This window comes from Acinetobacter sp. BSP-28, assembly GCF_044130285.1.
Lineage (GTDB): Bacteria > Pseudomonadota > Gammaproteobacteria > Pseudomonadales > Moraxellaceae > Acinetobacter.
The window spans coordinates 115,344-164,874 of the sequence record NZ_JBIQOB010000007.1 but is presented as its reverse complement, the minus strand read 5'-3'; the positions used below and the strand labels follow the sequence as shown (position 1 = coordinate 164,874).

The window sequence follows — 49,531 nt, the reverse complement described above, 5'->3', positions numbered from 1 at the left end:
GAAGCTGTTGCAAAATTTGTAGCGAATGGTGGCCAGATTAAGCCGGCTGTAAATACCAATAAAGCTGAGTTTAATTACTGCAATGCAGATACTGTTTTGCAAAGTGCTGAGCGTCCTAACAGTCACCAAAACCACATTTTGCGTACACGTGCTGAAAAGCAAGGTTTAAAAAGCTATAAACCGGTTGCCCCATGCAGATCATGTGGTACTTCCGAGCGATCTGTGAAATCAAATATCTGTCTTGAATGTGACCGCCGCAGAGCAAGAGCCAAAACAGGCTTGAGTCTTAAAAATTTGGAAGCCATTGGGCATTACCTGCTTGGAAAAGGTGAATCGGTTGAGTTTACCAGTGGCGGTAAAAAGTACGTTTTGAAAGTTGAGGTGGCGTGATGGGATTAACAAATAAACAGCGTGTTAAGCGTACCAAGAAAGTCAAATCAAGCGGATTTTTCTCACACGTTAGCTTATCCACGGCTCGTTTTTATTACTTAGGTTGTGATGGGGTTGTTTATCGGGATGATGTGTATCGCAATTGCCTGCGCCCTGCTCATCTCAGTGTAGAGCAACTGCTTGGCAACCCTAATGTGTTAACTCGTTCTGAGTTTAAAGAATGGCTTGATAGTAGAAAGGTGGCGTGATGGATATTCAAAAAGAAAGAGAGGCTTTTGAACAGTGGTATTTAGAGCACCACCGCATAACGCACATGCCATCAATTTATTGCCCAGCCGATGCTTTGTATGGAGGGGCTTACACAAATACGTTATGGACAGGTTGGCAAGCAGCCAAAGCCCAAGCGGTGCCGGAATGGATCGAATATGAAAAGCAGTCACCACGCATCGATGGTCGGTATCAAATTTTCATTAATGGTGAGCAACTTGCAGCAGATTGGGAGTCACCTTATGGATTCTCAAGTGCGGAGGATGGAACGGCATTCATTCAGGAATTAATCACTCACTGGTCTGTATTGAATAATGATCCAGTGATCGAAGCACAGGAGCAAAAGGGATGAATAAAAATACCAAAACTGAGCGCCCTATCCTTTTTAATTCTGAAATGGTTAAAGCTATTCTTTCAGGCAATAAGACTCAGACACGCCGAATTATGCGTCGTCAACCTGATGCAGTTGAGTATTTTAAGCGAGGTGAAGTAACCGCTGACACTGATGCTAAACATGCAATTTTGCGTTGTTACGACAATCCAAAAGGGTTTAAGAATTGCGCTAGCGGTTGGTCGGCTGATGCAACTTATAAAACCCCGTTTAGTGAATTCAATGTCGGTGATCAGCTTTGGGTTCGTGAAACTTTTATGGATTTAAGTGGCACAGGGGTAGAACATCGAGATTTAAACGGAAAACTCCAAAGATATGCTTATGGGGCAAATTGCCCACGAGGTAGCCACTCAGATGAGTTGCGGAAGGATTTTGGCCTTAAATGGAAGCCATCAATCCATATGCCACGTTCTGCATCTCGTTTAGTCCTGGAAATTACCAATATCCGAGTAGAACGCCTGAATGATATTTCTGAAGCAGATGCCATTGCTGAAGGTTTAAAGCCTGTTTCTGTGCCTGATTATGTCCCAGTGGATGATGGATACACCAGAGCCAATCGTACGATATGGAAAGGCTATCAAAACAATGAACGCGCTTATCGTGATACAGCCAAAGATAGTTTTATGTCGTTATGGCAATCCGTGTATGGCGCTGATTCATGGGTGGCTAATCCGTGGGTGTGGGTTATTGAATTTAAGGTTATTGAAGGAGCCAGCCAATGACTGAAAAACTAGAACAAGCCAAAGACATCCGCGAATCATTGGCAGCTCGAAAAATTGGCGGTACTGGCACTCAATTCAACAGTGAAGAAACCGAGCTGCTTTATCACATTGTTGATGATTACATTGCTCGAAACGATGAAGCCAGTGTTGATGTGAAATTGCCTTTTGAGGTTTTGAAAAGTTTGCGGGAGGTGTGATGATGGGAGTTTTTCAAATCACCGTACACGGTGAAGCGCCTCAGCTATTTGTAGGCTCTGAGGTTGGCGGTGCAAAGATCGTATCGATCAAGGATGTAAGCCCAAAATTGGTATCTGCTTCTGAATTGGCTCAGCAGTATGGAATTAGTGTTGATGCGGTCCGTGATCGCTGCGCAGAGATCAACAAAGGTACTCGTGGCAAATGCCTTTATGATCCAGAGCAGGCGAATTTGATTTTGACTGCCCGGCCTGTGGCAAAGCGCGGTCGGGCGAGGAAGAATTAGCAGTTAAAATATATGCCCTCGATAGAGGGCTTTTTATTAACTATCAATTTTAATTACTTTAAAGTTTAATTATTCCACATCAGATTTATTTTCTAATTTAGGCTTGTCCTTGGTAAGTGCTGACGTGTTAACCTCAATAAAATCTGCTTTAGTTCCCACAAACCAAACGCATTTTACAATTCCTAATGCATTAGGCTTTGAAGCAACAGTCATTGCTGGGCTTCCAGATCTTAAATAGACTACATCACCAGTAGAAATCTCGCTCATTTTTCACCTCTTAACTCTTAAAAAACTTAAGTAAACCTAAAATAAAGATAATAGCTATTTAATATCTTCGGATTTAAGGGGTTCAGCTTTCCATCTTGTTGCTAATGATTCTAGATCTTTAAATAAGGTGTCTTTTTTAGACTTTGCGCGCAACTGAGTAACGGCGGGATTAACATTGTCCCACAATTTTAAAACATTTGAACAATGCATACGCTTAAAGAGCTTTTCATCAAAAAGCTTATTGTTGATACCAATAGCATAAAATTCATGCCTATTTAAAACCAACAACATTTTCTTTTTAATATTATGCTCATTAGCACTCAAGTCAACATCATCTACTTCACAGATTTGTGCTAAAGTTTTCCTTGTACTATCAGCATCCTCAAGCTTCTCAAAATATTTCTCTGGTGAATGAGCGAAAGCAAATAATGCTACTTTCGCTTCATAAAGAACTACATCTTTATTATCATCGAGAATTGTATCAAGAGTAGACCTTTCCCGTGATGTGGTCCGTGAAGATGTGATTGTTGAATATGCAATTAATGCGGATAGTGCAAAAACTAAAGTTTGTATAAATAGGAACCAATCAGAGGTTGCCCAAGTACCAACTTTTAAAAACACATAGATCGGATTAGCAATCAGACATAGGACTATTGCAATTAGGACAACAATTATTGAAGTTAAGATTTTTAATAGCGGAAGCACATGATGATTTTTAATCATCCCAGCCCTCAAAAGCTATTAAAAGAGATCCTAGAATAAATGCAATATTTTTATAATTCATAAGTTTAATCATCTATCTACCCCTTCTATGACACAAAAACCCTTAATATCTTTTGATATCAGGGTCTGTAAATGAATATTATGCTATATGGAATAATGCGTCAATACTCCTACCTGCCAAAAAAGTCAAGATTTTGTATGAAATTAGTGCGTTATGTGTTGTCGCGCAGATTATTATTTGAATTGACTTGAATAATAATTATACGATACCAATAAACAACTAATAATTAGGAGTTTTATTATGGATTTATTGGGTACCATATTTGTTGGGGTAGTTAATTTCTTTCTGAGCGGAAGAGCAAAAGCAATAGGAGTTGGTTTATTGGGTGTGTTTATTTCGATTATATTCTTATATTTTTCGAATTCTATTTTGACAGCATTAATTACGCTTCTCCCACCATTTAAACAATACTTCTTTGAGCATATTTTGTGGTTTCAAATTGGGATCTGTATAGCCTATTTTATTCCTACAATAGTGGGATGCTATATGTGTTATAACGAACTCAATTACATATCATACAAAGAATCACGCAGATTTTATTAATCAATTAAAATGCGATAAGCCCTCTTATGAGGGCTTTTTTACGCATCCATCATATCAGCAATATCTTCAACATCCGGGTTATAGTAAGTATTCACCAGAACTTTAATATTTTTATGCCCTGTCACCTTGGCTAGAACTTCTACCGGTAATTTTTGGTTATTCACAAAGCGGGTAATAGCCTCATGGCGTGTATCATGGAAATGAATATCTGCCAGTCCTACTTTTGCTTTACGGCGCTCCCACATTAATCTGAAGGCATTCTCATTCTGGGGAATCAGCTTATCCCCTTCATGATTGATCAGATCCAGTAAAGCCAAAGCTTTTTTTGTCAGCGGAACATTACGAGCATCACCATTTTTGGTTTTTGGTAAATGCACATGCCGATCATAAATTTCAGACATTTTAATGCCAAGGATTTCACCACGGCGCATTGCTGTTTCTAATGCGAATAAGAATGCCCAGGCAACATAATGTTCAGGAAGTGTTGGCACCTGGCCATGCCTATACCCTAACCCTTCAATAATTAAATCAATCTCATCATCACGGATACGGCGATTACGTGCCTTAGGCTTGGCGGGCTTCTTAATCCCCATCCATGGATTGTTATCCAATAGAAATAGCTCTTTTACTGCATAGCTAAAAACTGATGAGTACAGCGCAATTTCACGCAGCACTGTATTTGCACCAACTTCTTTTAATCGCTTATTACGCCAGGTGGTTAAATGTTTTGGTGTAATGTCATGAATGGACATATCTGCCAGCGCACCAAATTTCTCATCAAAAGGACCTAACTGTTCTTTGACGTATTTGGATCCGCGAAGCTTCCGGCCCTGCTCGTCATAATATTTATGAAAAAGTGTTTTAAAGGGATAGTGTTGTTTTATCCCCTGATCTTCAGCCAGCTGATTTGCCTTTGACTCAAGTAATTTTTGTGCAGCCCACTGCTCGCATTCTTTTGTGGTATCGCGAGTTGCAGAATATGTTTTTCCCGCAATCATAATTTTTATTCGATAGCTTTCACCGCGCTTGATCGGCTTAGGTAATTTCATGGGTCTAAACTCAAAAATCTTGGTCTAATCTTGGTCTAAATTAAACTGCATTATCGGCAAAAAGTAGCGATTATAAAGATAGTGCAGATAACGATGTACATTATTCAAGACAATAAAAAAGGGCTTTAAGCTACTGTTTTCGCTTAAAACCCTTATAACATAACGTTTAGAATATTGGTAGGTATAAGCAGACTCGAACTGCTGACCTCTACGATGTCAACGTAGCGCTCTAACCAACTGAGCTATACACCTAAGTGTTGTGAATCATATTCACTTTTATTTTTTAAGACAAGCTCTTTCTATTATTTTTTAAAGCATTTGCACATGTTTTAAGCATTTTTCTAAATTGCTTTATTTGCTGATGATTTTGCATTAAAGAATAGTGCTGTTGCTGATAATGCTGTGCTGTTTGAGTAAATATCTGTTGCTGATCCTGTTCTGCCCGTTCAGCCAAACGAAGCATCCAGCTATAAAAAGTTTCTGCAGGCTGCTTGCGCAAGCTGAGTTCCAATTGTTTGGAAAATTGTTGAATGGCACGCTCATAAGCTGAAACCGACCGACTGTTTCGATAAAAAATCCAGATAAAATAAACTGCCACCACCAGCAGAATACTCAATAACATGATGATACTGCTGGCATAAGCATTTTTAATACCCAGCTTGGACAACCAGCCTTGCTGCTTTTCGGCATCATAGCCCACCACCTTGCTTTGCCATTGATAACTCGCATAGTCACTCCAGATTCGCAGGTTTTTCATCACTGCAAACTGGCGATATCTCCATTTCTGTTCTTTATTGCCCAAAATACTGCGATCACTTTCAATATAATTTTGCATTCCCCCATCTATGCGTTGTGGTGCAATAATCGCTGTAGGATCGATTCTTTGCCATTTTCCATGCAATAAGACTTCGGTCCATGCATGTGAATCGAGCTGTCGCACCTCCCAGCTGGCTCGATCAGGAGCAAGTTGTCCACCCTGATAACCCACCACTACACGTGCAGGTATGCCGACATAACGCATAAGCAAGGCAAAGCTAGAGGCATAATGCTCACAAAAACCACGACGTGATTGAAACAGGAATTCATCTATCCGGTTTTCTCCCAATAATCCAGGATTCAAGGTATAGGCAAAGTCATGATTTCTGTACCACTGTAAAATATTGCTGACATAGCGTTCGGGTTGCTGTCCGCTCTGCCTGAACATATCGAATGCAAACTGGCGTGATTGTTCATCTAGACGCTCTGGAATTTTGGTATTGATCTGTTCCAGTAATCTTGTCTTGTATAAAGCATTTTCTTGCGGCTGAGCATTGCCCAGCCATTGCAGTGTAATCGGCTGATTTTGCAAAATTTGTCGTACTGGGGTAATGCGGCCATCCTGTTTTAATTGATAGTTCTGTTGTAATGGTCGTGATTGTTCGAGTCCCATCACCCACATCACATGAGGATCAGCCGCTAAATACTGATAGTCAAAACTGTATTTGCTGTTGTTTAGATTTTGAATTGCGATCGGTTTTTCATTGACAAAACTGCTGGTCCAGGTTTTACCATCATACTGATCTAAAACCATCGCTCGCCAATACAAATCATTGCGGCTTGGCAATTGGTTCATATCACCAACAATTCGAAATGCCAGACTGGTCGACTGTGACAACTCGGCAATATCGCCTGGTGACATGCTGTCACTCATCCCGGTAACACTTTTTTGTACCGGAATAGGAATCACCCCAAGCGGTGGCAAACGCGGGAAAAATACAAACAGCAAGATAAAAAAAGGCAAAGCCAGAATCAGGAATTTACCCACATGTTTTGCATCACTTTGCAATGTGGTGGATTGATTTTGCAATTGTCTAAATTCGTGGGTTTGTAAACGATACAGGCCAATCAGGCAGCTGAGTAAACAGAGCACCACCATCAGTGCCATCCAGATCGACTGGCTATACAAGAATGAACTGGCACTAACAAACATGGCAAAATTAAACAGGATAATGACATCACGTTTATTCTTACTTTCCAAGGCCTTGGAAAATAAGAAAGTCGATAAAATGGCAACGCCAGCTTCTATACCAATAAAAGTTTGATAGTTAAAATAAATTGCAGCCAAGGCAACTAAAGTCAGGAGAAAAGTCCACATTCTGGATAAAGTCTTGGACTGATCTTTTAAGCTATAAAATAAAAAAAGGATGATGAGGGCAAAAATAAGGCTCAATATCAACGGATTAAAAACAACCTGTGCCATAAGTATCAATGACAGGGTCATCAGTATCGAGGTTCTGATCTGTGTATGAATCATCATTTAAGCCTGCGCCAAAAGTTTTTTGGCCTGTAATAACTGACTGTTACCCAAGCCTACAGCCAATTCGGCTTGCGGTAAAAACACCGCATATGCACACTGCATTTGCTCACATTGTTCAATTAAACCCATCATTAGACTTAATTTTTCTTCATGCTGAGTACTCGGCATATTGTGATAATGAATTTCAATATTCAGCTGCTCATTGTGCTGCTCAAATACCTTGATATATAAACCTTGTCCGCGTGCTGCCTGCTTCCATGAAACAGCCTGCAAGCTATCCCCCGCCTTGAAATTACGCAGTTCACGAAACTCGTCCATATCTGGTTCAAAACTGTGCTGATGCTGCTTATTTTCCGCATTATAAAAGGCAGCTTTGGGTGCCACCCATGAATATTCTTTTAAATAAAAATAGGTCCAGGCACGCACTAGTCCAAACGGATAAACTGAATATACCTGAATGGTTGGATAATCAAACTGTCCTCTTTTTTCAGTAAAAAAAGATAAGGTCATGTTTTGCTTCAATTCGGAAATGAAGATTTTTTCCAGATGCTGACTGGTTTTAACCCATAAATAACGCGGCTGCTTCTGCGCTTGCTGGAAATGTAATTGCAAATCAAGCTGATGCCCAGCCTGACCAACTTCATTGACTGAAACTTCAACCTTGAGGCCATGCAACTGTTTAAAAGTTAAATAAAAACTGATACATAAGATGGCACTGACCAGAAAGCAGAAACCCAAAATCAGGTTATTGGCATAATTCACCCCAGCAATGAAGGTCAGCAAGATCAATATCAGATACAAGTAACCTTGCTGATAAATAAAAATCAAAATATCCTTTTGTGAGAGCTGTTTGATTTTTTTAAACTGGAAGCGTTTCGCTAGCCATTTTTGCCACGGCCGGGTCAAAGGTGTAGTCAAGTGAATCACCCTTTAGCTGATATGGACTTGCTGCATCAGCTGCAAGGTTTCTGCTTCACTTAGGCCAATACGATGCGACACCACGGCAGCAAACACTGCTTGCACATCATCTGGAGTCACATAACTACGCTGTTCAATAAAGGCATGCGCTTGAGCAGCTTTTTTCAAAGCCAATAATCCACGGGTCGATAAGCCATGCGAGCTTTTACGGGTCTCGGCAGCCAGATCCAGCAGATAATCCAGCACCCCATCGGCAATATGAACCTGTGTCACTAACTGCTGAATTGTCAAAATTTCATCTTCATTAAAGACGTGCTGCAATGTCGCAATCAAAGCATAACGGGAATCTTGCTGTAATAACAGTTTTTCTGCAGAACGCGATGGATAGCCCAGGGACAAACGCATCAAAAAACGGTCTAGCTGGGATTCGGGCAGGCTATAGGTTCCACTCTGGAACAGCGGGTTTTGGGTAGCAATGACCCAGAACGGTTGCGGCAAATCATAACGCACCCCATCTACCGTCACCAGACCTTCTTCCATGGCTTCCAGTAAAGCACTTTGCGTTTTGGGACTACAGCGGTTAATTTCATCAGCCAGCAAAATTTGGGTAAAAATTGGCCCACGCTTAAACTCAAACTGATGCTCTTTTTGATTAAACATGTTCACCCCAATCACATCACTGGCGAGCATGTCATTGGTAAACTGAATACGCTGAAACTTCAATCCGGCAATATGCGATAAAGCACTGGACAATGTGGTTTTCCCCAGACCCGGCAAATCTTCAAACAGCACATGCCCGCCAGACAGCAAACAACACAAAGCCAGTTTGGTTTGATGTTCCTTATCTAAAATAATGCGATTGATTTGAGCCAAGAATGCCTGAATTTTTGCAGCATAAGATTCCACCTGAAAATTCAGCTCTTGCTGCGCTGGCGTGAGTTCTTGTTTTTGAACTTTATTCGTACCCCAAATCACACTCTTTCCTCAATAAAAAACGGTGCATGATTAACATACACCGTTTTGTTCTTTTTCCAAAGAAATCAAAAGATTTCTGACAAACAGTTTAACAAGGACATTTTTTCATTCCACCGCCTGCGCTTGGATAACGTGCATCCACGCAGTGACGGTAAAATGTTTTTGCATCCATTGGAACCAGGTCTGGATGATTTTTTTCCATATGCTCCAAATAGGTCTGATAATCTGGTACACCGACCATCAGGCGAAAGCTTTGCTGTAGACGTTGCCAAATCAATTGAATGGTTTTAATGCCATTCAGCATCAAAAGCTTTTTCGGTTGAGCCAGTACCGTAAACTTGATGATTTTACCCACAGCCAGTTTTTGGCGAATTTGATCTTTTAGACTCATTTCACCTCTCCTGTACCAATCTCATCACTGTAAATGGCTTCTGATTCTTGCACGCTTGGATTTGGATTAGCCAATGCACGGCGAATCACACCAACGGCAGCAAATAACATCACAACCGCCACAATCATAAAGAAACCGCACAGTACTGCATTAATCTGATTGGAGAACACAATGGTTTGCATTTCCGCAATATCTTTAGCTGGTTTTAAGATTTCTCCACGTGCAATTGCATCAGAAAAACGGTTAGCTTGTGCCAGGAAACCGATTTTTGGATTTTCATGGAAAATCTTTTGCCAACCTGCAGTCATACAGGTAATAAATAAGAAAATGGTTGGAAAAATAGTAATCCAAACATATTTCTCTTTTTTCATTTTGAACAAAATGACAGTACCCAAAATCAGTGCCATTGCAGCCAGCATTTGGTTACCAATACCAAATAGAGGCCATAAGCTGTTAATACCGCCGAGCGGATCGACTACACCCTGGTACACGAAGAAACCCCAACCTGCAACAGCTACTGCAGTTCCAAACAGATTACCAAAGAAATTGTGCGATTTTTTCAACGCAGGAATCACGATACCGACAGTATCCTGAACCATGAAACGGCAAGCACGTGTACCCGCATCTACCGCAGTTAAAATGAACAATGCTTCAAACAGAATCGCGAAGTGATACCAGAATGCCATCATGGAACGGTTGTTGAAAATTTCCGTAATAATGTGTGCCATACCAATCGCAAATGTTGGTGCACCACCGGTACGTGAAAGAATTGAACTTTCACCTACTTCCTGAGCAAGTAAGCTCAAACTTTCAGGAGTGACCACAAAGCCTAAAGTACGCACCGCTTCTGCCGCGCTTTCAACAGTAGTACCCAATACAGCTGCTGGCGCATTAATCGCAAAATAAATACCCGGCTCTAAAATGGTCGCACAAATCATTGCCATCACAGCAACAAATGATTCCATCAACATGCCACCATAGCCGATCATCCGAATATCAACTTCGTTATTGACCAGTTTCGGTGATGTACCTGAAGACACCAAAGCATGGAAACCTGAAATGGCACCGCAGGCAATGGTAATAAACAGGAACGGGAACATTGAGCCGGCAAAGACAGGACCAGTACCATCAATAAAGTGCGTGACAGCAGGCATCTTCATTTCAGGCAGTGCCACCATGATACCGACTGCAAGGCCTGCAATCACACCAATCTTCAAGAATGTTGAAAGATAATCACGTGGCGCAAGCAGTAACCAAACCGGTAAGACTGAAGCAACGAAACCATACACAATCAGACACCAGGTCAGTTGCGTACCTGAAAGAGTAAACATTGGCCCCCAATAAGGGTCAGCAGCAACATTGCCACCATACACAATCGCCATCATCATCAGTACAAAACCGATCAATGAAACTTCAGCAATTTTGCCCGGACGGATATAACGCATATATACGCCCATGAACAAGGCAATTGGAATCGTTGCCGCAATACTGAACACGCCCCATGGACTGTTGGTGAGGGCTTTTACCACCACCAAAGCAAGCACTGCCAGGATAATGATCATAACACCTAATGCACCCAGCATCACAATCACACCAGCAAAAGAGCCAAGCTCCTGCTTGGCCATTTCACCGAGTGAACGACCATCACGACGGGTGGAAATAAACAGTACTAAAAAGTCCTGAACGGCACCTGCAAGCACCACACCCACCAGCAACCAGATGGTTCCAGGCAAGTAGCCCATTTGTGCGGCAAGAATTGGCCCGACTAAAGGCCCGGCACCCGCAATAGCTGCAAAGTGGTGTCCAAACAGAACATATTTATTGGTTGGCACATAATCCAGACCATCTGCCAGACGGTGAGCGGGGGTTAAACGTCTTGCATTGAGTTCAAAAACTTTATTGGCAATAAATAAGCTATAGAAGCGATAAGCGATGCTGTAGACACAGATGGCCGCTAAAACCAGCCAAACTGCATTGACATGCTCACCTCTGCTGATTGCAAGTATCCCAAATGACACCGCACCTAGAACTGCCACCAGAAGCCACACTATTTTAGAAGTTATTGATAACTTCGGTTGAATTGTTTCCATGTAAAGCCCTCATATCTAATGCATAAATCAGCGTTCATTTTTTATTGTTCGGTATACTGCTGTTTCTTCCTTTGCGACTGTACTCCTCATATTTTGCTTTTCATGTAATACTTTGGCATAAAAAAAGGGATGATTTTGATCATCCCTTTCGATAATAGTCTATTTTAAAACCATTATGCACGTTCTAAATAGTCACCAGTACGAGTATCTACACGAACGCTTTCTTCTTGCTGTACGAATAATGGTACACGAACAACAGCGCCAGTTTCGAGTTTAGCTGGTTTGCCGCCGCCGCCAGAAGTATCACCACGTACGCCTGGATCAGTTTCCACGATTTTCAATACTACGAAGTTTGGCGCACTTACTGTCAATGGAACGCCATTGAATAACATAATTGTACAAAGTTCGTTAGAATCGTCTTTTAACCATTTTGCAGCATCACCCATTGCAGTTTTGTCCGCAGTAATCTGTTCAAAAGTTTCTGGATCCATGAAGTTCCACATTTCACCATCGTTATATAAGTAGTTCATTTCTACTTCTACGATGTCCGCTGCTTCTAAAGAGTCGCCTGATTTAAAAGTTTTTTCTAAAACTTTACCTGTTTTAAGGTTACGAAGTTTTACACGGTTGAATGCTTGACCCTTACCAGGTTTTACATATTCATTTTCCATGATTGAACATGGGTTGCCGTCAAGCATTACTTTAAGGCCTTGCTTAAAGTCATTTGTAGAATAATTGGCCATGAAAGGCTCGCTCCAAACTTACTAACTTAAATCTATTAATGCTAGACTAGCATTATTTTTAACATCTGGCATGATAAACTATTTGTATCAAGAGCAAAACTGGCAATCTCAACTGAGTGACCTGATTACGGACCCTTTAGAGTTGCTTGAAACACTTCAGCTCTCGCCTGATCAATTATTATCAGGGGCAATCCTGGCTTCTGAAAAGTTTAAGTTGCGTGTTCCCCGTGCGTTCGTCGGAAAAATGAGCATTGGTGACCCACTTGACCCCCTGCTGTTACAAGTATTACCCCATCATCTGGAACTTGAAGATCACCCTGGTTTTGTGACCGATCCTTTAGGTGAAGAACAGGCCAATCAACAGCCCGGTGTCTTACATAAATATAAATCGCGTTTTTTACTCACCTTAACCGGTGCATGTGCAGTTCATTGTCGTTACTGTTTTCGCCGTCATTTTCCTTATCAAGAAAACCTGCCAAAAAACGAAGACTGGTTAAATATTAAACAATATATTAAAGGTCAACCAGATATAAACGAAGTAATTTTGAGCGGTGGCGACCCGCTGACCCTGTCAAATCGAAAACTTGCCCTGTGGATTGAACGTCTTGAGTCAATGCCGCAAATTAAATTTTTGAGAATTCATTCACGGGTTCCGGTCGTAATCCCCAACCGTGTCGATGAAGAGCTGATTTCCCTATTAAAAAACAGTAGGCTGCGCATTATTCTAGTGGTACACTCAAATCATGCCGCTGAACTGAACGATTTTACCTGTGCCAAACTTTCAGCGTTGGTTCAACATCAAATTACCGTGCTGAATCAGGCAGTTTTATTAAAAGGGGTTAATAATTCTGCGCAGATATTAGTGGATTTAAGTTACCGCCTGTTTGAAGCGGGTGTGATGCCATACTATTTACATGTATTAGATAAAGTAAAAGGTGCCCATCATTTTGACTTAAGTCCTGAAGAAATTAATCTTATATATAAAGAGGTTTTAGAGAACCTGCCAGGATATTTGGTTCCTAAACTCGTTAGGGAAATAGCGGGCGAGAAAAATAAAACACCGCTTTTTGGGGTTTCAACTTTTTGAGTTAATAATAACGATGCTTATGAGTAATTCAGATATCTTCCAAACACCAACAGAGTTAAAGTTGGAAAAATTAAGCTTCTGCCCAACAAATGCAAAGGGGTTACAAGACTGGGTATCCAATTTATCCATTCTTCAACTGGGGAATTCTTCTAAAGAACTTTTCAATGCATTGCTGGAAATATCAGAACTTAAATGTCCGGAAATGTTGCGTTTTGACTTGATTAAAATCCTGCATCCGACCCTGGATAATGTTTTAGGCAGCCTGGAAAAGCATTTTTTCAATCAGGGAATCATTACCAATGACCGCAGTGACCAGATCATTGAACTGGCGATGCTGTTACGTAGTCATTTTGCCAAAATTTATATCGACATTTCAAAACGCTGCAACACGCAGCTTAGCATGCAAAAGTTTTCCCTATTTGCATTCAGCCAAAAGAAAAGTTTGCAAACTGCGAGAATCGTTTCTACTTATTATGCCTTGCAGCAATTGTCTTTATTGCTTTATCAACAACATTTGCTCTATAGCACACCTTTATTTGGACAATGGTTGATTGCACATCAGTTAATGGAATGTGCAATTAAAAATAATTTTTATCAAACCAATATTAACCAGATTTTAGATACCCAGCATCCTTTACAGAGCATTGCTCAGGCTTATTCACAACTGGTGTTGCTAGAAATTCTGAATACGCATCAAATTCGGCCCTCTGAAATGCAAGGCTTATATTTATGCAGTTTTGACTGGGCCAAACTGGTTCATGTGTTACCTAAAGAAACCACGCTTTCTCGCTATATTGTTGATACAAATAAAGACTATCCACCTGTTTTTAATGTCAATCAAGCCAGTTTATATAAACCGACCATTTATATTTCAACGCAAAATTTATTAGATCATCTGTCAGAAACCCAAACCAAAAAATCGGGCTATCTATCGCGTAACGAAAAGTTGTTCTTAACGCCGGCACTGCACTTCCATATTCACAACCTGCTGACCACCAATACTGAACGTCGTCATGAGCGTTATGAATATTCTGCACAACTACAAATCTGTTTTAGTCTTTCAGTGGCACACTTTTACCTCTCTAAGGGCAAAAACTTTCATGAGACTCTGGATTTAGATACAAATTACCAGTTCCATAATGAAAGCAGTTTTATTAATTCGATGAATTCAAATATTCCTGCTGAAATGACTACGGCAAAAACCTTAGACCGGGAAGCCAAACAAATTTATCCAGCAGAAGTTCTGGACATCAGTGTCAATGGTTACAGAATTAAATGGAATGGCGCTGCTCCTTCGAATTTGAAAACCGGCGAATTTATTCTCATTCAGGAAAATACCCATAGTCCTTGGCGTGGCGGTGTGATCCGCTGGATCAAGCAGTCCACAGCCAAAAGCCTGGAACTGGGACTGGAAGTATTGGCACAAGATTTATTCCCTTGTGCTGTCATGATCAAGACAGATCGTCATAGTAATAATTACCAACCTGCCCTGATTGTTCAGTCTAACCAACTTGATGAGGTATCAACCAGCCTGGTAGTGTCTGGTTCACATATGTTTAGAGAAAAACAGACCATTCATCTACGCTTGGGACAAGAAGAAATAAAAATTTATCTAACAAAAGCACAACTCATTACACAAAGTTTTATTCGTTTTGAGTTCGAGTTACTGAATGAGCAACAAGAAAACCTGATCAAAAACTTTATTAATAAGCAAACGAATGAAGTCAAGAATCACGATTTATGGGAAGCATTGAAGTGAGAAATCCATTATTGTCTAAAAAGTTAAAACGTACTGAAACACGTTTACTCATTATCGATGATAATCAAATACGTTTTAACCAAATTCGTGACCTTTTAACATCAAGTGAACATGTCGTACATGCAACCTTGCTGGACGATTTACAAAATTTCGAAAAACAATTACATCATCCTTGGGATCTGGTTATTTTCGGTCGTGCGTATGACTTAAAATATGAACAGGCTTTAAGCTTAATCCGCCTGTCTAAGCAACCGAACCTTCCTATGATCCTGCTCAAACCTGATGATTATCAAGCCGATCAATACGCAGCTTATATTCGTAAAGGCGTCTATGACATTCTTAATCTGGATTATCCAGATCGTTTTTATCTTGGTCTTTTACGTGCACTATCACTCAGTCGTTTGGTCCTGACACAACAACATTTAATGGAAGAGCTAGAAACAGCTCAAACGCATGCCCAGTCTTTAGTTCAAGAGAGCAACAAAGCGATTGCACTTATTCAGGAAGGTATTCATGTTCAAGCAAATCCTGAATATTTAGCACTTTTTGGACTTAAGGATGAAGATGATATTGTGGGACTTCCCTTACTGGATCTGCTTCAACCTAAAGATTTAAATGACTTTAAACTACGCTTTAAAAAAATTTCACAAGGTCAGTTTGACTTAGGCCGTTTTGAAATCAACAGCCTGAATAGTCAAATTTCTATTCCCAACCCGCTTAAAATTGAGTTTTTGCCATCTACGGATGAAGAAGATGCTGTACAGATTACCGTTGATATTGAATCTTCGGCATCCGGTCAAAAGACATCAGTAACAGTCGATGCGCAAAAGCCTAATACTTATCAGTTGATTAATCGTACAATTACTCAACAACCTTCTGATATTAATGCACTGGTTCTATTTTCTTTGACTTCTTGCCCGGACAGCATTTTTGAAGGTGACTGGGATACTTTCAAAAATTATTTCAGCAATATCAAGGAATTTTTAAAAGAACAAACTCATGTTCCCTTATTTGAAATGAGTTCCGGAATTTACGTTGCTTTGTTCCAAGCTGAGTCCAAAGCTAAGTTAGAGTCCAAACTTATCGGTTTAAGCTCGCTGAAAAAACCGCAATTATTGTCAATTCATCAAAGTTCTTATCCGCTTAATCTCAGAATTGGTTATACCCTGTTAGATACTGAAATACGCGACGAAAAACATTTTGAACAATTTATTACTACAGCCTATAAAACTGCTTTACCGGAAAATCAGCGAACTCCAGCACTTGAATTGAACACTCCGTTAGACATTCCAACTATTGAGCTGCAGCAACCAGAAATTAAGACAGCCCCTAGTTCGCCTGAAGCAGCACTACTTAGAGCGTTGCAACAAAGTCTGGATCGTGGTGAAATTCATCTTAAGTATCAGCAACTTTACGATAAGCAAGATACTAATCTATACACCTATGAAGTCACCAGCGGCTTTATTTATGAAAATGCCTGGAAAGATTTGGCCGGGTTAAGAGAACTTGCAGAAGATCCTGAATTATCGATTAAACTGGATCGCTGGATATTAGTAGAATCATGTAAACAACTCCATAATTTCATTACTCAATATCCTGAAGCAAGATTGATCGTCAATCTGAATAAAGCAGTTCTCTTACACGACCGAACCTTCCCGGAATTTATTTCCAAACTCATTACCATTGTTCGCAGTAAATTGAAGCATCCGTTAATTTTACAATTTTCGGAAGAAGATATTAGTCAAAATATTTCAGATGCCCAAAAGCATATTGCCCAGTTACGTCAATTTGGTGCTCAAGTCTCTCTTCGAGACTTTGGTAATACCATTTATAGCGAGTCGATGTTACGTCAACTTGATGTGAATTGTTTAACTTTACATCCGAACTTGACCAAAATGCTGCAGGCAGAAAAATCAACACAGGAATTACAGGAAAAGCTGAGCTCCTTCCAGGAAATCAAACCTGGTGAAATCATGCTGCGTGATCTCAATGACATGACCCTGTTTGCAAATGCATGGAACGTTGATGCACGTTTTATTCAGGGCGATTATTTCCAGAAAAAACTGGATCATTTGATTGATGTACAAGACCAATAGGTCTTGTACTACGTCTGGAATTGAGTCATTGATGAAATGACGGACATAAAAAAAACGGGCAAGAAGCCCGTTTTTTTATTTTGGGTATTAACGTTTGATAGAACGTGACATACCAGCAAAACGTTGTTTGAATTTGTCGATACGGCCGCCAGTGTCCACATTCTTTTGTTTACCAGTATAGAATGGGTGGCATGCTGAACATACGTCTAGGTAAATAGTTTCTTTACCAAGCGCTGAACGAGTTTCGATTACGTTACCACATGAACAAGTAGCAACTAATTTTTCATATTTTGGGTGAATATCGGCGCGCATCGTCGATTACTCCTAAGTTAAGAAAGGCTTATGCTGTCATCGCAATTGATCACTCTCATGATTCATGAGGAATAAGCTTAATCCAGGAAAAAGCAAGACCAACACCACAACAGACCATTCTTTTGGCCCACCGAGACGGATACCGTCAGAGCTAAGCACAACAAGTGGGCGCAATTATACGGGAAAAAATAACAGATAGCGAATTATTCTTTACACTCTTCTGTCGCTTTAAACTCATCTACAGGATGTTTTGACCAGTGATTGGCAATGACCCCACATACCATGAGTTGAATTTGATGAAAAATCATAATCGGCAACACAATCATACCCAAAGGCTGCCCAATAAACAGGATTTGCGCCATTGGAACACCACTGGCCAGTGTTTTTTTCGAACTACAAAAAAACATTGCAACTTGATCTTCCCGGTTAAAACCCAGCCATTTAGGAATATATAAAGCCAGTAACATGATGATAGTCAAAAATACCGAACAGGCTATAGTCAAAATCAGCAACGTTTGCAAGCTTACTGCCTGCCACAATCCGGCAACCACCGCACTACTAAACGCCCCATACACCACCATGAGAATAGTCCCCTGATCAAATGCTTTAACGATACTTGGCTTTTTCAGCATCAAAGGATAAACATACGGTCGCAGGATTTGCCCTAAAATAAAAGGCACCAGTAATAACAAAGTGATTTGAATAATGGATGAAGTCGGATCAAAACCATGTTGTGACTGACCTAGAATAAATACACTGACCAGTACCGGAGTAATGAACATACCAATAATATTGGAAAATGAAGCACTACACACTGCACTGGCAACATTGCCTTTTGCTACCGAAGTAAATGCAATGGAAGATTGCACTGTTGATGGCAAGAAGCACATAAACAGGAAGCCCCAATACAGCTCCTTACCTAATAGTGGTAACAGAATGGGTTGCGCAAGTAATCCAAGTATCGGAAATAATGCAAAGGTAAACGCAAATACCACCACATGAAGTTTCCAGTGCAGCATGCCTTGTACCACCGCCTCTCTGGAAAGCTTAGCACCATGCAAAAAAAATAAAATCGCAATTGCACCAGAAGTAATCACCCCAAAGACATCAGCAGCCAAACCGTATACTGGAACTATTGATGCCAAAATCACCATGATAATCAATAAAATAGTAAAGCGATCCAATGCCAATAGTTTTAACATGGTGACCTCCTGTCATTTTAGCTAATAAAAAACCCAATAAGTGAATTTACCTAAAGGTAAAGTTTCATCTTACTGGGCTAGATAAATAAAGCCAGTGTTTCAACTCAATGTTGAATATTTAATTTATCTATATCAGTTTATGATTAGGGTCTGTTGACAATTCGTCTATGTTTTCGACTACGAGTATTTTTTAGAGGATACTAGGCGTGAACTACAAAATTTAGTCATTCTAAATGCGTAGTTCACAACGACGTAGCGTCAAAAAATAAAGAAGGTCTCAATAATTATGAAAGAAGTCTATTAGTTATTTCTAGCATTGACATCTTGCTGAATCAGTTCAATTTTATAGCCGTCCGGATCTTCAACAAAAGCGATTACGGTAACACCACCTTTCATTGGCCCCGCTTCACGCACAACCTTACCACCACGCGCCTTGATCTCTTCACAGGCTTTATAGGCATCATCGACCGCAATCGCAATATGACCATAAGCATTGCCCAGCTCATAACTTTCTGTGTCCCAGTTATGGGTCAATTCCAGTACAGTATGGTTTTCTTCATCCCCATAGCCGACAAACGCCAGAGTGAAGCGACCCTCTTCATAATCGCGTTTACGAAGCAAAGTCATACCGAGTACTTCAGTATAGAATTTTAAAGATTGTTCCAAATTGCCTACACGTAACATGGTATGCAGCATGCGCATGATTCATTTTCCTGAGTTTTCAATTTTTACAAACACTATAGGGATTTAGTGAGGAAAATTCAATTTCGCAATCTGGTGGTAGATGTCATTTATTGTGCTGCTTCCCCACCGTTTTTTACATTTTTAAATCAATATTTGGCTTAAAAGCACGACTCATCATGATGATTGAATAATTTGCTTAGGCTATTTATAAGACCATACTCAACTTCAGCAGTGAGTTTTAGCTAAAGAAAAAACCCATTTTATCCTTTAGACAAAATGGGTGATTCATTCAGTTTTTTAAAATTTGAGCTTAATTGGACTGTTGCTGATGCTCACGCAACAACTTCGCAACCCAAACCACCAATATTAAAATTGGAATGCCAATCAGTGTGGTCATGAGGAAGAAATTCGGATAACCAATATTGGTCACAATGGTACCTGAGTAACCGCCTAAAATCTTCGGCGTTAAAGTCATCAGTGAACTGAAAATAGCATATTGCACCGCAGTGAAAGATACACTGGTCAAACTGGACAAGAACGCAATAAATGCTGCACCCGCCAATCCAGATGCCAGATTATCGACAATAATGGCAAAATATAACCACAGTGAACTATAAGGTTTAATCACCTTACCGCTAATTTCCACCTCATCAGTCGATTGAACATTGACTGCTGCTAAAGGCTGCACATCAACATCCAGATCTTTGGCTACGCTTGAGTTCATATCGACAGTATAACGATGCTGTGTGCTTAAAATGGCTTTGCCATTATCTACCACTTCAGCCACAAGCTGTTTCGATGCTGAATTTGCCAGGCTTTCTGCTGGAATGGCTGTGCTAAATACCCCACTCTTATCCAGATTGGCATCAAATTTTTGGCTGTCCAGACTTAGGACAATTTTTTGCGTTTCAGATAATGGTTGACCAAAATATTGTCCCCGTACCACCAGACTATTCTCTTGTTCATATGAGGTAATAACATTATCGCTGGTCACCGGCAGAATTTGTATTATGCCCGATTGAGCATTCCGCTGCTTAGCATCAAGTTTTAAATAAGGAACTGTGCTCACTACTGGATGCTGTGAATTATCCTGATACTGTGTCATAACCTGTACGTCATTGGCTTGAGCTAACACCTGAGCGGGTACTTTAAGTTTCCAGTAACCCACTTCATCCGACTGAACCTGATACTTGTGCTGACCTATCGTGACTTGAACATCATGGGTTGGCTGGCCTGATTTCACCAAACCAATAAAGATCAGGTTGGTTGAGCTGGCCAGAATTGCACCAACAAACATCAATTTCATAATGTTCATACGCTGTGCCAACAAGCCACCCAGGAAACCACCGACCAGGCTGAAAATCACCCCATAAATTTTTACCGCTTCTGCAATCTGCTCTTTACTGAAGTTTAAATCCTGATAGAAAACATTGGAAATAACACCGGCAATAATGTCGGAAATACGGTAGAAACCAATTAACAGCAACAGCACTAACGCCAATTTTAAGCCATAACGTCTAAAAAAATCAGCAACCGGACTAATCCAGGTTTCAACAGCCATTTGCTTGTTTACTGCGCCCATTTTTACCAATAATGAGCCAAGCAAAGCGGCTATCGCAGCAGATCCAATAAAACGTAATGTTTCAAAGCAGAACAATAAGAACGAATCGGTGATTGCAAATTGTTCCTTAACAGATTCGGTTAAGTTTCCAGAAAAAATATAGCTCAGGACAAAGCCAATCACGGCAACAAAAAATACGGCGACCAGACGATAATAATCGCTACGCTTATAGTCTTTATAGCTACGCTCAACCTTCGGTTCACGAATCACTAAAGTGGTGATAATACCCACCAGCATGACAGCAGCCATAACTAAATAAGTGATTTTCCAGGCACTATAAATATAGTTTCCTTTGGCCGTACCGAGTGATGCCGCTAGGAACAAGGCACCTGCACCGGCCACAATCATCCCGATGCGATAACCTGCATTGTAAGTGGATGCAAGGACTGTCTGCATTTCAGTTTCTGCAAGTTCAATACGATAGGCATCTATCACAATATCCTGAGTCGCTGCAGAGAAACCCAATAACACTGCTCCTGCTGCCATCTGATACAAATAACCCTGACCGAGTGCCGGATTAGAAAATGCCATAATACAAATGGCACTAATAATTAAAACTTGCGCAATGAGCAACCAGGCCCGACGTCGTCCCAGCTTTTTGGTCAAGACAGGCACCGGCAATTCATCAATTAAAGGTGCCCAGACAAATTTGAAGGAATAACCCAGTGCTGCCCAGCTGAAAAAAGTGACTGCACTTTTTTCAATGCCAGCCTCACCCAGCCATAAAGACAAACTGGAAAAGATCAGAAGAATTGGAATACCGGCTGAAAAGCCTAAAAACAGCATGATCAGTGCACGACGATCGAGAAAAGCAGTAAAGGCAGATTTCCACCCTGTAGATTGTGTTGTCATTACGTTGTTTTTTTCTGCAAAACTGAATGCTGCTATTCAAACGCTTAATAAGTTCAGTTTCAACAATAATTATGAAATCATTATTTTATTTTATCGATAAAAATGACCTGCCCGCTTGAATTTTTCAACTAAACCTGTATACCTTAAATCTCTAGTGCAATATTTTAGTTTTGGATTTAAACAGTGCCCCAAAAACTCGATCAAATGAATTCTTCATTATCTGCAACAACTACAGTGACTCAACCTGACCCTATACAAAGCAGTTTAATTTCAGCATTCGATCAACCGGAAATTCAAAACACCCTGACCAAAACACAGCTCCACCCCAAGCAGCTGACGCATACGCCTAATCTTGAAAAAATTCCTGCGTCAACAAGAAGAATAAAACCGCTCAATGACTTTCTTGGGCAAGATCGCGCACGTGCCTCTGTTGAAGCAGGCATCGCCTTGCCTTATTCTGGCTATAACATTTTTGCAGTCGGTACGGCAGGCTTAGGTAAGCGCACCATGATCAAGCGTTTACTGCAACAACATGCCAAGACCATGCAAACCCCAAATGACTGGGTCTATGTCAACAATTTCAAGTTTCCCCGTCAGCCAATCGCACTTGAACTTCCGCCAGGACAAGGTCCTAAATTCCAGACCTTGCTGCATCAAACCTGGCAAACCATTTTAAAACAGTTGGAACGACGCTTTACTGCTGAAACCTACCACAACCGTATTGAAATGATTCGCGAGCAAACTGGCGATGAACAACAATCGGCATTGGTCGAACTGACCAAAGAAGGCGCAGATTTTGATTTAAAATTGATTTCGCAAGATGATGAACACTGCTTCGTACCGGTTCATCTGAAAGACAATCAATATCAGGAAATGTCCAAAGAAGATATTAATGCCCTGGATAGCAAACAACGCGCAGAAATTGCTGCAAACATTCGCTACATGAATAAAAAACTGGAGCGGTTGGGCTTACATTTAGGCGATCTGGAAGATGATGCACGGGATCAGGTTCAGCACTTGAACCGCGACATTGCCAAACAAGTGGTGATGCCGCGTATTGATATTATTCAGAACAAATATCCCGATGTCGATGGCCTGACTGAATATCTGCAATATTATGCTGAAGATATTATCAATAATGTAGAGATCATCCTTGAACAAGAAGAGGATGATTTCGCTCCTGGTATTTTCAGTCGTGTGCCTTCACGTTATCAAGCCAATATCATCGTTTCCTACAAGCCAAATAGCGGTGCGCCAGTCATTTTTGAAGACTTCCCTACCCACTACAACTTGTTGGGACATGTGGAACAACTTACCCAAAATGGCACCATTACCACCGACTTTACCCTGATTCGTCCAGGTTCACTGCATCGAGCCAATGGCGGTTTTCTGATGCTTGAAGCAGAACAGCTGCTGGAACAGCCTTATGCATGGCAAGGTTTGAAACGTGCGTTGAAATCTGGAAAATTAAAGCTGTCTTCCTTGGAACACATGCTGACCTTAACCGGCAGCATCTCCATAGAACCACAAGCGATTCCATTAAATATTAAAGTGATTTTACTTGCAGAACCTGAAATTTATTATGAAATTCTGGAACTGGAACCTGAACTCGGCAGCGTGTTTAAAATTCGGGCCGACTTCACCGACACATTACAACGTAATGACATTAATGAACAAGCCTATATGCAACTGATTGCAGACTATGTTCAAGCGGACAAACTCTTACCGTTTGACCGTTCTGCACTGGCTGCACTACTCACCGATTCAAGCCGTCAGGCGGAAGATCAAAGCTCATTGTCATTGCATGCCCTAACTTTGGGTGATCTGATCCGTGAAGCACATCATCATGCAGCTCAAGCCGGTGATAAAACCGTTTCAGAAAAACATATCAATACCGCACTTGATCATCGCAAATATCGCTTGGGTTATTTACGTGAACTGTACTGGCAAGATTTAACACGTGGTACGCAGTTAATCGAAACCAAAGGCCATCGTTTAGGACAGATCAATGCCCTGTCGGTAATTCAATATGCCGATGTCGAATTTGGCTTGCCTTCACGTTTGACTGCTTCGGTGTATCAAGGTGGCGGTGATATTCTGGATATCGAACGCAGTGTCGAATTGGGCGGCTCATTGCATGCCAAAGGCGTATTGCTGATGTCTAGCTTCCTGAAAGCTCACTTTGGTCGTGAACAGATTTTACATTTTTCTGCTGCCCTCGCCTTTGAACAAAGTTATGGTCAAATCGATGGTGACAGTGCAACCGTTGCTGAACTTTCTGCACTCATCTCTGCCATTAGCCAGTTACCGATTGATCAGTCCTGGGCCATTACCGGCTCCATGAACCAGTTGGGTCAGGTTCAACCGATTGGCGGTGTCAATGCCAAAATTGAAGGCTTCTATGATGCCTGCAAGTTGCAAGGTTTGACTGGCAAACAAGGGGTAATTATTCCGCGTCAAAATATGGAACATCTGATGTTACGTCATGATGTGATTGAAGCTGTAGCCAAAGGTCAGTTCCATATTCATGCTATTGAGACCATTGATCAGGCCTTGGAACTTTTAATGGCACGTCCTGTAGGAACACTGAATAAAAAAGGTCGCTATAGTAAAGGTTCAATTTTTGCTGCGGTAATGGCGCAATTAGAATATTGGCAGGCGCTTGAAGATGGTGCCGAGCTTGAAGAAGAACCGAAGAAAAAGAAAAAAAAGAAGAAAGACAAAAAAAAGGCAAAAACTGAAACAACAGCTGCTGAAACTTTATCAGCGACATCGGCTGAAGATGCAGTAAATGATCAAGACAACAGCTTGGATAATGCCTGACATTTTCCGAGAAATTAAAAAAGCGCCTTCAAGGCGCTTTTTTATACAACATCATTACACTGAATTAAGCTTCAGGTGCCGGGCTGTACTGTTCTACCAAAGGTTTTAACTCACCTTTCTGGAACATATCAAGCATGATATCGCTACCACCGATTAATTCACCATTGATCCACAATTGTGGGAAAGTAGGCCAATTTGCAATTTGCGGTAAAGTTGCACGAATATCCGGGTTTTCCAAAATGTTTACATAAGCAAATGGACGACCAATTTGACTGAGTGCTTCTACCGCACGTGCAGAGAAACCACATTGTGGGAATTGTGGTGTACCTTTCATGTAAAGTAATACTGCATGTTTAGCAATTTGGTCACGAATTAACGCTTCAGTATCGCGTGCTTGTTCAGTCATTGATAAATCCTCAACTAATCTGCCTCGCATTATACCCAAAACTTAGCAAAACAGTATGTCTAAAGCAATAATTCCATTTTTATTTACATTTGGGCTTTTAATCTGCCCTGGATTTTGCTTATATAAACTTTTATTTTTCCCTCCTAACAGATAAGAGTTAGTCATGAATAACATTACCCTTGCTCCTGTGCAAACTGATCAACCATCTCATTTGATGCCAGTATTTGGCCGTCAGCCGATCAGCTTTGTCCGAGGACGAGGTTCTTATCTTTATACCGAAGATGGTACTGAATACTTAGATGCATTAACCGGGATTGCGGTATGTGGTTTAGGTCATTCGCACCCTGCTGTAACTGCAGCAATTGCAGAACAGGCAGCTACCCTGATTCATACCAGCAACATTTTTGAAGTGCCTTGGCAAACGGCTGCTGCGCAAAAGCTTGCTGAAGTTTCAGGTATGGAAGAAATTTTCTTCTCCAACAGTGGTGCAGAATCAAATGAAGGTGCCATTAAAATTGCACGTAAATTTGGTCATATGCAAGGCGTAGCAACACCTAAAATCATTGTTGCAGATCATTCTTTCCATGGCCGTACCATGGCTACCCTGTCAGCAACGGGCAACAAAAAGGTTCAGGAAGGTTTTGCACCTTTGGTTGAAGGTTTTATCCGCGTGCCATTTGGTGATATCGAAGCGATTGAAGAAGCTGCAATTAACCATCCAGATATCGTTGCGATTTTAGTTGAACCAATTCAAGGTGAAGGTGGTGTCAATACCGCTCCTCAAGGCTTTAGCTACCTTGAAGAAATTCGTCAAATCTGTAATCAGCATAACTGGTTGATGATGCTGGATGAAGTTCAAACAGGTAACGGTCGTACCGGTAAATACTTTGCTTACCAGCACACCAATATTGTCCCTGATGTTTTGACTACAGCTAAAGGTTTGGGCAATGGCTTCCCGATTGGTGCTGTCATGACTCAAGGCCGTGGCGTAGGCGTGCTGACTGCCGGCAACCATGGTTCAACTTATAGTGGTACTGCCCTGGGTTCACGTGTGGTTTATACTGTCATCGATACCATTCAAAAAGAAAATCTGGTTGAAAATGCTGCAAAAATGGGTGCTTATATCGTTGAGCAGTTAAGCCAACAACTGGCAGACCTAAACGTGACAGTCCGTGGTTTTGGTTTGATGATTGGTGTTGAATTGCCAAAAGCTTGTGGCGATCTGGTCAATGTTGCACGTGATGATTACAAGCTTATCATTAATGTCACTGCAGGTTCAGTGGTTCGCTTATTACCACCACTCAACATCACTACAGAACAAGCAGATCAATTGATTGAACGCCTGGTTAAAATGATCAAGGATTATTTAGCTTAAACTTTCAATCTAATCTAAAAAAAGCCGCTAATCGCGGCTTTTTTTATACTTTATTTTTATGAAACAGCTTGGTAAATTCTTCCGCCAGGTAACTGGCTAAAGTATTGTTTTAATGCATCTAAACAGCGATGAACCTTCATTGGTTGCTGATCTTTTTTTGCTGTGATGGCATATAAAGTGAAACTGGCCAGCTTCCACTCTGGTAAAACTTCCACCAGAGAGCCATTGACTAAATCCTTTTGTACATCCAGATATAAAATTCGCGCAATACCATGCCCTTGCAAACATAATGATTTTGCAACCAGGACATTATTGGTACTTAAACGTGATTTCATTTCCAGATTAACTGTTTTATCTGACGCCGCATGTTGAAATGAAAAATGTTGATAATTTTTCATAATATTGATTGGAATCAAATTATGATTGTTTAGATCTTCAGGTCGCGATACAGGCGCCGATTGATTCAAATAACTTGGGGAAGCCACCAACACTTGCTCTACTAGAGCTAGCGGCATCACATTCAAATTATGATCATCTATTTTTGGACTCATGCGTAAAGCAATATCGATACGCCCTTCGAGTATATCAATGTATTGATTATCTGCTTCTATATGGACTGCTAAACCACGATGGGCCTGCATCCAGTGAGACAATGCAGGAATCACATGATTCGCACCAAGTTCCGGGGTTGTGGCAATGCGCAAATCGCCCACCAAGTCTTCTCGTAACTCGTTGATACGGATTTTCCCGCGCTCTGCAGCGGCAAGCATTTCTTGACAGCTGTGGAAAAAAGCTTGTCCGGCTTCAGTCAAATTTAATTTTCTTGTAGATCGATGTAGAAGTGTAACTTCCATTTCATTTTCTAAAGAACGAATTTGCTGACTCACGGCGCTGGTCGTGATTCCTAACTCACGTGCAGCACCGCTAAACGAGCTTTTTTCAACAACACAAGCAAACACACCCATTGCTCGAAGTTGATCTAACATAAATTTCCCTCTGAACTTATGATTACTTTACCTTTCCGATAAAAGCAACTCATTGTATTATACGGTGAAATTTATGTTTTGTATTTGTATAATTTAATTTATTGGTAAAACATTGGTCGGATTGATTGGTTTTCCATTTAGACGTACCTGAAACTCGAGCATGGTACGATTTGTACCCGTTGAACCCATTTCAGCAATTTTCTGTCCTGCTGTCACATTCTGACCACTGCTGACATTCATTTTACTGTTATGTGCATAAGCAGTAATGTAACCATCGATATGTTTGATCAGAATTAAATTGCCATATTCTTTCAAACCATCTGCGGCATAGACCACTTGACCGTTAGCCGCAGCAAAAACTGCATCTCCGGTATTACCACCATAGCGAATGCCCTTCACATTTGCAGCAATATTAAAGTTTGCAATGACTGCTCCATTACTCGGTTTTACCCAGCGCAAAGTAGAAACTTGCGAGGATGCCACAGGTGCAGTGGTCGTGGTTACGGGAGCCGTAGTTTTAGTCGGTGTAGTCGGAAGTTGAACGGTTTGACGTTGAATTGGTGCCACTTGTGCCACGGCTTGAGTAGTGGTGGTGCGACGTGAGCCTGAATCTTTCAAACGTAAAGATTGACCGACATAAATGCGATATGGTGCCGTTATATCATTCATATCAGCAACACTGGTATAAGCCAGACCATAACGTGCAGCAATCCCGCTTAATGTATCTCCAGATCTGACCGTATAGTAGTCTGGTGCAGCAGCATAACGTGTTGCATTATGAACTTGTGGTTTTGAAGCACAACCGCTCAAAATAGCAGTTGCAATCACAGCTGTAGACAACACAATGGTTTTCAACAAGCCTGCAGGCGCAGCAAATAAGCGATATGGTGACACCAAGTGCATTAATCTTCCTCTCTACACATTAAGTCTATTTATTGGTTTGCACTAAGATTAGCAAAAAAGCATCTGAAAAATAGGGTCAATTCTGCTTTTTCACAAAGTTATAACACTACTGGGCACTATTTAGAAAACTGTGCATGTAATGTGTGCAAAATCTCATAATTTGTCGCGTCCATTTGAATCGGCGTAATGCTGACAAAGCCATTTGCCACCGCAAAAAAGTCCGATTCTATTTCGGTTAAACCTTTTTTAGGTTCGGCCACAGCCTCGCCAGACAATCCAATCCAGTACACTTGACGTCCACGTGGGTCTACATGACTGGTAATAGGTTTAGATTGACTGCGACGTCCCTGATAAGTAATTTTCGAACCTTGCAATTCAGATATATCCGGAATATTCACGTTAAAAATATGACGTGGAGGTAAAATCGGCAAACCCTGAGCAATAAAGTCATGCACCCATTTTGCTGCGACGGCATAATTGTTCGGACTGTCATAAGAACGTACATTTGGACCGGCCATAGATACGGCAATGGCCGGTTGTTTCATCAAACGCCCTTCAAATGCGGCTCCGACAGTACCTGAATACAGCACATCATCGCCCAGATTTGCCCCACTATTAATTCCGCTAACCACCAGATCAAATTCAAAATCAAATAAACCGTTCATGGACAGATAGACACAATCTGCAGGTGTTCCATTGACTGCCCAAACATCTGCTGAAATTTGAACAGGTCGTAAAGGACGGTCTAAAGTAAGTGCACTGGAAAAACCACTGCGTTCACTTTCAGGGGCAACAATGACGACACGACCAAGGGGAGCCAAGGCTTGAGCCAATGCCTGAATACCGGGAGCAAAAACACCATCATCATTGGCAATTAATATATTCACTTAAAAATCTCGTAACGGTTAAAAATGACTAATCAGAACATTTGATTGAATTGTATAGAAAATTATATATATTTGACGCTCTACATCCATTCAAAAAAGTGTGATTTAAAAATGATTAAAAGCATATCATTTCGTGGCTTATTGGGGTTAGGCATTGCGGCATTATTATCTTCCACCGTTTTAGCCAATGAAGGCTTATCTTTGGAAGAAGCCAATACTATTGTGAAAGAAGACATTGCTTCAACTCAAGTAATGGCTGAAGTATGCCCTGCAATTATCGGCAAAAATGCAAAATTTGATCAAAACATTCAGATGCTGATTAAAGCTTATTTGCAAGACTATTCAGACAAATCGATGACTTTTGATAAAATTCAAGCAGATTCAGAGTATAAATCTGTGCTGGATGAAGCTCGTCAGGCAGCAAAAGAAAGCAGCAATGATGAACAAAAATCGGTTTGCGAGGATGTGGTCAATTATCAAGCTTAATATAGGGCACTTGCTTTATATAAAATAATCAAAATATTAAGTATTTGATCATAATCCTAGGCATAAAGAAGATTTCTCTTTATGCCTTTTTTGATACTTTTTAAGTCAAATTCTTGTTATGAGCCAGGCCATTTCAACAGCTTCAATACATTTGTGTACTTACAATTACCAAAAATATCGTTAAGCTTATTTTTATTGTGATGTTTTTAAATTAATTTAGGTCTGCTTAAATGAAATTTTCCCTGTTCAAATCTGTTTCCTTAGGTTTATTCACCACTGCACTCATGACACTTTCAGTAACCCATGCAGCCACACAAAAAGATGAAAATATTGAAGTCACTCCACTACAAAAAGTCACCCAGCAAGAGTTGGCTGCCATTTATGTACTTTCAGAAGTTTGCCCTAGTCTAGTGAAAGATCATGCTAAATTTGAACAGGGTTATGCAAAGCTGGCACAAGAATATTTACCTGCGGAAAAAAATGCGGTTTCGAGCCTGGCTAACCTGAGTAAAGAGAAAAAATTTAAACCTATTTTAGTTGAAGCACGTAACGATGCGAAAAAGGCCGGTGATGCAAAAAACCAGGAAATTTGCCAAGAACTCACCACATACAGCAAATAATACCAATTGGTTACAATACTTTTGAAATAAGCCGATTTCCCCCATAGAAGTCGGCTTTGCTTTGTCCTAAAATGCAAAGCTCTTTGTGCTTATTATTAAGATATTGGAACCACCCAGAATGACCCACAAAAGCGCCCTTGCTGCATTATTACTATTGCCGAGCTTCACATACGCAGCAACTGTCTTATCTGCACCGCCAGAACTCAATAATAAATCTTATGTGTTAATGGATTATGAGACAGGGCAAATCCTGGCATCAAAAAATGAAAATGAAAAATTAGCACCTGCTTCAATGACCAAGATGATGACCAGTTACATCATTGAACAAAAGTTATTGAGCGGTGAACTCACTGAAAACGAAAAAGTTCGTATGAACGAATCGGCGTGGTGTCGTGGTAGCAGCACGGAATCATGTATGTATGTACCGCTTAACGGCACTGCAACAGCGCTAGAAATGCTGCGCGGGATTATCATTCAGTCTGGTAATGATGCCTCTAAAGCCATGGCAGAGCATATTGCCGGCAATGAAGGTACCTTTGCCCACATGATGAACCAGGAAGCAAAACGTATTGGCATGACCAATACCAGCTTCATCAATGCAACGGGTATGCCTGCTGAAGGTCACTATTCAACTGCTAAAGATATGGCGACACTTGCGCAACATATCATTCATGACAGTTCAAAGTATTACCCTATCTACTCTGAAAAAGAATTTACCTTTAACGGCATTAAACAAGGTAACCGGAATGCCTTGCTTTATACTGACCCAAGTGTAGACGGTTTAAAAACCGGTCATACTGAAGAAGCTGGTTACTGTTTAACGACTTCTGCTAAACGTGGTCCATTGCGTTTAATTTCAGTGATTTTTGGTGCACCAAGCATGAACGAACGCGCATCACAAACACGTGAAATTTTGGCTTGGGGTTATGCAAACTTTGAAACCGTTAAGGTTCAACCTGCCAATCAAGTTTTGGCTAAATCAAAAGTTTGGTATGGTAAAAGCAATGATGTTCAAATTGGCCTGGCAGAAAACTTCAATGTGACGATGCCTAAAGGTGAAGCCAATGCCATTAAAACGCAATTGGTGGTTCAACCTAAATTGACTGCACCTTTGAAAAAAGGTCAGGTGATTGGTAAATATGTGGCGACTTTGAATGGTAAAGTAATTGCAGAAAAACCATTGGTTGCCCTTCAAGCTGTTGAAGAAGCTGGTTTCTTTGCAAAAATGATTGATCACATCAAACAGTTCTTCGCAAACTTGTTCTAAACTCAATTTTAGACTTAAGTTAAAGCATCCGCACTTCGGTCTGGGTGCTTTTTTATTTTATAATGCTTGAAAACTACAGATTGAAACCTTCACATGGCTAAAAACATTCGTCCTTATTTAGATACGACACCGCAAATTGATGACTCTTGTTATGTTGATGACATGTCAGTAGTCATTGGCGATGTGGTGCTTGCTGAAAATGTTTCAGTCTGGCCTTTTGCGGTCATTCGTGGTGATGTGAATCATATTCATATTGGCAAAAACTCCAATGTGCAAGATCATGCCATGTTGCATGTGAGTCATAAAAAAGCTGACAAACCTGAAGGTTCCCCCCTGATTATTGGTGAGGATGTGACCATTGGTCATCATGTGACTTTACATGGCTGTACCATTGGCAATCGGGTATTGGTAGGCATCAACACCATCGTTTTAGATGACGTCATTATTGAAGATGATGTGATGATTGGCGCGGGCTCTTTGGTGCCACCACGCAAGCGTCTGGAAAGCGGTTATTTATATGTAGGGAGTCCGGTACAGAAAGTTCGCCCTTTAACCGATAAAGAAAAAGAATTTTTACCTTATTCAGCACGGCATTATGTGAAAGTGGCAGGGAATTACCAATAACAGTCAAACTTTAATCTCACTACTCCGCTCAGTTCAAGGCATGAATTTTACAGGTTCAATTTTCTCTAAATTTAGGATGCCATACCATGAGCCAAAAGCATTGGGAAAATGTCTATCAGACCAAATCCACTGATCAAGTCAGCTGGTATCAGGCACAGGATCAAAAGTCTTTAGAGCTGATCCAAAGATTAAAAGATAAACATGGACTTGATTTAACTGCGCAAATTATTGATGTAGGAAGTGGTGCATCGGTATTTATCGATCAACTTTTAGAGCTTGGATTTAAACATTTCCATGTATTAGATCTCTCCCGGACGGCTTTAGAAAAAACCCAGGCCAGACTACGGGAGAAAAACCTGAATGCAGAGCACATCACTTGGCTGGTAGAGGATATCTGCACCGTCACTCTTCCCGCCAATTATTTTGATTTATGGCATGACCGTGCCGTATTTCATTTTATGATTACGCCTGAACAACAACAGCAATATATTTCCAACCTAAAGACCTCTTTAAAAAAAGGGGGTCATCTGATCATGTCCAACTTTGCTGAAGATGGTCCAACCCAATGCAGCGGTTTAACTATTCAGCGTTATAGCATTCAAGAGTTACAGGAAAAACTCGGTGCCGATTTTCATTTAATGCATTTTGAACATGATATTCACCTGACCCCGTGGGGCTCAGAACAGAAGTTTCTACATAGTGTCTGGGCTTATCAACCCAATTCCTGATGTATTTTCACCGTGCAAGTGATCATCAAGAAGGCTAATTAGAAAGAAAAAGCAGTGCAACATAGCCACCGAGCGCTAAATTTTGTAGAATACCCCTTTTGCCCCATGGTGCTTTTCTATGACCGCTTGGACTGCCCACGTTACCGTCGCTACTGTTATTGAAAAAAATGGAAAATTCCTTTTTGTTGAAGAACATACTCAAGGTGTAACGCATACCGTATTTAACCAGCCGGCAGGTCATGTCGAATGTGGCGAAACGCTCATACAAGCGGCCATTCGTGAAACCATGGAAGAAACCGGGCATGATGTAGAAATTACAGATCTGCTTGGCATATATACCTATACTCCCCCAATGTTCCCTGACCGTACCTATTTCCGTTTTTGCTTTTTAGCCACAGATCTGCATCACCATGCAGAGGCAAAACTGGATACTGGAATCGTGGGTGCCGTCTGGATGACACTGGATGAACTGAAAGAATCTGCACGTGCACGTAGCCCCTTGGTGATTAAAGCCGTTGAAGATGCCTTATCAGGTCAAAAATATCCTTTATCGCTCGTTTATGAGCACCAAAACTCTCCCCTTATTTCAACTTTGGATGCTTAATCCTATGCAACAACGTGTCATCGTCGGTATGTCTGGTGGTGTAGATTCTTCTGTTTCTGCAGCACTCCTTCTTCAACAGGGCTATCAGGTTGAAGGGCTTTTCATGAAAAACTGGGAAGAAGATGACGGCACGGAATATTGCACGGCCATGGAAGACCTTGCCGATGCGCAAGCCGTGTGCGATAAGATTGGCATAAAACTGCATACTGCCAACTTTGCCACGGAATACTGGGATCGCGTGTTTGAGCATTTCCTCGCAGAATATGCCGCAGGTCGTACCCCAAACCCGGATATTTTATGTAATAAAGAAATCAAATTCCGTGCATTCTTAGACCATGCTGTGAATTTGGGTGCAGACTTTATTGCGACCGGTCATTACTGCCGTCGCGGTGAAACCATGACCAACTCACGTGGTGAAGAATACGCACCTTTATTACGCGGATTTGACCAAAACAAAGACCAGACTTATTTCCTGCATGCCGTTCATGGCCGTGAAATCAATAAAACCTTGTTCCCTGTTGGTGAAATTGAAAAGCCACAAGTGCGTAAAATTGCTGAAGAATTAGGCTTAGCTACTGCCAAGAAAAAAGACTCCACCGGAATCTGTTTTATTGGCGAACGCCGCTTTAATGACTTTTTAAAACAATATCTGCCTGCCCAGCCCGGAAAAATTTTACTGGATACTGGTAAAGAGGTTGGTGAACATCACGGCTTAATGTACTATACCCTCGGTCAACGCGGTGGAATAGGCTTAGGTGGTCTTAAAGGCGAATCTGAAGGTGCATGGTTTGTTCTTTATAAAGATATTGAAAACAATCGCCTTGTTATTGGTCAGGGTCATGAGCATCCATTGATGCAAAGTACTATACTTTGGAGTGAAGCGATTGACTGGGTCGCTGGTGAGCAGGATATTCCTGAATCTGGTTTCCGTTGTACGGCTAAAACCCGTTACCGTCAGCCCGATCAAGCTTGTGTCATCTATAAAGATGCCGATATGCCAAATGGTGTACGTGTTGAATTTGACGAACCGCAACGTGCGGTGACTCCAGGACAAAGTGTAGTGTTCTACGCAGATGAAGTTTGTTTAGGTGGCGGTGTGATTCATCATACCAATGCCCCGAAACCTGATTTTATTTAAAAAGGAAGCGATAGGCATGGCTGAGTTACCCTTTCAACAGCCTCGGACTTTGAATGTACGTCAGAACCGTGCTTTGGCGTTGGCAGCTGTGTTTCAATCGACACAGCTGACCCATATGACGGCCATGTCTGGACAACACAGTATTGGTGAAAATGGTAGCTTCTATTTAGAACAACTCATTAAAGCCAGCCTGAATATCCGTCCTACTGCCAATGAATCCTGTCAAACTCTACACTTCTTTAATCAACTGGCCGATATTTCCCTTGGCTTAAAAACATTAGAAAGTAGCATTACCCAACCTTTTAATACCTCTCCCAAATCCCGTTTGCCGAAACTCTCCAATACCAAGCTGCCGATGAGCTATGCCATGGCATTGTTACAGTTAGAGAAAAAAGTCTATAGCAATCCCAAATTTGTTGAAATTATTGAACAATCTCAACAGAAAATTCTAAAGCAGCTGTCTTTCTTCGATAATAATTATCTGCATCCAAGCATTATTGCCAACCTGGCCCAAACTTATATTGAAACTGCAGGACAAATTAATCCCCGCATTATGGTCAAGGGCAACGCCGAAGCTTTTAAAGACAGCGGACATACCAATCGTATTCGCGCTTCCCTGTTTACCGGTCTGCAACTGGCGCACTTGTGGCGTCAGCTTGGCGGCAGTTCCTGGGGAATGATTTTCAGCAAGCGTAAGCTGCTCCAAGATATTCAAGATCTTGCCCGTTTACAGTATCAGGTGGTTTAACCTGATGCGATCCGGGCTTTCCGTTTTACGTTTTAATTCCAAAGTTTAAGGAATCGCTATGAACGCTTTAACCGCACTTTCTCCATTAGATGGACGCTATGCTAGCAAATGTGATGCTTTGCGCCCTTTCCTCTCTGAGTTTGGTTTAATCCATGCTCGTGTGACTGTTGAAGTACGCTGGTTACAAGCGCTTGCAAACCGTCCTGAAATCACTGAAGTTCCTGCTTTCAGCGCAGAAACCAATGCTGCACTTGATGCGATTGTTGCAAACTTCTCTGAAGACAATGCTAACCGCATTAAAGAAATTGAACGTACAACCAACCACGACGTAAAAGCGGTTGAATACTTCCTTAAAGAACAAATCGCGCATATTGATGAACTGAAAAATGCCGGTGAATTCATTCACTTTGCATGTACTTCTGAAGACATCAACAACTTGTCTCATGCTTTAATGCTTAAAAATGGTCGTGAAGTTTTAGTTGCTGCAATGCAACAAATTATCGATTCAATCGTAGCTTTGGCTGAACAACACGCTGAACAACCAATGTTGTCTCGTACACACGGTCAAACTGCAAGCCCTACAACTTTGGGTAAAGAAATGGCAAACGTGGCTTATCGTTTAGCTCGTCAAATCAAGCAATTCAAACAAGTTGAATTGCTTGGTAAAATCAACGGTGCTGTAGGTAACTACAACGCGCACTACTCTGCTTACCCAGAAATCAACTGGCCTGCTCACTCACAAGCATTTGTTGAATCTTTAGGTTTACAGTTTAACCCGTACACGACTCAAATCGAACCACATGACTACATGGCGGAATTGTTTGATGCATTACGTCGTTTCAACACCATCTTGATCGACTTCAACCGTGACGTATGGGGTTATATCTCGCTTGGTTTCTTCAAACAACGTTTGAAAGAAGGTGAAGTTGGTTCTTCAACCATGCCGCATAAAGTAAACCCGATCGACTTCGAAAACTCTGAAGGTAACTTGGGTATTGCAAATGCAGTATTGGCTCACTTGGGCGAAAAACTTCCTGTATCTCGCTGGCAACGTGACTTAACAGACTCTACTGTACTTCGTAACATGGGTGTTGGTTTCGCGCAAAGCTTGATCGCATTCGAAGCTTGCTCTAAAGGTATTGGCAAACTTGAATTGAATGCACAGCGTATTCTTGAAGATCTTGACCACGCTCAAGAAGTTCTTGCTGAACCAATTCAAACTGTAATGCGTCGTTATGCAGTTGAAAAACCATACGAAAAATTAAAAGCCCTGACTCGTGGTCAAGCGATGACTCGCGACATGATGGTTGATTTCGTGAATGGTAAAGAGTTAGAAGCCGTTCCTGCTGCTGACCGTGCACGTTTAGCTGAAATGACACCAGCTTCTTATACAGGTAATGCTTCAACACAAGCTAAACAAATCAAAGACCTTATTTCTAAAATTTAATTTCTGATTATTGGTCTGATTTTTAGATTGATCTAAAAAAGCGAAGCTTAGGCTTCGCTTTTTTATTGGGTGAACAAAATTAATATTTTAATTATGGCAATGGGCAATAACGCATCCAATCCGCTTTCATTTTTTCCAATTCATCACCGCTTAAAACATCACTGAAATAAATATAATAGGTTGCATCTGGATATTGAATTTCATGACGGTACAACATGCCACGGAGAGAGACTGAGAGTTCTTCTGGGAAATCATCCTCTAAATAAAGCTCTTCAAAGTCATAATTGAAATAGCAATTTTGTTTTGCTTCGAATGCTTCTACAACAGCCATGTGCACTACCTAGGAAAATCATAACAAATATAAATGCAGTTTAACGGATTCGCTTATGAAAAGCCTTTACACAGGGCAAAATCATGACTCATAACACCACAATTGATTACGGAAATAACAATAGATGGAGCTATTTCAGCTATCAGCCTTACTTATTTTGCTAAAAAGGCAGCCGCAATACCCACACAGCAATACATCAACCTGAGCGAACAGACTAAAGATTCCATTGCGAAAATCTAATTTACCATTACACTTAAATAGTGAAGCTTAGGCTTCGCTTTTTTATTAGAATAGAATCCGTTGACAATTCATCTATGTCTGTAACGATATAAGCCATTCATAAAATTTCAACACTCCCAATAAAGCTTTGTAAATACAAGAAATAATGATTGAACATCAATTGAACATCAAACACTGGCTTGCACTCGCAGTGATCTCGGTTGCGATAATCATCGCAAGTATTCATCCTTTAGAATTTGAAGCATATTTACTGCATCAAGCAGGTACAGTATTTATGCTTGCTCTATTATTGTTTACCCAGAAGAAAATCGGCTTTAGTTTTTACAGTTTTGCACTTTATCTGTTTTTTTTACTGATTCATATTATCGGCGCACATTATCTGTATTCGTATGTTCCCTATAATGAATGGCTGATTCAGCTGTTCAATTTTGACCTTAACCAATCGATGGGCTGGTCACGTAATATGTATGATCGCCTGGTGCATGTTGCCTGTGGGTTACTGCTCTACCCAGCAATACTGCGATTGTTTCAGGTGTGGCTGCCTGGCGCTAAACCCTTCACGCTATTTTTATTGGTGGTTCAGTTTATCATGGCCACCAGTTTAATTTATGAATGGATTGAATGGTGGATTGCCTTGGGTTTATCGCCTGAAGAAGCTGAAAATTATAATGGTCAGCAAGGGGATATCTGGGATGCACACATGGATATGCTGCTTGCTACCTTGGGTGCAATGATTACGGGTGCAATTTGTTTAATCAAAAAATCTAAACCAAATCAAAACTCTAATCTAACCATGTAATAACTTTGGAATCAGTCATATATGGATTCATTTTACGATCATAAAACTCACAGCACACATAATTGCCTTGATTTTGCCTAGCAAGATTGTCCGCTAATCGAAAATGGCACTCATACTTGTCTTGAGCTAATTTTAACATGATGCGTTCAAATGACTTTTTATAATTCTTATTCCCCGGCCTCAGATAGGTTTGGTACTTTTTCACTACTCCACAGCCCTGCGATATCACCTCTTTTTGCTCTTTAGTCAGATAATCTGCTACAGTAAAGAAAAATGCAGGCGGTAAAAGTATCAGCGACAATGATTTTAAGCTGATTTTTTTTGAGATTGCTCAAGATATAAAACCACAATGAAGAGTGTAATCAATACACTCAAGATGGCCAATATAGAGGTGTAGTCATTACATAGTTACTGTTTTAATGATCAAAAATAATCCCTATTCCCGCGGTATTAACCGATGCAGAAGCCATTTAATGGTCAAACCATTTTAAAATTTTTGATTCAGATAACTGTGGATTTTTTTTACGATCATGAAAGTTAAAACAAACATGATCGTTTTCATTTTTTCGCTCCAGGTTTTCTACAAAACGGAAATGGCGAAAATATTTGGAATCATCCAGTTGTAACGTAATCCTCTCGAAACTTTTGTCCTGACTATACTGCTTACCTGTAGAATATTTTTTATAATACTGCACTGTGCCACAAGCAGTTGATACTGTGATCGGCTTATCACTATTTAAATACAGTCCATAAGCAAAAATGAAAAAACCTGGAAGCATCAATAAAAATGGCGCGCCCGCTTTCCAGTCATCTGGCTTGACCTTAGGCGTGATGTAAAAAATGGCATAGGCCGGCAATCCAACAACGCACATTAATCCAAAAACAATAAGAAACGTCGCCATTTTATATATGAATAATCAATTAGTTATAGCATGATATTAGCATAAGCATTTAATATTTCTATAAAAAAAAGCACACCGAAGTGTGCTTTCATTCGCATAAGTTTAAACAATTAAAGTTTAGGATCACGCAGTTGTACCAAGTTCACATTTGCTTTGGTCAAAGTTTCCATGACTTTATTCATCACTGCCGGTACTAGACCATCTGCCATTTGTGCTGCTTGTAAACCCAGCTTTTCACCCAAAGTCGGTTTACGGCGGGTTTCAATCACAAAGACTTCGTGCTGTGCCAACAAACCGAGTAAATATTCATCTGAAGTTTGCAGCTTATCTACCAAGTTTAATTCAAGCGCATCTTTGCCATACCAGTGCTCACCTGTTGCCACTTTTTCAACATTTAATTGTGGACGGTATTTTTCAACAAAGTGCTTAAACAACTCATGCGTTTGCTGTAACTCTTCTTCAAATTTGGCTTTGCCTTCAGCGGTATTTTCCCCAAACATGGTCACGGTACGTTTAAACTGACCCGCGGTATAAAGCTCAAAATCAATATGCTTTTCTTTCAATAGACGGTTAAAGTTCGGTACTTGTGCAACCACACCAATGGAACCGACCACGGCAAATGGTGCAGATACAATTTCATTGGCAATGCAAGCCATCATATAACCGCCACTGGCTGCGACTTTATCCACGCAGATCGTCAGGTTAAAACCGGCATCACGTAAACGCACCAGTTGAGCAGCAGCTAGACCATAGCCATGCACCATGCCGCCCGGGCTTTCCAGACGCACCACCACACGGTCACGCCCTGCTTTTGCAGTGGCTAAAATCAGGGTAATTTCTTCACGCAGGTTTTCTACCGCAGAGGCTGCAGTATCACCCTTAAAATCGAGGACATAAATTTTTTGATTATTTTTTTTACGTAAGCGTGCTTCTTTTGAAAGCTGCTGGGCAAGATGCAAGAGTTCCAATTTAGACGCAGTCGCCTGGGCAATTTTTTTACGTTGTTCATTTACACGTGCGTTTAAATGGCTGATGCGGATTTCAGCAGGCAACTTAGGGTTGTGAAATAACATACAGATACAAACTCATTTAATTCATATTTATCTTTCATAAGATGTGGGCAATTACACAAAAATTCAATTTATATTTTGCAAATAATGATCATTAACTAAAAAAGAAAACCAAGTCTTTCTAACTTCAATACAACAATACTGAAATAAAAAAAAGAGCCTTACGGCTCTTTTTCAGAAAATACCTATTAACCGAAACGACCTGTAATGTAGGCTTCAGTCAACTGATGATCTGGTTGAGTAAAGACTTTTTCAGTTGAATTGACTTCAATCAAATCACCCAAATGGAAGTAAGCAGTACGATCAGATACACGCGCTGCCTGTTGCATCGAGTGCGTTACAATGGCAATGGTATATTGCGTAGAAAGCTCAGAAATCAGTTCTTCAATTTTTGCCGTTGCAATCGGGTCCAGCGCTGAACATGGCTCATCCATCAAAATGACTTCCGGACTTACTGCAATCGTACGTGCGATACATAAACGCTGCTGCTGACCACCAGAAAGGCCTGTACCCGGCTGGTTTAAACGATCTTTCACTTCATCCCAAAGACCTGCTTTATGCAAGCTATTTTCGACAATTTCTTCCAGGTCGTATTTATCGCGCGCCAAACCATGCAGTTTAGGACCATAAGCGACGTTGTCAAAAATTGATTTCGGGAACGGGTTCGGTTTCTGGAACACCATGCCAACTTGTGCACGCAGCAAAACCACGTCCAGATTCGGGTCATAGATATCCTGATTATCCAGCATCACTTTACCAGTAACACGACATGAATCAATGGTGTCGTTCATACGGTTTAAGGTACGCAAGAAGGTTGACTTACCACAGCCCGATGGCCCAATGAAAGCAATCACTTCATTTTCATAGATATTGATATCAATACCTTTAATCGCTTCTGCTTCACCATAATACACATGGACATCTGAAGTACTTATTTTAACATTCGATGTTTCATTTTCTTTTTTCGTTGAAGCATGAGTATCGAATTGAGAAACAAATGAAGTACCTGGATGTTTTTTATCAACTTCAGGAGCGGTAAATTGTTTCTGTTCTGGATTCACGGTTTGATCCTGCTCTAAGGAATTTGTTTTTGACATAGCTGTTACAGTATTCATATATTGCCCTTCTTACCAGCGTACTTCAAACTTCTTACGCAACCAGATTGCCAAACTATTTAAGCCGACCATCAGCGCCAGTAAGACAATAATTGCCGCAGCGGTACGTCCTTCAAAGAAGTTACGTAATTCATTGCCCTGCCATAAGAAAATTTGTACCGGTAAAGCAGTGGATTGATCTAGTGGTGTAGCCGGAACACTCGCCACAAAAGCACTCATGCCAATCAGCAGTAATGGTGCTGTTTCACCTAGTGCCTGCGCAACACCAATAATCGCACCGGTTAAGATACCTGGGATCGCAAGCGGCAACACATGGTGAAATACCGTTTGTACACGGGAAGCACCCAAGCCCAATGCCGCCTGACGAATTGATGGAGGGACAGCTTTAAGCGATGCACGGGTAGTGATAATCACGGTTGGCAAAGTCATCAGACTCAGAACCAGACCACCCACTAACGGTGCAGAAATCGGTAAATGCATCCAGCCAATGAAAATGGCAGCACCGAGCAAACCAAAGACAATCGATGGTACAGCTGCCAGGTTATTAATGTTGACTTCAACAATATCGGTAATGAAGTTTTTAGGGGCAAATTCTTCAAGATAAATGGCTGATGCCACACCGATTGGAATCGAGATAAAAATCACGATCAGCATCATGAACAATGAGCCCATGAATGCACCGGCAAGCCCCGAAGTTGCTGGTGAACTGCGTGAGTCTGGGTTGGTAAAGATATTGGTATTGAAGGTATTTTCAAGCACACCTTTGGCTTTTAACTCATCAGCAAGTTGACGAACTTCCGGACTTAACTGTTGTTGATCATCTGGTAATGAACGGTCAATATTTCCCGCCAGCCATACGTCTACATTAGCATCTGCCAAAACTTTAATTTCTTCTTTTTTGCCAATCAGGCTTGGATCAGCCAGCACCATATCACGCAAGCGATATGCTTCAGAACTGGTGTACAAACTGGATAGATCATCACGTTTTGATGCGATTGAAGGATCTTTTGCAATCATGCCATTAACGATCAAAGCATCCCAATCCACCATGCCCATTTCGGTTTGCCAGGCAATAGTACGCTCTTCAAACTGGGCTGGAGACTCGCCATCCTTCTGCGTAGGTTTCGCACCTACCTGAATAATGGCAGGGTCAAAGTAGACCGGCACAGAGATACTGCTTTGCCAGAATGCTGGTAAACCTTTTGCCAGAATACTGCCGAATAAAAGCACAACAAAGAACAAGCCTGTAATGACAGCAGAGAAGCCAAATACACGAAATATTTTTTCTTTACGATGGCGCTTTGCTAAAGAACTGGCAATTTTCTGTTTACGTTTATCGCGCAATTCACCAGCATCGCGCGGATCACGTGTCTGATCCATAGGAGATATATTTGAAGTACTCATTCGTATTGCTCGCGATATTTACGCACGATATACAGTGCAACAATGTTCAGACCTAAGGTAATCACAAACAGCGTCAGACCTAATGCGAATGCCACCAATGCCTGTGGGCTGGCAAAATCTGTATCACCGGTAAGTTGATTGACAATGGTAATGGTCACGGTTGAAATCGCTTCCAGCGGATTGGCATGCATTAAAGGACTGTTCCCTGCCGCCAGAACCACGATCATGGTTTCACCAATGGCACGTGATGCTGCAAGTAAAAATGCTCCGATAATGCCTGGCAATGCAGCCGGTAGTACAACCTGACGAATGGTTTCCGATTTGGTTGCACCTAAGCCTAATGAACCATCACGTAACGCACGAGGCACCTGGGTAATAATGTCATCCGAAAGTGAAGATACAAACGGGATAATCATAATCCCCATCACGAAACCTGCAGTTAAGGCACTGGTCGCATTAATTTCCAGCCCAATGCTTGCTCCAAGAGTTTTAATGAATGGACCAATAATCATCAGGGCAAATACGCCATACACAATGGTCGGAATACCCGCTAAAACTTCAATCGCAGGTTTTGCCCAGGCACGAAAGCCAGATGATGCATATTCAGCCAGGTAAATTGCAATCATCAGACCTACTGGCACTGCAACCAACAAGGCAATGCCACTGACCATGAGTGTGCCCCAGAGCAGCGGTAGCAGACCATAACTTCCTTCAGCATTTCCAGAAGTACTAAACCCGGGGTTCCATTCTGTGCCAAAAAAGAAATCGAATGGACTCACAAAATTAAAGAAGCGCATGGCTTCGCTAAACATCGAAAGCACAATACCGATAGTGGTTAAAATCGCCACACCGGAACATAGGGCCAAGCCCCAATTAATGATTTTTTCAACCTGGTTACGGGCACGATATTGCTGGACAACATGTTTTTTTGCCCAAATCAAGCCCAGCAAAGCTGCACAAATTACCACTGCCAATTTAGCAAAGGAACTGATGGTTTCAATTTTTGCCAGTTGTTGTGCTGCTGCAATTTCATAAGCTGCCGCTTGATCACTCACACCAAAACCTGAGGCAATCGCTTGAATACGATCAATGAGCACTTCCATGCCCGCACGATCCAATGTCGCTGCAACATTTGCAGGAACATTATTGAGTACCACATGTCGCAGAATATTCGGTTCGACAATATTCCAAACCAGTAAAATTAAAAAAGCAGGGATACCGCACCATAAAGCCACCAGCGCTCCATAATAGCCAGGACGAGAGTGCAATTTTGCAGTGTTATTTCCCTTACCTGCTAGGTTACGGCTTTTTGATAACCCGATTTGATAGGCGATGGCAATTAATGCCAACAACACGCCCATAAGTAGCAGATTCATGTATTCTCCAGCATTTTTCAATTTTCATGCTTTGAAAAACTTGTCTATACAAAAAAGCCGAAGGTAGAAATTATTCTACCGTCAGCTCATTCAACCTAATTACTTTACCGCTTTACCGGCTTTCAAATTTGCCAGAACTTTGGCACGTTCTTTATCTGACATAGAAATCAGACCAGCTCTTTCTAGCTTAGAACCTTTACCTGAAACTTTCTTGTTCAGGAAGTATTCAGAATACTGTTGTAAACCCTTGATTGATTTAAGGTGTTCACCTTTCACGTAGAAGTACAATGGACGTGATACAGGGTAAGAACCGTTTAGAATGGTTTTTTCTGATGGAGTCACATTGTTTACAGTGGCTACACGCAATTTGTCACGGTTTTGATCATAGAAACCTAGACCAAACACACCTACCGCATTTGGAGATGTTTTTAAACGTGCCAATGTTTCTGTATAGTCGCCAGAAATTTCAATTACTTTGCCGTCTTTACGGAAAGTCGAACATGCTTTCTTTTGTGCATCTTTATCTAAATTTTTGAAATATGCGTAAGATTCACAACCTGCTTCAACCATTTTTTCCTGGAACACTTCACGTGTACCGTGGTTAGAAGCTGGGATTACCAAAGTAATCGGTTCATTTGGAAGTGATTTGTCAATCTGGTTCCAACGTGTATACGGGTTTGCAACCAATTTACCATTTGAAGGTAATTCTGCAGCCAGTGCAGCAAATACATGTTGTGGACGTAGTTTATAAGCTGCTTTCTTTGAGTTAGACGCGAATACAATACCGTCATAACCTACTTTAATTTCAATTACTTGATTCACGCCAGCTTTTTTACATGCGGCTAATTCAGTATCTTTAATTTTACGAGACGCATTGGCGATGTCGATGGTATTATCACCTACACCTTGACAGAATTGTTTTAAACCGCCAGATGTACCACCAGAACCCACAACCGGTGCTTTAAATTGCGGGAAAGTATTACCAAATTCTTCTGCTACAATACTTGCGTATGGCAAAACAGTCGAAGAACCAGCGATCTGAATGGTGTCACGAGCTGCATTTGCTGTGGTTGCTACAGCTGCCCCTGAAAGTGCTAAAGCAAGTGCGATGTGATTTAAGCGCATTCTTTTCTCTCTTCAATAGATGCAATTTTGAAGTACGCTACTTTTTTATAAAGTTTTGTACTTATTTCGATGATTGCATTTTGATTTTAGAATATGACAATCAAGTTACAGCAATGTGACGCTTTTATGATAATTCATTTCTTTTGTATAATTTTTGAAAATATCTTTTAAATTCAATAACTAAAAATCCATTAGAAATATTATTCAAGCATTATTTTTAACTGCAAATTTGTAATAATTCTTATATCTGTCATTTTCTCATGCTTTCTATTTCTTCTCGTCAGCATGTTCATTCTATGAGCAGGCAGTAAAATTGTTCTTTTTCTGAATTCCTTTTCTATCTGTATTAGGCTTTCAATCTACTATCCCAATTTTTCACTGTTCTAATTTTTGCAATCACTCGTCCAAATCTTTGAAATTTCATAGAACATGGCTTTGTCATATATTCAAAAATAAATAATGACAGTGATATGACCATGAACAGTAGAACAATTCCAAAATTTAATCCGGATTTACCCATTCACATGACCTTTGAAGAACATGACTGGCATTTGCTTGCAGAATACTGGTATCCGATTGCTTTGGCCCGTGATATCTCTGATCAGCCCTTTAGTACCATGCTACTGGATATACCTTTGGTCATTTATAAAATGGGCGATGAATTGGTTGTGGCAAAAGATGCCTGCCCTCATCGCGGAGTACCTTTAAGCTTGGGCAAAAATGATGGTCAAGGTGTGGTCTGTCGTTATCATGGCTTGCGCTTTGGTGAAAAAGGTCACTGTAACCGTATTCCTGCACATCCTGAGCATAAAATTTCCGATCGCTTTCATTTACGCACTTATGCCGCCGTAGAACGCTATGGACTCATTTGGTGCAGTCTCACTGCAAATTTGGAGGCTGAACCAAATATTCCGCACATGCCTAACTGGAATGATGCTGATTTTCAGCAATTGGTCTGCCCAACGGTAGATTTCAAGTGTTTCGCCGGACGGCAACTGGAAGGCTTTATTGATGTCGCCCATTTTGCCTGGGTTCATCCCGATACGTTTGGTGATCCTGACAATACTGAAGTACCTGACTATAAAACCATTGAAACAGCAACAGGATTTCATGCCGACTATTGGAGCAGTGTCGGACGCTACCCGATTGGCATGGAGCAACGTGGGCAGCAAGGCTTTCAATGGCTGCGACATTTTGAGATCCATCTCCCCTTTACAGCCACCTTAACCATTCATTTTCCGAATAACAGCAAGCAAGTGATTATGAATGCCGCTTCACCGATGACAGCACGTCAGACCCGACTGTTTGCCCCGATTTGCCGAAACTATGACAAAGACTTACCGGTTGAAGATGCCTATGAGTTTAACTTAAAGATTTTTGAAGAAGACCGTGTAGTATCCGAATCACAAAAACCTGAATATTTACCGCTTGATTTAAGCCTGGAAGCCCACTTCCCGGCAGATCGCAGTTCCAGCATGTACCGCAAGTTATTGCGTAAAAAAGGTTTTAGTCCATTGTTTGCAGCTTAAATTAATCGCTTGTTATGATAAATGAGGTCAACCATGACCTCATTTACTTAAATTTAATAATTTAATTTTATGTCATTTCTAGTGGGAAATTTCTGCAAAATCAGTCTGATCCTTTTGAATGGGCGTTTGATATTTGATTAAGAAAACACAGCATAATGCGATGATTAACGGAACGCCCAGCGCATAAAAATAACCGGTTACACCATAGCGGGTTAAAATAATTCCGCCACCAATAATTGCACCCATCCGCCCCATGCCAATGGCCCACCCTGTTGCCGTTGCTCGAACTTGGGTTGGATATGCAGCGACCACCAAATAATTGAGTGCCAGTTGCTGACCTCCAATACCAAATCCAGCCAATGCAATCAGTGCAATCAGTGCAATCAGTGCAATCAGTGCAATCAGTGCAATCAGTGCAATCAGTGCAAAAATATAACTCGATTGCTGAGTTTCGATGAGTAATCCTAACCCTATAACCACAGCCAGTCCTGTGAACAGCATAAAAGTTAATATCTTTGCCGTATTTAATTTAGGCAACCAATAAGCTAAAGGTATAGCAAAAACAATAAAGGCAGCATTTACTGTCACAGAAGCATAAGGTGCTTGCTCTGGTGCCAAACCTGCCTGTTTTAAAATGGTAGGTAACCATGACAAAAGCATGAACCAGGCAATCCAGTTAAAGAAATATGTTCCTCATACGCCTGCTGTGGTACGCGCTAATCCATTTTGAAACAAGATACTTAATTTTGCTTTGTTTTGATTGGGCGTATTCGCTGCAATCAGATTTTCCTGTGTGAATGAAACAGTTTTAGATGAAATTTTATCCAGAATTTTTTGTATAGCAGCAATATTCGAGGCACTATTTTTTTGTGCCATATATTCTAAAGATTCAGGTAGAACAAAATACAGTACAACCAGTAAAACAAGGGGGGAATACTCCACCGATAATATATATTCCCTGCCACCCAACCATAGGTAGCAATTTTGCTGCCAGTAGCCCACCAAACATTGCTCCCGCAGGTAAAGCCAATAAAACACCTATGGTGACTGTGCCTTTAAAGCGTTGTGGTGAATATTCTGCAGCAAGTGCCAATAATACAGGGGTTGCACCTCCCATCCCTAAACCAGCAATCACTCTCAGTATAAATATTTGCTCGATATTGCTTATGAAAACTGTGAGAAGTGTGGCACTAGAAAAAATGGCCGTGCAAAACAGTAATGTTTTTCTGCGCCCCAATTTGTCACCCAACAAGCCTAAAAGCATTGCTCCCACTGTCATTCCAACAATTCCAGCAGTCAGAATTGGTGCTAATGCCCCGGGTTGTAAATTGAAATGCTCTAATAAAGCAGCTGCTGTAAACGCGATCGCCTAGGTATCAAACCCATCAAATAACGCAATAGTGAAACAGAGTAAAATGACCATCCATTGATAAGGTGATATTTTTCCGATCTATCACTTCTTTGATTAATGACTTTCCTTATTGAACCTGCTCCATGGCACACCTCCTTTTTCTTATCATTCTTACTTTAGAAACTGAAAACGAGAAGATCAAAGACCCAAAAGGTATGTTTTTATGCATTAAGCATAGTTTTCTATACTGTTTAAGATAAAAAAAGGAGACCCATTGGCCTCCTTTTTTCACACAGACAATCAATTAATCAATTGCTGGTGTATATGTACCATCAGCGATTGGACCTTTAATACGATCAGCCTCTGCAAGCACAAGGCCAAGCAGGTTCTTCACGTTGTCTAAAGTCGCAACAGGACTCAAAGTCGTCATCTTCAAGGATTGAACTTGACCCACTTTAGTGACACCAATATTCGCTTCACCACGGGCAAACAGTTCATCTGCCACGTTTTGGTTTAATGTATCGAGCAATTCTGCCGGATAACCTGCTGGAACCACACGGAACAACACAGAAGCAAATTGAGGTTCAACCAAAAGCTCTAAACCATCAGTCGCTTTGATGTAATCAGCCACTTCACGTGTCAACTTCACACCATTGTCGATCATTGAACCATAAAGCTCTTCGCCCAATGCTTCAACAGTCATCCACAATTTCAACGCATCAAAACGACGTGTTGTTTGTAATGACTTAGACACCAGGTTCGGCACACCATGTTCTTCATCATAAGCAGAGTTTAAGTACTCAGCTTCATAATGCATGAAACGGTAGTTCGCTTCGTCTTTCAACAAGAACGCGCCACACGAAATGGTTTGGAAATAATGCTTATGGAAATCCAGTGTCACTGAATCAGACAACTCAATGCCATCGAGCATAGAACGATAGTCATTAGACAGAATTAGTGCACCACCCCAAGCTGCGTCAATGTGCATCCACGCGCCATATTTGTTGGTGATTTCACGGATTTGTTTCAATGGATCAATCGCACCGGCATCGGTAGTACCTGCGGTCGCAACCACACATGCCACGATTTTGCCTTCTGCCTGAAGATGCGCCATGGTTTTTTCCAAAGCATCCACATCCATCTGCGCATTTGCGTTTACAGGAACAGTCACCACTGACTGGAAGCCCATGCCCATCATCGCCATGTTCTTTTGCACAGAGAAATGTGCATTTTCAGAACAGATGACTTTGACATTACGCATCGCATCCGCAGGAATACCATCGCGCTGAACTGACCACGGATTGCCGTTTTCGTCTTTCCAGTTTTT

The 49,531-nt window shown here is 41.0% G+C and carries 50 protein-coding genes and 1 tRNA gene (1 of these 51 running past the window's edge); 22 read left to right on the top strand and 29 right to left on the bottom strand.

The features are described 5' to 3' along the window. The 6 genes from ACE01R_RS07325 to ACE01R_RS07300 form a co-directional block, all read left to right on the top strand. Window positions 1-390, top strand: a 390-nt coding sequence (locus ACE01R_RS07325; protein WP_395550025.1) for a hypothetical protein, incomplete at its 5' end; no start/stop codon positions are given. Beyond that, window positions 390-638, top strand: a complete 249-nt coding sequence (locus tag ACE01R_RS07320; RefSeq protein WP_200224338.1) for a hypothetical protein — start codon at window positions 390-392, stop codon at window positions 636-638. The genes ACE01R_RS07325 and ACE01R_RS07320, both read left to right, overlap by 1 nt. Next, a complete protein-coding gene (locus ACE01R_RS07315) occupies window positions 638-1,009 on the top strand; it encodes a hypothetical protein (RefSeq protein WP_395550024.1) in 372 nt (123 codons plus the stop codon). The genes ACE01R_RS07320 and ACE01R_RS07315 overlap by 1 nt, the downstream gene beginning before the upstream one ends. Beyond that, the gene (locus ACE01R_RS07310) at window positions 1,006-1,770 is read left to right on the top strand and encodes a hypothetical protein (protein WP_395550023.1); all 765 of its coding nucleotides are present in this window, start codon (window positions 1,006-1,008) and stop codon (window positions 1,768-1,770) included. Before ACE01R_RS07315 ends, ACE01R_RS07310 begins: the two co-directional genes overlap by 4 nt. Continuing rightward, a complete protein-coding gene (locus ACE01R_RS07305) occupies window positions 1,767-1,967 on the top strand; it encodes a hypothetical protein (RefSeq protein ID WP_395550022.1) in 201 nt (66 codons plus the stop codon). The genes ACE01R_RS07310 and ACE01R_RS07305 overlap by 4 nt, the downstream gene beginning before the upstream one ends. After that, window positions 1,967-2,251, top strand: a complete 285-nt coding sequence (locus tag ACE01R_RS07300; RefSeq protein ID WP_395550021.1) for a hypothetical protein — start codon at window positions 1,967-1,969, stop codon at window positions 2,249-2,251. The genes ACE01R_RS07305 and ACE01R_RS07300 overlap by 1 nt, the downstream gene beginning before the upstream one ends. A gap of 69 nt (window positions 2,252-2,320) precedes the next feature. Here the strand turns inward: ACE01R_RS07300 and ACE01R_RS07295 are convergent, their stop codons facing one another. The 10 genes from ACE01R_RS07295 to efp all read right to left on the bottom strand — a co-directional run bounded on the left by ACE01R_RS07295 (window position 2,321) and on the right by efp (window position 12,307). Then, window positions 2,321-2,518 (bottom strand): DUF2158 domain-containing protein, encoded by a 198-nt coding sequence (locus ACE01R_RS07295; protein WP_395550020.1) that lies wholly within the window; start codon window positions 2,516-2,518, stop codon window positions 2,321-2,323. 54 nt (window positions 2,519-2,572) lie between these two features. Further along, window positions 2,573-3,241 carry a DUF4760 domain-containing protein gene (locus tag ACE01R_RS07290; RefSeq protein ID WP_395550019.1) on the bottom strand — a complete coding sequence of 223 codons (669 nt, stop codon included), beginning with the start codon at window positions 3,239-3,241 and terminating at the stop codon, window positions 2,573-2,575. Window positions 3,242-3,883: 642 nt separating this feature from the next. Continuing rightward, a complete protein-coding gene (locus tag ACE01R_RS07285) occupies window positions 3,884-4,894 on the bottom strand; it encodes a tyrosine-type recombinase/integrase (protein ID WP_395550018.1) in 1,011 nt (336 codons plus the stop codon). Window positions 4,895-5,069: 175 nt separating this feature from the next. Further along, window positions 5,070-5,146 (bottom strand) — tRNA-Val (locus tag ACE01R_RS07280). A 31-nt stretch (window positions 5,147-5,177) separates the two neighbouring features. Then, on the bottom strand, window positions 5,178-7,187 hold the full coding sequence (locus ACE01R_RS07275; protein WP_395550035.1) for a transglutaminaseTgpA domain-containing protein: 2,010 nt from the start codon (window positions 7,185-7,187) through the stop codon (window positions 5,178-5,180). A gap of 3 nt (window positions 7,188-7,190) precedes the next feature. Then, window positions 7,191-8,096, bottom strand: coding sequence for a DUF58 domain-containing protein (locus ACE01R_RS07270; RefSeq protein WP_395550034.1), 906 nt, complete (start codon window positions 8,094-8,096; stop codon window positions 7,191-7,193). 24 nt (window positions 8,097-8,120) lie between these two features. Then, on the bottom strand, window positions 8,121-9,026 hold the full coding sequence (locus ACE01R_RS07265) for an AAA family ATPase (protein WP_395550033.1): 906 nt from the start codon (window positions 9,024-9,026) through the stop codon (window positions 8,121-8,123). 145 nt (window positions 9,027-9,171) lie between these two features. Further along, window positions 9,172-9,474: a YbdD/YjiX family protein gene (locus ACE01R_RS07260; RefSeq protein ID WP_395550017.1), complete on the bottom strand. Its 303-nt coding sequence runs from the start codon at window positions 9,472-9,474 to the stop codon at window positions 9,172-9,174. Further along, window positions 9,471-11,564: a carbon starvation CstA family protein gene (locus tag ACE01R_RS07255; protein WP_395550016.1), complete on the bottom strand. Its 2,094-nt coding sequence runs from the start codon at window positions 11,562-11,564 to the stop codon at window positions 9,471-9,473. The genes ACE01R_RS07260 and ACE01R_RS07255 overlap by 4 nt, the downstream gene beginning before the upstream one ends. A 173-nt stretch (window positions 11,565-11,737) precedes the next feature. After that, the gene (gene efp / locus ACE01R_RS07250) at window positions 11,738-12,307 is read right to left on the bottom strand and encodes an elongation factor P (protein WP_086195645.1); all 570 of its coding nucleotides are present in this window, start codon (window positions 12,305-12,307) and stop codon (window positions 11,738-11,740) included. A 70-nt stretch (window positions 12,308-12,377) separates the two neighbouring features. On the opposite strand from efp, the gene epmB reads away from it, so the two are divergent. The 3 genes from epmB to ACE01R_RS07235 are packed head-to-tail and all read left to right on the top strand — an operon-like array spanning window position 12,378 to window position 17,249. Next, window positions 12,378-13,394 (top strand): EF-P beta-lysylation protein EpmB, encoded by a 1,017-nt coding sequence (gene epmB, locus ACE01R_RS07245; protein WP_395550015.1) that lies wholly within the window; start codon window positions 12,378-12,380, stop codon window positions 13,392-13,394. A 13-nt stretch (window positions 13,395-13,407) separates the two neighbouring features. Beyond that, entirely contained in the window at window positions 13,408-15,153 is a 1,746-nt protein-coding gene (locus ACE01R_RS07240) for a GTPase (protein ID WP_395550007.1), read from the top strand. After that, on the top strand, window positions 15,135-17,249 hold the full coding sequence (locus tag ACE01R_RS07235; protein ID WP_395550005.1) for an EAL domain-containing protein: 2,115 nt from the start codon (window positions 15,135-15,137) through the stop codon (window positions 17,247-17,249). The genes ACE01R_RS07240 and ACE01R_RS07235 overlap by 19 nt, the downstream gene beginning before the upstream one ends. A gap of 87 nt (window positions 17,250-17,336) precedes the next feature. Here the strand turns inward: ACE01R_RS07235 and rpmE are convergent, their stop codons facing one another. From rpmE to ACE01R_RS07215, 4 genes are all read right to left on the bottom strand, one after another. Then, window positions 17,337-17,561 (bottom strand): 50S ribosomal protein L31, encoded by a 225-nt coding sequence (gene rpmE / locus ACE01R_RS07230; protein ID WP_001200845.1) that lies wholly within the window; start codon window positions 17,559-17,561, stop codon window positions 17,337-17,339. A gap of 203 nt (window positions 17,562-17,764) precedes the next feature. After that, the gene (locus tag ACE01R_RS07225; RefSeq protein WP_395550004.1) at window positions 17,765-18,763 is read right to left on the bottom strand and encodes a bile acid:sodium symporter family protein; all 999 of its coding nucleotides are present in this window, start codon (window positions 18,761-18,763) and stop codon (window positions 17,765-17,767) included. A gap of 300 nt (window positions 18,764-19,063) precedes the next feature. After that, a complete protein-coding gene (gene gloA / locus ACE01R_RS07220) occupies window positions 19,064-19,465 on the bottom strand; it encodes a lactoylglutathione lyase (RefSeq protein WP_395550002.1) in 402 nt (133 codons plus the stop codon). Between the two features lie 292 nt (window positions 19,466-19,757). Next, window positions 19,758-21,920, bottom strand: coding sequence for an AmpG family muropeptide MFS transporter (locus ACE01R_RS07215; RefSeq protein WP_395550001.1), 2,163 nt, complete (start codon window positions 21,918-21,920; stop codon window positions 19,758-19,760). 183 nt (window positions 21,921-22,103) lie between these two features. On the opposite strand from ACE01R_RS07215, the gene ACE01R_RS07210 reads away from it, so the two are divergent. Continuing rightward, complete coding sequence (locus tag ACE01R_RS07210) at window positions 22,104-24,743, top strand: Lon protease family protein (RefSeq protein WP_395549994.1); 2,640 nt, start codon at window positions 22,104-22,106, stop codon at window positions 24,741-24,743. A 64-nt stretch (window positions 24,744-24,807) separates the two neighbouring features. Here the strand turns inward: ACE01R_RS07210 and grxD are convergent, their stop codons facing one another. Next, the gene (grxD, locus tag ACE01R_RS07205; RefSeq protein WP_086199334.1) at window positions 24,808-25,149 is read right to left on the bottom strand and encodes a Grx4 family monothiol glutaredoxin; all 342 of its coding nucleotides are present in this window, start codon (window positions 25,147-25,149) and stop codon (window positions 24,808-24,810) included. A gap of 163 nt (window positions 25,150-25,312) precedes the next feature. Here grxD and ACE01R_RS07200 point away from each other — a divergent pair, with 163 nt between their 5' ends. Then, complete coding sequence (locus ACE01R_RS07200; protein WP_395549993.1) at window positions 25,313-26,524, top strand: aspartate aminotransferase family protein; 1,212 nt, start codon at window positions 25,313-25,315, stop codon at window positions 26,522-26,524. Window positions 26,525-26,580: 56 nt separating this feature from the next. Here the strand turns inward: ACE01R_RS07200 and ACE01R_RS07195 are convergent, their stop codons facing one another. From ACE01R_RS07195 to surE, 3 genes are all read right to left on the bottom strand, one after another. Continuing rightward, on the bottom strand, window positions 26,581-27,510 hold the full coding sequence (locus tag ACE01R_RS07195) for a LysR family transcriptional regulator (RefSeq protein WP_395549991.1): 930 nt from the start codon (window positions 27,508-27,510) through the stop codon (window positions 26,581-26,583). A 93-nt stretch (window positions 27,511-27,603) separates the two neighbouring features. Beyond that, complete coding sequence (locus ACE01R_RS07190) at window positions 27,604-28,413, bottom strand: peptidoglycan DD-metalloendopeptidase family protein (protein ID WP_395549990.1); 810 nt, start codon at window positions 28,411-28,413, stop codon at window positions 27,604-27,606. Between the two features lie 116 nt (window positions 28,414-28,529). Further along, window positions 28,530-29,300, bottom strand: a complete 771-nt coding sequence (gene surE, locus ACE01R_RS07185; RefSeq protein WP_395549988.1) for a 5'/3'-nucleotidase SurE — start codon at window positions 29,298-29,300, stop codon at window positions 28,530-28,532. A 111-nt stretch (window positions 29,301-29,411) separates the two neighbouring features. Here surE and ACE01R_RS07180 point away from each other — a divergent pair, with 111 nt between their 5' ends. From ACE01R_RS07180 to purB, 9 genes are all read left to right on the top strand, one after another. Continuing rightward, window positions 29,412-29,786 carry an MCR_0457 family protein gene (locus ACE01R_RS07180; protein WP_395549987.1) on the top strand — a complete coding sequence of 125 codons (375 nt, stop codon included), beginning with the start codon at window positions 29,412-29,414 and terminating at the stop codon, window positions 29,784-29,786. Between the two features lie 230 nt (window positions 29,787-30,016). Beyond that, the gene (locus tag ACE01R_RS07175; RefSeq protein WP_395549985.1) at window positions 30,017-30,406 is read left to right on the top strand and encodes an MCR_0457 family protein; all 390 of its coding nucleotides are present in this window, start codon (window positions 30,017-30,019) and stop codon (window positions 30,404-30,406) included. Between the two features lie 118 nt (window positions 30,407-30,524). Further along, a complete protein-coding gene (gene dacC, locus ACE01R_RS07170) occupies window positions 30,525-31,673 on the top strand; it encodes a D-alanyl-D-alanine carboxypeptidase PBP5/6 (RefSeq protein ID WP_395549984.1) in 1,149 nt (382 codons plus the stop codon). Window positions 31,674-31,766: 93 nt separating this feature from the next. After that, window positions 31,767-32,297, top strand: a complete 531-nt coding sequence (locus ACE01R_RS07165) for a gamma carbonic anhydrase family protein (RefSeq protein ID WP_395549980.1) — start codon at window positions 31,767-31,769, stop codon at window positions 32,295-32,297. 86 nt (window positions 32,298-32,383) lie between these two features. Further along, entirely contained in the window at window positions 32,384-33,025 is a 642-nt protein-coding gene (locus ACE01R_RS07160) for a class I SAM-dependent methyltransferase (protein WP_395549979.1), read from the top strand. 118 nt (window positions 33,026-33,143) lie between these two features. Then, window positions 33,144-33,629 (top strand): NUDIX hydrolase, encoded by a 486-nt coding sequence (locus ACE01R_RS07155; protein WP_395549972.1) that lies wholly within the window; start codon window positions 33,144-33,146, stop codon window positions 33,627-33,629. 4 nt (window positions 33,630-33,633) lie between these two features. Then, window positions 33,634-34,767 (top strand): tRNA 2-thiouridine(34) synthase MnmA, encoded by a 1,134-nt coding sequence (gene mnmA, locus ACE01R_RS07150; protein ID WP_395549970.1) that lies wholly within the window; start codon window positions 33,634-33,636, stop codon window positions 34,765-34,767. Between the two features lie 16 nt (window positions 34,768-34,783). Continuing rightward, a complete protein-coding gene (hflD, locus tag ACE01R_RS07145; protein WP_395549969.1) occupies window positions 34,784-35,515 on the top strand; it encodes a high frequency lysogenization protein HflD in 732 nt (243 codons plus the stop codon). Between the two features lie 58 nt (window positions 35,516-35,573). Further along, a complete protein-coding gene (purB, locus tag ACE01R_RS07140) occupies window positions 35,574-36,962 on the top strand; it encodes an adenylosuccinate lyase (protein ID WP_395549968.1) in 1,389 nt (462 codons plus the stop codon). Window positions 36,963-37,053: 91 nt separating this feature from the next. Here purB and ACE01R_RS07135 read toward each other — a convergent pair whose 3' ends face one another. Further along, a complete protein-coding gene (locus tag ACE01R_RS07135; RefSeq protein ID WP_395549967.1) occupies window positions 37,054-37,293 on the bottom strand; it encodes a hypothetical protein in 240 nt (79 codons plus the stop codon). A 385-nt stretch (window positions 37,294-37,678) separates the two neighbouring features. Between ACE01R_RS07135 and ACE01R_RS07130 the strand changes: the two genes are divergently transcribed. Continuing rightward, window positions 37,679-38,332 (top strand): DUF2238 domain-containing protein, encoded by a 654-nt coding sequence (locus tag ACE01R_RS07130; protein ID WP_395549966.1) that lies wholly within the window; start codon window positions 37,679-37,681, stop codon window positions 38,330-38,332. A gap of 470 nt (window positions 38,333-38,802) precedes the next feature. On the opposite strand, the gene ACE01R_RS07125 is transcribed toward ACE01R_RS07130, so the two are convergent. The 6 genes from ACE01R_RS07125 to ACE01R_RS07100 all read right to left on the bottom strand — a co-directional run bounded on the left by ACE01R_RS07125 (window position 38,803) and on the right by ACE01R_RS07100 (window position 45,324). Then, a complete protein-coding gene (locus tag ACE01R_RS07125) occupies window positions 38,803-39,234 on the bottom strand; it encodes a hypothetical protein (protein WP_395549963.1) in 432 nt (143 codons plus the stop codon). 110 nt (window positions 39,235-39,344) lie between these two features. Next, a complete protein-coding gene (sohB, locus tag ACE01R_RS07120) occupies window positions 39,345-40,307 on the bottom strand; it encodes a protease SohB (protein ID WP_395549962.1) in 963 nt (320 codons plus the stop codon). 185 nt (window positions 40,308-40,492) lie between these two features. Further along, on the bottom strand, window positions 40,493-41,419 hold the full coding sequence (gene pstB / locus ACE01R_RS07115) for a phosphate ABC transporter ATP-binding protein PstB (protein ID WP_395549960.1): 927 nt from the start codon (window positions 41,417-41,419) through the stop codon (window positions 40,493-40,495). A gap of 12 nt (window positions 41,420-41,431) precedes the next feature. After that, on the bottom strand, window positions 41,432-42,823 hold the full coding sequence (gene pstA, locus ACE01R_RS07110; RefSeq protein ID WP_395549958.1) for a phosphate ABC transporter permease PstA: 1,392 nt from the start codon (window positions 42,821-42,823) through the stop codon (window positions 41,432-41,434). Then, on the bottom strand, window positions 42,820-44,199 hold the full coding sequence (pstC, locus tag ACE01R_RS07105) for a phosphate ABC transporter permease subunit PstC (RefSeq protein ID WP_395549956.1): 1,380 nt from the start codon (window positions 44,197-44,199) through the stop codon (window positions 42,820-42,822). Before pstC ends, pstA begins: the two co-directional genes overlap by 4 nt. Window positions 44,200-44,298: 99 nt before the next feature. Next, entirely contained in the window at window positions 44,299-45,324 is a 1,026-nt protein-coding gene (locus ACE01R_RS07100) for a substrate-binding domain-containing protein (protein ID WP_395549955.1), read from the bottom strand. Window positions 45,325-45,800: 476 nt separating this feature from the next. Here ACE01R_RS07100 and ACE01R_RS07095 point away from each other — a divergent pair, with 476 nt between their 5' ends. Next, entirely contained in the window at window positions 45,801-46,853 is a 1,053-nt protein-coding gene (locus tag ACE01R_RS07095; RefSeq protein WP_395549954.1) for a Rieske 2Fe-2S domain-containing protein, read from the top strand. Window positions 46,854-46,931: 78 nt separating this feature from the next. Here the strand turns inward: ACE01R_RS07095 and ACE01R_RS07090 are convergent, their stop codons facing one another. The 4 genes from ACE01R_RS07090 to ACE01R_RS07075 form a co-directional block, all read right to left on the bottom strand. Beyond that, window positions 46,932-47,507, bottom strand: coding sequence for a hypothetical protein (locus tag ACE01R_RS07090; RefSeq protein WP_395549952.1), 576 nt, complete (start codon window positions 47,505-47,507; stop codon window positions 46,932-46,934). A 39-nt stretch (window positions 47,508-47,546) separates the two neighbouring features. Further along, window positions 47,547-47,729, bottom strand: a complete 183-nt coding sequence (locus ACE01R_RS07085; RefSeq protein WP_395549951.1) for a hypothetical protein — start codon at window positions 47,727-47,729, stop codon at window positions 47,547-47,549. A 13-nt stretch (window positions 47,730-47,742) separates the two neighbouring features. Beyond that, window positions 47,743-48,153: an MFS transporter gene (locus ACE01R_RS07080; RefSeq protein ID WP_395550032.1), complete on the bottom strand. Its 411-nt coding sequence runs from the start codon at window positions 48,151-48,153 to the stop codon at window positions 47,743-47,745. 355 nt (window positions 48,154-48,508) lie between these two features. Next, window positions 48,509-49,531, bottom strand: the 3' portion of a protein-coding gene (locus tag ACE01R_RS07075; RefSeq protein ID WP_395549950.1) for a pyridoxal phosphate-dependent decarboxylase family protein. The gene runs 510 nt beyond the window's last position; the window shows 1,023 of its 1,533 coding nt (coding positions 511-1,533); the start codon falls outside the window, past its right edge; its stop codon occupies window positions 48,509-48,511.

Coding starts and splice junctions, on each gene's coding strand:
- purB (WP_395549968.1), top strand. CDS start 35,574: ATGAACGCTTTAACCGCACTTTCTCCATTAGATGGACGCTATGCTAGC.
- ACE01R_RS07275 (WP_395550035.1), bottom strand. CDS start 7,187: ATGATTCATACACAGATCAGAACCTCGATACTGATGACCCTGTCATTG.
- ACE01R_RS07295 (WP_395550020.1), bottom strand. CDS start 2,518: ATGAGCGAGATTTCTACTGGTGATGTAGTCTATTTAAGATCTGGAAGC.
- ACE01R_RS07095 (WP_395549954.1), top strand. CDS start 45,801: ATGAACAGTAGAACAATTCCAAAATTTAATCCGGATTTACCCATTCAC.
- ACE01R_RS07195 (WP_395549991.1), bottom strand. CDS start 27,510: ATGTTAGATCAACTTCGAGCAATGGGTGTGTTTGCTTGTGTTGTTGAA.
- ACE01R_RS07285 (WP_395550018.1), bottom strand. CDS start 4,894: ATGAAATTACCTAAGCCGATCAAGCGCGGTGAAAGCTATCGAATAAAA.
- ACE01R_RS07305 (WP_395550022.1), top strand. CDS start 1,767: ATGACTGAAAAACTAGAACAAGCCAAAGACATCCGCGAATCATTGGCA.
- ACE01R_RS07235 (WP_395550005.1), top strand. CDS start 15,135: ATGGGAAGCATTGAAGTGAGAAATCCATTATTGTCTAAAAAGTTAAAA.
- sohB (WP_395549962.1), bottom strand. CDS start 40,307: ATGTTATTTCACAACCCTAAGTTGCCTGCTGAAATCCGCATCAGCCAT.
- ACE01R_RS07160 (WP_395549979.1), top strand. CDS start 32,384: ATGAGCCAAAAGCATTGGGAAAATGTCTATCAGACCAAATCCACTGAT.
- ACE01R_RS07225 (WP_395550004.1), bottom strand. CDS start 18,763: ATGTTAAAACTATTGGCATTGGATCGCTTTACTATTTTATTGATTATC.
- ACE01R_RS07320 (WP_200224338.1), top strand. CDS start 390: ATGGGATTAACAAATAAACAGCGTGTTAAGCGTACCAAGAAAGTCAAA.
- ACE01R_RS07155 (WP_395549972.1), top strand. CDS start 33,144: ATGACCGCTTGGACTGCCCACGTTACCGTCGCTACTGTTATTGAAAAA.
- gloA (WP_395550002.1), bottom strand. CDS start 19,465: ATGCGCATGCTGCATACCATGTTACGTGTAGGCAATTTGGAACAATCT.
- ACE01R_RS07085 (WP_395549951.1), bottom strand. CDS start 47,729: ATGGCACAAAAAAATAGTGCCTCGAATATTGCTGCTATACAAAAAATT.
- ACE01R_RS07200 (WP_395549993.1), top strand. CDS start 25,313: ATGAATAACATTACCCTTGCTCCTGTGCAAACTGATCAACCATCTCAT.
- ACE01R_RS07125 (WP_395549963.1), bottom strand. CDS start 39,234: ATGGCGACGTTTCTTATTGTTTTTGGATTAATGTGCGTTGTTGGATTG.
- ACE01R_RS07310 (WP_395550023.1), top strand. CDS start 1,006: ATGAATAAAAATACCAAAACTGAGCGCCCTATCCTTTTTAATTCTGAA.
- ACE01R_RS07175 (WP_395549985.1), top strand. CDS start 30,017: ATGAAATTTTCCCTGTTCAAATCTGTTTCCTTAGGTTTATTCACCACT.
- epmB (WP_395550015.1), top strand. CDS start 12,378: ATGATAAACTATTTGTATCAAGAGCAAAACTGGCAATCTCAACTGAGT.
- ACE01R_RS07180 (WP_395549987.1), top strand. CDS start 29,412: ATGATTAAAAGCATATCATTTCGTGGCTTATTGGGGTTAGGCATTGCG.
- ACE01R_RS07260 (WP_395550017.1), bottom strand. CDS start 9,474: ATGAGTCTAAAAGATCAAATTCGCCAAAAACTGGCTGTGGGTAAAATC.
- hflD (WP_395549969.1), top strand. CDS start 34,784: ATGGCTGAGTTACCCTTTCAACAGCCTCGGACTTTGAATGTACGTCAG.
- ACE01R_RS07100 (WP_395549955.1), bottom strand. CDS start 45,324: ATGCGCTTAAATCACATCGCACTTGCTTTAGCACTTTCAGGGGCAGCT.
- mnmA (WP_395549970.1), top strand. CDS start 33,634: ATGCAACAACGTGTCATCGTCGGTATGTCTGGTGGTGTAGATTCTTCT.
- ACE01R_RS07300 (WP_395550021.1), top strand. CDS start 1,967: ATGATGGGAGTTTTTCAAATCACCGTACACGGTGAAGCGCCTCAGCTA.
- ACE01R_RS07165 (WP_395549980.1), top strand. CDS start 31,767: ATGGCTAAAAACATTCGTCCTTATTTAGATACGACACCGCAAATTGAT.
- ACE01R_RS07130 (WP_395549966.1), top strand. CDS start 37,679: ATGATTGAACATCAATTGAACATCAAACACTGGCTTGCACTCGCAGTG.
- dacC (WP_395549984.1), top strand. CDS start 30,525: ATGACCCACAAAAGCGCCCTTGCTGCATTATTACTATTGCCGAGCTTC.
- ACE01R_RS07240 (WP_395550007.1), top strand. CDS start 13,408: ATGCTTATGAGTAATTCAGATATCTTCCAAACACCAACAGAGTTAAAG.
- pstB (WP_395549960.1), bottom strand. CDS start 41,419: ATGAATACTGTAACAGCTATGTCAAAAACAAATTCCTTAGAGCAGGAT.
- pstC (WP_395549956.1), bottom strand. CDS start 44,199: ATGAATCTGCTACTTATGGGCGTGTTGTTGGCATTAATTGCCATCGCC.
- rpmE (WP_001200845.1), bottom strand. CDS start 17,561: ATGCGCGCCGATATTCACCCAAAATATGAAAAATTAGTTGCTACTTGT.
- efp (WP_086195645.1), bottom strand. CDS start 12,307: ATGGCCAATTATTCTACAAATGACTTTAAGCAAGGCCTTAAAGTAATG.
- pstA (WP_395549958.1), bottom strand. CDS start 42,823: ATGAGTACTTCAAATATATCTCCTATGGATCAGACACGTGATCCGCGC.
- ACE01R_RS07190 (WP_395549990.1), bottom strand. CDS start 28,413: ATGCACTTGGTGTCACCATATCGCTTATTTGCTGCGCCTGCAGGCTTG.
- ACE01R_RS07215 (WP_395550001.1), bottom strand. CDS start 21,920: ATGACAACACAATCTACAGGGTGGAAATCTGCCTTTACTGCTTTTCTC.
- ACE01R_RS07315 (WP_395550024.1), top strand. CDS start 638: ATGGATATTCAAAAAGAAAGAGAGGCTTTTGAACAGTGGTATTTAGAG.
- ACE01R_RS07135 (WP_395549967.1), bottom strand. CDS start 37,293: ATGGCTGTTGTAGAAGCATTCGAAGCAAAACAAAATTGCTATTTCAAT.
- ACE01R_RS07255 (WP_395550016.1), bottom strand. CDS start 11,564: ATGGAAACAATTCAACCGAAGTTATCAATAACTTCTAAAATAGTGTGG.
- ACE01R_RS07290 (WP_395550019.1), bottom strand. CDS start 3,241: ATGATTAAAAATCATCATGTGCTTCCGCTATTAAAAATCTTAACTTCA.
- grxD (WP_086199334.1), bottom strand. CDS start 25,149: ATGACTGAACAAGCACGCGATACTGAAGCGTTAATTCGTGACCAAATT.